Origin of the sequence: Ralstonia sp. RL (assembly GCF_001683835.1) — a bacterium.
Lineage (GTDB): Bacteria > Pseudomonadota > Gammaproteobacteria > Burkholderiales > Burkholderiaceae > Ralstonia > Ralstonia mannitolilytica.
Genome location: NZ_LWRX01000059.1, coordinates 54,466 through 111,695 on the forward strand (window position 1 = coordinate 54,466; position 57,230 = coordinate 111,695).

Below are 57,230 nucleotides of genomic sequence, written 5' to 3' on the forward strand. Positions count from 1 at the left end.
CCGCTACCATTCCCACGCGATACAAAGCAGATGAGCTACGACCTATTCTTCGCCTTCCCGCAGCAGCCATCCATAACATCGTTTGGATAGCAGATGGCCACGTTCTACATTGCCTGTACTTGTGAGACGGAACAATGCCAGTGCAGTTGACACACGGTCTGAGGGAAAACCTGATGTGGCTTGCATCGAATTGGGAAGCAAGCACATTGATAGCAGCCCCGAAGCGCGCATCCTCCTGAGCCAGGTCGGCGCGGCCGCTTTCCGCGCTGCTCGAAAACGCATAGACGGCCACCCGACTCCGCTCCTTTCTCCGGGCCTTTCACGTCGCGAGCGTGAAATCCTCCAGTGGATTGCCGCGGGTCGGCGTCAAGCCGAAATTGCGGCTGCTTTGGGGCTGTCCGAACGAACCGTAGAGAACCATCTGCGAAAGGCGCGCCACCGTTTGGGCGTCGCCACCACCGCTCAAGCCGTGAGCTTTGCGTTGGCGAATGCCGCGATCGGCCCTGCTGACCCTCCGGCGTAGGGCGCCAGCCGGCGAGCCGCAGTGGTGTTGCGGGGCGGCGCCGGACGCAGGCGGAACGCGGGGGCCCGCCCCTCGCTGACCCGCCGCTCGTGGTGCCCCTATCCCAGCAGGACGGCAGCAAGCGAACTGCCGTTCGCAGAATAGGCACCGCACCGCTCACCGAACGTGCTGCGCTATCCCCCTCAGCTCCGCTAGCGCGGGACGCAGCAGTGCCAGATGAACGCCGTCCTGCGCATACACGGACCTCGCGATTCTCGAATGCAGCTTCGTCTCCGGCTTACCGCATCCGACCCAGTATCGGTAATAACCGCTCCGGATGGCTTCAGCGTCGGCGCCCGTGACGATATGCGCGCCGCTCTTGTAATGCTGTTCGATCTGCCTGCACAGCGCCTCGAGGGCTTTGTCAGAGGACGTGGCCATTGTTCGCTCCTGTCTCCAGCAGCGGCCTGGCGTCACCGGAAGGGACGCCGCGCCCACGGTCCGCGCCCAAGGGAACAGCGCGCCTCCGCGGTCCCTTTCCGCCAAGGCCTCCCGCAGGCGTCGAACGGTTACTCCTCGGTCATTTCCGCGTGCACCTTGCGGATCATCAGGCGCGCGCGCTGCCGCACCGTCGCCAGCGCCTCCTCGTCGGTTTTCGCGCGACAGATGTACGACTCGCCCAGGGGCCTGCCCGGCGCAAACTTCCCTTCCGGAATGGCACTCCAGGAGACACGGAAATAAGGCGATTCCAACAGTTCGGAATCGCAGGTGACGAGATAGCCGTCTAGCTGGGATGTGGTTTCCATAGTCATTGCGAGACCATCGCGACGATTCGGGGAGCAACCTCCATACCGCCCGAACCCGGCCCACTCCGGCGCCGCTGACGCCCCGTTCCAGGAAAGAAGGCGTGGGACCTCAATCGCGGGCGGGGGCGTGCGGGCAGGCCGGGAAGTGGGCGCATCGTTCACTTCGACGGGTCGCTCCAATGCACCCAGCATCGCGGCCAGCGCCGGTCGAACGAACCACAGCTGGATCCCATCATTGGCAAAAATTGCACGCGCAAGGCAGCGGTGGAATTCGGAATGGGGTTTTCCACAATCCGACCAATAGCGGTAGTAGGCCATGCGAACCGACTCGGCATCGTCGCCGACCAGCTCGTCATCGGCTTGCCCATATTTGCCGTTGACGACGGCCCGCAGGATATCGGCTGGCGCAGCGTTCACGGGTTCACTGTTCGGGGTAGAAGACAGAATGGGCAGTATAGGAAATGGTTCGCCCGATCGATGTAGGCGTGAAGCGGCCAGCCGGTCTGATGTCGATCAAACCGTCTCGGGCCAGGCCGTCATGCCGCATCTGCAGGCGACTGCCGTGCGCATTGTGCGTTTGCACCATGAGCGGTATCGTGTCGCCCAATCCGGCGCGATGCCGACTCCCCCGCGCGCGCCTGCGCACCGTACCTGGCAATTCCCGTGACCGACCTCCCCACCCTTTCCTGGACCGACGCTGAAACCGGCGCCGTCCATACCACCCTGTGGCGCTCCGAAGCCGGCAACCCGCCGCCCAGGCGCGTCGTCATTGCCGATGACCGCACCACCGCCGATGCGGCCTACCGCCTGGCCTGCGAAGGCACGGCGCTGCTCTGGCGAGGCGACTTCCACAACGCGCGGCAGCTGCTGCAGGCGATGGCGCGCCGCACCGAACGCAAGCCGCGCAAGCAGGCCACCTCGCCCATCGACGCTTTCAACCTGCACCGGCAAGCGCAGTCGCAACGAGCGCGCACGCTGGGCATGCTGCTGATCCCGCTGGAGGCGGACTACGCGGTCCCGCTGCGGCGTGCCCCCGACGTGCGCGAGGCCTGCACCGAGGCCTACGGCACGAGCAACGGGGCTTCAGTCGTCTCGCTGCGCGAGCTGCTGGGGCTGATCGGCGCGCATGAATGGCGCAAGAAGGGTGTCGAGATTCCCGCGCTGGGCGGTGAACGCATTCACCCGCATTACGGCGTGTTCTCGCCGGTGCGCGGCGAATACATCGACCTGGTAGCGCGGGCGCCGCTTCCGTCAAGGGCACTTGCATTCGACATTGGCACAGGCACGGGTGTGCTGGCAGCGGTGCTGGCCAAGCGCGGCGTGAAGCGCGTGGTCGGTACCGATCAGGACGCGCGAGCCCTGGCCTGCGCGCGCGAGAATGTGGCGCGCCTCGGCCTGCAGGGCCAGGTAGAGGTGGTGGAAGCGGACCTTTTTCCCGAAGGCCGGGCGCCGCTCATCGTCTGCAACCCGCCGTGGCTGCCGGCGCGGCCGAGCTCTCCCGTCGAGCGCGCCGTATATGACCCGGACAACCGCATGCTGCGCGGTTTCCTGGAAGGGCTCACCGCGCATCTGGAGCCCGATGGCGAAGGCTGGCTGATCCTCTCGGACTTTGCCGAACACCTCGGCCTGCGCACGCGCGATGCCCTGTTCGCGATGATCGACGCGGCCGGCCTGCAGGTCATCGGCCGCGACGACATCAAACCCAGGCACCCCAAGGCTTCCGACCCGGCAGACCCGCTTCATCAGGCGCGCGTTGCCGAGGTCACGTCGTTGTGGCGGCTGAAAGCGCGCTAGGCCTTCAGCGCGGCGTTGCCAGGTAGTCGAGCACGCCCTGGCCGGCTGCGGCACCCGTCGCAAAGCACGCTGTCAGCAGATAGCCGCCCGTCGGCGCTTCCCAGTCGAGCATCTCGCCTGCGCAGAACACGCCGGGCAGACGCTCGATCATCAGACTGGCGTTCAGCGCCTCGAAGGCCACGCCTCCGGCGCTGCTGATCGCCTCGTCGATGGGCCGGGCGCGGGTGAGCCGCAGCGGCAGCGCCTTGATGGCGTTTGCCAATTGGGCAAGGTCGGCAAAGGCCTCTTTCGACAGGCACTCGCGCAGCAGGCCGAGCTTCACGCCGGTGATGTTCAGCTTGCTCTGCAGATGGCTCGACATCGAGCGGGAGCCGCGCGGGTGCTTCACCGCATCCAGGACGCGCTGCGCGCTCCACCCGGGCGCGAGGTCCAGCCAGATCGTCGCTTCGCCATGCGCTGACAACACCTCGCGGATCGGTGCCGACAGTGCATAGACGAGGCTGCCTTCAATGCCCGTCTGCGTGACAACGAACTCGCCCTGGCGAAACTGCATCGCGCCGTCATCACCGGACGGCAGCCCGATCGCCACGGACTTGACCGGCTGGCCCGCAAAGCGCTCCTGAAAGAACGGGCTCCAATCGGCGTCGAACCCGCAATTGGCCGGCTGCAGCGGCACCACGTGCACGCCGCGCGCCTGCAGCAACGGCACCCATGCACCGTCTGAACCGAGGCGCGGCCAGCTTCCGCCGCCCGTGGCCAGCACCACGGCGTCGGCCGGTACGAACCGTTCGCCGTCAGACGTATCGAAACGCAGCACGTGCGCGTGCTGCGAGGGCTCTGCCCAGCCCGTCCAGCGATGCCGCATGCGCAGCTTCACGCCGGCCTCGCGCAACCGATGCAGCCAGGCACGCAGCAACGGCGCGGCCTTCATCTCGGTCGGGAACACGCGGCCCGAGGTGCCCACGAACGTGTCGATGCCCAGTCCGTGGATCCATCCGCGCAACGCGTCGGGGCTCAGGCGCTGGATGAGCGGCGCGAGCACATCCCGCCGTGCGCGATACCGGCCGACAAACGCGTCGAGCGGTTCGGAGTGCGTGATGTTCATCCCGCCGATGCCCGCCAGCAGGAACTTGCGCCCAGCCGACGGCATGGCATCGAACACGTCGACGCGCACGCCTTGGCGAGACAGGACTTCTGCCGCCATCAGGCCGGCGGGGCCGGCGCCGATGATGGCGACTTGCGGAGCGTTTTGCGATTCGGGCATGCGAAGAAAGGTCCGGAGCACCGCGGGCAAGCGGGGGGGCGCCATTGTCCCATCCTGTCGCGATGGCCTGCAATCGACGTGCCCCATCGTCCGCGTGCGGGCCGGCTCCCGTGCGGTGAGCTGCTTTTCGGTAAACTCATGCCTTCACCCGCGCATTCCTTCAGGCACTGCGCCTGCGCCCATGGCGCCGCATGCCGCCAGGCTGTCCCACGATGTCCAACAAGACCCACGAAATCCGCCCCAACCAGTCCATCGAGCTGCTCAAGGAACTGCACATCCTCACGCGCGACGGCAAGATGAACCAGGACAGCCGGCGCAAGCTCAAGCAGGTCTACCACCTGTTCCAGTTCATCGAACCGCTGATGGCCGATGTGCAACAGGCCAAGGGCCACGTCTCGCTGGTCGATCACGGCGCCGGCAAGTCGTACCTCGGCTTCATCCTGTACGACCTGTTCTGCAAGGAACACCCCGGTGACGGCACCTCGCACATCTACGGCATCGAAACGCGCGAAGAGCTGGTCGCCAAATCGACCGAGCTGGCCGCGCGGCTCGGGTTCAAGGGAATGTCGTTCCTGAACCTGTCGGTGGCGGAGTCGATCACATCGGACCAGCTGCCCGCCACGGTGGACATCGTCACCGCGCTGCATGCCTGCAACACCGCCACGGACGATGCGATCCGCTTCGCACTCGAAAAGAAGGCCAAATACATCGTGCTCGTGCCCTGCTGCCAGGCCGAGGTGGCGGGCGTGCTGCGCAAGAACAAGAGCAAGTCGCTTGGCAACGCGCTTACCGAAATCTGGCGCCACCCGCTGCACACGCGCGAATTCGGCAGCCAGGTCACGAACGTGCTGCGCTGCCTGCAGCTCGAAGCGCACGGCTATCAGGTGAGCGTGACCGAGCTCGTCGGCTGGGAGCACTCGATGAAGAACGAACTGATCATCGCGCAGTACAAGAACCTGCCGCGCCGCCGCGCCACCGAGCGCCTGAACGAGGTGATCAGCACGCTGGGGCTGGAAGAGCTGCACGAGCGGTTCTTTACGCCTGCCTGACACAGGCCGCGTCCGTGCTGCCGCGCCCGCAAGGCGCCTGCTAACGGGCGCGATAGTGCTCGCTCATGTAGTCGACGAAGGCCCGCACCTTGGGCGCTACATGGCGGGTATGCGGATAGAGCGCGTAGTAGATGCGGCGGCCGAGCGTGCAGCCCGGCAGCACGTGCACGAGGTGCCCACGCGCCATCGCCGGCCGCACGGTATTCCATGTGAAGGCGGCAATGCCGACGCCCGAGAGCGCGGCGGCATAGGCGGCGGTAATCGCATCCGTCGTCAGCCGCCCTCCCACGGGAACGGACACGGTGGTGCCCTGCGCGGTTTCAATCGACCATTCGGCGGCCGTCCGCGAGCCCGAGGACGCGATCAGCTCGTGCTGGCCGAGGGCTTGCGGCGTCGTGGGCAGCCCGCGCCTGGCGAGATATACCGGCGATGCCACCAGCACGATGCTGGATTCGGCCAGCGGCTTCGCCATCAGGCTGCTGTCGCCCAGGGGCCGGCTGATCCGCAGAGCCACGTCAACGCCTTCCGCAACGAGGTCGACCATCTCGTCGCTGCAGGACAGATCGAGGCGGATATCGGGGTAACGCTGCTGGAAGGCCGGCAGCCAATCGTCGAGCTCGAGCGTGCCGATGGCCAGCGGTACGCTCACGCGCAGGGTGCCGGCAACGCGCTGATGCTCGTTTGCCATGGCCTGCGAGGCAGCGTCCACGCGCGCGAGGATGTCGACGCAGGCTTCGTGATAGCGCTGTCCGGCCGCGGTGAGCGAGAAGCGGCGCGTCGTGCGATTGAGCAGCTGTACGCCCAGTTCGGCTTCGAGCCGCTTGAGCTGGCGGGACACTGAGGAATGCGTGCTGTCCAGGCGCTCCGCCGCAGCGGAAAACCCTTCCGCCTCCACGATGGCGCAGAACACACGCATGGCAAGCAACTGGTCCATGGTCGAATGGGCTCGGCAGGCACCGTGTGCCTGGCCGCCCGTGTAGCCGAGGCGTCGGATGCTATCACGCGCGCCCGCGCCCTACGCCGCCTGAAGCGCCATCACCTCGCGCGTGCGCATGACCGTGCCGAATGTGTCGGCAATCTCCGCCAGCGCAGCACGATGCAGCTCATCGTGCGACACGCTGATCCGTTCGTCGACCACGATATCGCGCGTGGCGCAGGCATCGTCCACGACGATCACCTCGAACCCGGCCGGCACGGCATCGCGCGCGGCGCCGGCCACGCAGGCGTGCGTCATGAGGCCGCATATGACCAGATGCGTCATGCCGTCGCGCTTCAGTTCATCGGCCAGGCCGGTGCCGGCAAACACGCTGACCGCGCTCTTCTGCACGAGGCGGTGGCCGGGCCGCTGGCGGACGTCCGCATGCATGGCGGCATGCCGCGAGAAGATGGGCGCCTGAGCCGGCGCCACGTGCTGGACGTGCACGACCTGCCAGCCCTGCCGGTCGGCAACGTCGATCAACGCGTTCGCATGGGCCAGCGCCTGCACGCCGTCGGGAACGGGCAGCGCGCCGGTGAAGTACTCATCCTGGAAATCGATCACGAGCAGCGCCGTGCGCCGGGCGGGAAGCGATGCCGGCGCGCTTGCACCGAGGATGCTGCGCAGGGTTGGCTTGGACATATCGGCTCCTGAAGAAACGGTCAGGAGCACAGTCTGTCAGGGCGTGCGCCACACAGCCAGCGCTGCCCGGCGACAGGCTCTGTGCATTGCGTGCACAGATCGATGCATCGGCGTCTATGCCAGGCGCTCGCTTACCTGTTGCAAGCGCTTGTCTTCGTACATCGCCGCGTCGGCGTCGCGCAAGGCCTCTTCGAGGCGGCCGCCCTCGTGGCAGGTGGCCGCCCCCATCGAGAAGGCCAGCGCCGGGCCGGAGTAGAACTGGTTGTTGAGCTCAACCAGCGTGCGCAGGCTTTCCATCAGCGTCTCGCCGGCTTTCTCGTCGGCCCCGGGCATCAGCACCGCAAACTCGTCGCCGCCGATGCGGGCTGCATGCGCGGGCTTGTCGATGGCCTTGCCGAGCACCTCACCCGCGCGGCGCAGCAACGCGTCGCCCGCCGCATGGCCGAGCTGGTCGTTGACCGTCTTCAAGCCGTTGAGGTCGATCATGATGACCGTCACGGGGAACGGCCCCTTGCGCTCGAGCCGGTTGATCTCCTCCACATAGAACGACCGGTTCTTCAGCTTGGTGAGCACGTCGTGCTTGCCCAGGTATTCGAGATACGACTCGGCCTTCTTGCGCGCGGTGATGTCGGTCAGCGCCAGCAGCACCATGTCCCAGTCCTGCTCGCGGCCGGGGAACACCGAGAACTGCAGGTGGATATTGACCGGATTGCCGTCGAGCCCGTAGTTGACCACTTCGCGCTGCTGGAAGAGCTTGCCGTCCCACAGGTCGATCAGCTGCTCGCGGAAATGCGGGCGCATGTCGTCGCGAAACACCTCGGGCAGCCGGCCCAGCAGATCGTTGCGGCTGCGCGCCTTGAACATCTCGAGCGTGAAGCCGTTCACATCGAGCACCTGGATTTCCTGCATGCAGCGCTCGACGAATTCAGGATGCACATCGGTAAAGGTGCGGAAGTCGGTGATGCCCTGCATGCGGACCTCATCCAGCAGCGACTTGATGGCGCTGAAGTTCTCCACCCACAGCGACACCGGCGCGTGCTCGAACACGCCGCGCGCATACATCTGGCTGGCCGCGGCGCGGCGGCGGGCGTCTTCCAGCTCCGTGATGTCGTCCACCGCCACCAGCACGCGGTCCCACGGCTGCGCGTGATCGGGCAACAGCACGCCCTTGAGCAGGATGTCGAGCCGGCGGCCGCCCAGCGTGTAGTTGACGCTGCGGCTCTCGAACGCGCGCTCGCCGGCCCACAGCTGCACCAGCTCGCCGACGTGGGCTTCGAGCATGTCGTCGCGCAGCACGTCGGCCAGGCGCGCGGTCAGGGTGGCGGCATCGGGTGCGCCGTACATCGCCAGCGTGCGCCGGTTCACGCGCAGCACCTTGATGCATGCGGAGCAGGCCGCCACCCGCGCAGCATCCTCTTCAAGGAACCGCCGCAGATCCGTCACGCCCGCGGCGCGCCACTGGGCAAAGAGCTGGTGCAGGTCGCTGTAGTCCTCCAACCACAGCGAGGTCGGCGTGACGTCAAAAAAGTCGATCAGGTCGACCCCCACAGCCGCCGGGCTGCTGACACTTCCGGGCGCGGATTGCATGCGTTGCTTAACAGAAAACAGGACAACCCCGAAGCGTACCGGCTTTGCGCCATACCGCGCATGACGCCCCCCTCATCCGGAAGGATTACCCCGTGGGCGGCGCCCTTTCCATTGCTGCGGCGCAGCTAGGGCTCGGCATGCAGGAAAGTTCCCCACTGGTTCTTTGTCATCGGCCGCCGCATTCAATGTCTCTTTAACCGGTGTTGTAAAAATCACCATACCGATTTTTAAATCGCTTTCACAAAACAGCATGCCGGTACTTTTCTTTCAACGCGATTTGAAAAACCTACCCGACCCCCGCCATCACCGCAGCTGTCTTCACGCTGCGTGGTGCCAAAACTGCAATCCTGGCGCGGGTTTTGTGCGGGTGTGAATTAAAAAACTTCGTCTCGATTCGCACAACGTTTCATCCAGAATCCGTGCATCCCGTGCGCGGCCAGTGATGTGTACCGCGCAAGAAACGGGAAATTCCTTGTCCCGATTCGGCGACTCACCACCGGACCTGCTTTCGGACCCCGGGCCGCCGATTCGTTTCCATCTCAGGAGAAATGCAATGCGGGATTCGACCACCCGTCGTCGTACGCCGACGACACGCTCGTTCAAGCTGGCACTTGCCGCGCAAGCCGTGGCGGCGCTGATTCTGGCCGCGTGCGGCGGCGGCGCAGACGATGCGCTCACGCCGGCCGGCGGCAAGCTGGACGCCAACGGATCGCAGCAGCAGGGCAACACCAGCAACGGCAATGGCAACGCCCAGGCACCGGCGGTCGACGCATCGGTGCCACCGGTCGAGCTTCCCGACTACATCAAGCCCGTCAACTACAAGCTGTGGTTCCGCCCCAGCGCAGACCTGAACAGCTTCTCGGGCCGCGCCGACGTGGAGATCAAGGTCACGAAACAGACGGGCGCCGTCACGCTGGCCGTGCGCGACCTCAAGTTCGACGCCTCGCGGCTGACGCTCACGCCCACCTCCGGCAATGGCCCGTCGCGCGTGCTGGTGCCGATCCCGCAATCGCAGGGCGCGTTCTACGACCTGCGCGACCCCACCGGCGACATCAAGCCCGGCAACTACGTGCTGCACATGGAATGGACGGGCACGATCAACTTCACGAAGGCGGAAGGCATCTTCAAGCTCGGGCTGCAGGCCGCCACGGGCGAGAGCTCCGACGCCATCGTCACGCAGGGCGAATCGAACTTCGCGCGCGAGTGGTTCCCGAGCTGGGACGAGCCCGCCTTCCGCAACACCTTTGAGGTGACGGCCGAGATCCCGGGCGACTGGAAGGCCGTGGCCAACGGCAAGCAGACCGGCGCAATCAAGCTCCCGGACGGCTACCAGCAGGTCACCTTTGCGAAGACGCCGCCGATGCCCGCCTACCTGCTCTTCTTCGGCGGCGGCAAGTTCGACATCCTGGAAGACCAGTTCACGAGCCCGCTCGACGGCAGCAACATGCGCCTGCGCTGGTGGGTGCCGCCCGGCGAGGCGCACTCCGCGGTGGCCGGCATGCAGTTCACCAAGGAAGCGCTGAACCACTACTACAACTACTTCCAGATCCCGCTGCCGTTCGACAAGATGGACACCATCGCGGCCAACGACAGCTACAACAACAAGAACGCCGGCTTTGGCGGCATGGAGAACTGGGGGGCCATCTTCGAGTTTGCCGACCAGGTGCTCGTACCGCCCGAGGGCGCGCCCACGTCGGTCCACACGATGGGCAAGGCGCGCTCGTTCGTGGTGGTGTCGCACGAGCTGGCGCACCAATGGTTTGGCGACCTCGTCACGCTCGACTGGTGGGACGACATCTGGCTCAACGAATCCTTCGCCAACTGGTTCGAAAACGTCACCAAGATCACGCTGCACCCGGAGTTCCAGGGCAACACATGGGCGGACTACGCGGCGGTCAAGCAACGCGTCTACACGCTTGACCTGCAGCCGACGGCCGTGCCGGTCCAGCACAACCTCAGCGACGCAGGTTCGATGGACTTCCTGGACCGCTTTGCCTACAACAAGGGCGGCCATGTCCTGCAGATGATCGAGAACTACGTCGGCAAGGACGCCATGCGCCGCGGGCTGCAGAGCTACCTGAACAAGTACAAGTTCGGCAACGGCACGCCGCCGCGCCTGTGGGCAGAACTGGAGGCCGCCAGCGGCAAGCCGGTGGGCAAGGTCGGCGACAGCTTCGTGCGGCAGACCGGCGTACCGCTCGTCACCATTGACGCGCAGTGCAACCCGGCCACCGACAAGAACGTGCTGACCATCACGCAGAAGGCGTTCCCGAACAAGAACGTGTACTCCGGCTACCAGTGGAACATTCCGCTCACGCTGGCGTACGGCGACGGCTTCGCGCAGACGCAGACCGTGGTGCTGGATCAGCAGACCGCGCAGGTGACGCTGCCGACGTGCTCGGCCGTGCTGGCCAACCCGACGGGCCTCGACTACTACGTGACCAACTACAGCCCGACGCTGTGGAGCGCGCTGCTGGCGCAGGCCGGTTCCATCAGCAACAAGGCAACGACGACCAACATCGCGGGCGACGCCACGCAGTTGTACAACGCGCAGATCATCGACAAGGCGCTGTACGACCAGATTGTGGGCATCCAGAACATGCAGCCTGCCGTGGCCACGCTGGCGGCGCAGTCCGTCACGCCGACGGGGTCGCTGCGTCCGCAGGCGGTGCAGCTGAACCAGATGCAGTCGATGGATCGCCCGATCCACAAGTTCCGCTACGAAGGCGTCATGAAGCACCTGACCGACATCAAGCGGTAAGCACCAAGGCAAACGGGCCGCTTCACCCGAAGCGGCCCGTTGCAACATGGGCTTCGATGGACTGGCGGACGTTGTCCGCCTTTTTCCGTTTCAGCGCGGCGTCAGCCCGTGCGGTGCAGGAACGTTGCCTGCAGCACGTCCGTCATCCACACCGCGCTGTCACCGGTCTGGCCGTGCTCGAGCACCTTCACGGCGCTGTCGAACAGCAGGCCCGCCACCGTGTCGGACGCCACGATCTCGATCCGCACGCGCGGTACGAACTCGGTCAGGTCCTCCTTGATGGAATGCGCGCCCGCCTGGGACGCGACCGGCGGGTACGCATCCACCTCGCCCACCGTCATGCCCGGAAACCCAGGACAGGCGCGCAGTGCCTCATGCACGCGCTCGAGCAACTGCGGGCGCACTACGATGTGGATTTGCTTCATGCCTTGGCCTCCTCATCAAACCATTTGTACAGCGTGGGCAGCATCACCAGCGTGAGCAGCGTGCAGGTCAGCAGGCCGCCGATCACCACGATGGCCAGCGGCCGCTGCACTTCCGAACCCGGTCCCGTCGCGAACAGGAACGGGATCAAACCCAGCATGGCGACGGTCGCCGTCATCATCACGGGGCGGAAGCGCATGCGCGCGCCGAGACGGACGGACTCCGCCACCGACATCCCCTGCTCGCGCAGGCTGCGGATCGTGCTGACCAGCACCACGCCGTTGAGCACCGCGATGCCCCACAGCGCGACAAAGCCCACGGACGCCGGCACCGACAGATACTCGCCGGTGACGAACAACCCGATGATCCCGCCCACCGACGCGAACGGCAGCACTAGGATGATCAGCGTGGCGTAGCGCACGGAGTTGAAGAGCAGGAACAGCAGGAAGAAGATGGCTGCCACCGTGATCGGCACGATCACCTGCAGGTGGCCCATGGCGCGCTCCATGTTCTGGAACTGGCCGCCCCACTCGAGGTAATAGCCCTCGGGCAGCTTCACCTTCTGCGCCACGGCCGATTGCAGCTCGGCCACGAAGCCGCCGAGGTCACGATCACGCACGTTCACGCCCACCACCACGCGGCGCTTGCCAAGCTCGCGGCTGATCTGCGCGGGGCCGTCAGTCACCTCGATGCGCGCGATGCTCTCCATCGGCACCTGGGCGCCGTTCGGTGCCGCCACGATCAGGTTGCGGATGGCCTCCACGCTGCCGCGATATGCGTCCGGCAGGCGCACCACCGCGCTGAAGCGGCGTTCGCCCTCGAAGATTTCCGTGGCTTCCTTGCCGCCGATGGCGGTCTCGATCACGTTGTGCACGTCGGCGGCGTTCAGGCCGTGGCGTGCGATGGCCTGGCGGTCGATCGCGATCTGCAGATACTGCTGACCGGTGATCCGCTCCACGCGCATGTCCTGCGCACCCTGGATGCCCTGCGCCACCTTGGCAATCGCCTCGGCCTTCTCGCGCAGCGTGTTGAGGTCGTCACCGAACACCTTGATGGCGACGTCCGAACGCACGCCCGTGACCATCTCGTCCACGCGATCGGAAATCGGCTGCGCCATGACGATCTGCACGCCGGGCAGCACCTGCAGCGCCTTGCGCATCGCCTCGGCAATGTCGTCCTGGTTCCAGCCCTTCGGCCATTCATCGCGCGGCTTGAGCGAGACGATCGGGGTCGATTCGTTCTGGCCCTGCGGGTCGGCCGGAGACTCGCCACGGCCCACGCCAGACACCGCCGATTTCACACCCGGCACCTGCATCACCAGGCGCATGGCTTCCATCTCCATGCGGATCGACTCCTCCAGCGAGATGTTCGGCGCGCGGTTGATGCCGGGCACCACCGAACCTTCCTTCATCTCGGGGATGAACGCCGTGCCGAGGAACGGCATCAGCGCGCCGGTGGCAAAGAACACCGCCACGGCCACGACCACCGTCTTCCGGCCATTGTTCAGGCTCAGCTCGAGCAGGCGCAGGTACGGCTTCTTCAGCTTGCGGATGAGCCACGTATCGTGGGCGTCATGCTCGGCGTGCTGGTCGTGTGCATGGTCGCCGTGTTCGCCCTCTACGTGCGGGTGCGCCTTCGGCTTGAGCAGATACGATGACAGCACCGGCGTGAGCGTGAGCGACAGCACCAGCGAGATGAACAGCGCAATCGCAATCGTGAAGGCCAGCGGCGCGAACATCTTGCCCTCCATGCCTTGCAGCGTCATCAGCGGCAGGAACACCAGGATGATGATGCCCACACCGAAGATCACAGGCGTCGCCACCTCAGTCACCGCGTGCAGGATGATGCGTGCACGGCTCTCGTTCGGATCGCGCGGCTTGGCCAGGTGGGCGAACGCGTTTTCCACCACCACCACCGAGCCGTCGACCATCAGGCCGATCGCAATCGCCAGCCCGCCCAGCGACATCAAATTGGCCGAGATGCCGAGCTTGTTCATCGCCATGAAGGTCAGCAGCGGCGTAAGCACCAAGGTCCCCACCACGATGAGCGATGAGCGGATATCGCCCAGGAACAGCAGCAGCACGATCACCACCAGCACCACACCTTCGGCCAGCACCTTGATGACGGTATTGAGGGCCGAATCGACGAGGTCCGAGCGCTCGTAGTACGGCACGATCTTCAGGCCGTCTGGCAGCATGCCGTTGTCGTTGATCGCCTTCACGCGCTCCTGGATGCGCGCGACGACCTCCTTGGCGTTGCCGCCGCGCATCATCATCACCACGCCGCCCACGGATTCGGTCACGCCGTTCTTGACCACCGCGCCGGCGCGCACCGCCGTGCCGATCTTCACCTCGGCCACATCGCGGATGGTGAGCGGCGTGCCGTTGACCTCCTTAAGCACGATGGCGCCGATGTCGTTGGTATCGCGCACGAGGCCGACGCCGCGGATCAGGTACTGCTCAGCAAAGTGCGGCAGCACGCCGCCGCCCGAGTTGGCATTGTTGGCGGCCAGCGCCTCGAACACCTGCTTGACCGTCACGTTGTGATGGCGCAGGCGCTCAGGGTTGACCAGCACCTGGTACTGCTTCTCGTAGCCGCCCTGCGAGTTGATTTCAGCCACGCCCGGGATGGAGCGCAGCAGCGGGCGCACCACCCAGTCCTGCGCGATGCGACGCTGCGTGAGCTCCTCCACGGAGAGCTCCTTGTCGCCATCGTCCGGCTTGTCGAGCGTGTACTGATACACCTCGCCCAGGCCCGTGGATACGGGGCCGAGCACCGGCGTCACACCCGCCGGCATGCGCGACTGCACCTCGATCAAGCGCTCCATCACAAGCTGGCGCGCGAAGTACACGTCGGTCTCGTCGGTAAAGACCAGGGTGATGAGCGACAGGCCGGGCTTGTTCAGCGAGCGCATCTCGGTCAGCGCAGGCAGGCCGGTCATCGCCATTTCCACCGGAACGGTCACGAAGCGCTCGACCTCCTCCGGCGAGCGGCCAGGCGCCTCGGTGGCGATCTGCACCTGCACGTTGGTCACGTCGGGAAACGCGTCGAGCGAGAGCTTGCGCGCGGCATCGAGTCCGAAGAACAGCAGCACGGCGGCCACCACGGCAACCACCAGCCGCTGCTTGAGCGCGCCGCGAATCAATGCGTCGATCATGCGCCCTCCATCTCGGCGCGCTTGCGCTCGTTGTTCAGGTGGAAGCCGCCTTCCACGACGATCTGCTGGCCGGCCTGCAGACCCGAGATCACGGGCCGCACGCCATTCGATTCATCGCCCAGCTTGACCGGCGTCAGGCGGTAGTCCGTTTCGCTGGCGCGCACGAAGACGTAGTCGCGGTTGTCCTCGCGCACCACGGCGGAGGTCGGCACCACGAGCCTGTCTTCGGGGCGCGACTGGATCAGCAGCGTCGCCAGCATCGACGGCTTGAGCGTGCGTTCGGCGTTGTCCACCTCCGTGCGCACCGTCACCGTGCGTGTCTGCGGGTCGACGATGTCGGACACCCAGATCAGCTTGCCGACAATGCGCTCGCCGGCGCCGGTGTCGATCTCCACCGCCTGGCCCGCACGCACGGCGGCGGCGGCGCTTTCGGGCACCTCGCCCACCACCCAGACGCGCGAGAGGTCCGCCACGGTGAAGAGTTCGTCGGCCGGCTGCACGACCTGTCCGCGCGTGACCTTGCGCTCGACCACCGTACCGCTGATGCTCGCCACCACCGGCGAGATGGACGACATGCCGCCCGCGCGCATCCTGGCGAGCGTGGCCGGCGATACGCCCATCACGCGCAGCTGGTCCACCGCCGCGCGCACTTCGGCATCGGCCATGGCCAGCTCGCTCTGGCGCTTCTGCAGCTCGGCCGAGCCGATCACGTCGGCGGCCAGCAGCAGCTTGGCGCGCTCCAGTGCGCGCGCCTGCAGGTCGCGCTGTGCGGCGGCCTTCTGATACGCGAGTTGCGCGGCGCCGAGTTCGGTGCTGTGCAGTTGCGCGAGGATGTCGCCCGCCTTGACGTTCTGGCCAGGCGTGGCAATGAGCTCGGTCACGCGGCCAGTGACGGTCGCGCCGATGCGCGCCACGCGCTGCTCGTCGAACGCGATCTGGCCCGGCACGCGCAGGCGCTCCGAAATCGGCTGCTTGCCAGCCGGCGCCACCTTCAGGCGCTGCACGAGCGTGGGCGGCGCAACGACGAGGTTCGGGTCGGTGGCGGCCTGTGCGGCCTTCGCATCGCTGGCGGTGTCCTTGCCGCAGGCGCTCAGCGCCAGCACGGCGGCCACGGCCATACCGGCCATGCGCAGCGAGAAGGAACGGGAAGAACGTGGTTGCATGGTCGGTCGTGTCATGTGGATTCGGAATGCGTTGCGGCGGCTCATTGGGCCTCCGGGCGCAGGCGGTCGAGTTCGACCGCGGCAGTACGCAGGTCGGCGCGGGCGGCGATCAGGTCGTTGCGGGCCTGGCGGAACACGCGCTGCGCATCCAGGTAGTCGAGAATCCCGCGCTCGCCGTGGCGGTACGCGGCTTCGGCCACGCGCAGGGCAGATTCGGCCTGCTTGACCACGCCAGACTCGAGCGCGCTCACCTGCGACTCGGCGATCTCGTATTGGCGATAGGCCGATTCCACGGCCTGACGCGTCTTGAGTTCGCGGTCGCGCAGCCGCGCACGCGCGCGCTCGAGCACGGCGACCGCTTCGCCGACAGGCCCCTCGCGACGGTCGAACAGCGGAATCGACATCACGAGGCCCACGCGGCTGTCCTGCAGGTCGGGCGCGCGGTCAACGGACCCGCGCAGCGCGAGCGACGGCCAGCGCTGGCTGCGCTCGTGGGCGAGCTGCGCTTCGGCCTCGCGCACGGCGGCGCGGTCGGCCTCGAGATCGGGATGCGTGGCAAGAACCATGCTGACCAGGTCGGCCAGCGGCGGGAGGTGCGCCACCGGCGGTGTCTCGGCATCGGCCGCCACATCGAAGGTCTGCGGCAGGTCGGCGCCCACGGCGCGGCGCAGCTCCGCCAGCGCCTGCTGCACGCGCAGGGCGGCCGCCTGCTCGGTGCGCTGCGCGTTGAGCAGTTCGGCGTCGCCGCGGATGAGCTCATAGCGCGGTGCCTCGCCTGTCTCGACGCGCACGGCCACGCGGCGGCGGATCTGCTCGACCAGCGCCACGTCCTCACGCGCGTTGCGCTGCTCGGCCTCGCGGCGCACGACGTCGTAGAAGCGCAGCTTGAGCTCGGCCTCCACGTCGCGGGCATACGACTGGGCGGTGGCCTGGGAGCCCTCGTAGGCCGCGTCGGCCGCGCGCGTGCGGGCGGCGCGCTGCCACGGCAGATCGAGCTTCTGCGTGATCGACACGCTGTTCGTGCGGCCTTCTGCCGCACCAGGCATGCGCGCGCGCTGGCGGCCCGTCATGGCTTCGATCTCGGGATTGGGCCATGCGCGCGCGGTCGTCATGCCGGCCTGTGCGGCCTGCACCTGCGCCCGCGAGGCCGCGAGCGCCGGGTGGTGGGTGTGCGCAAGCTCGAGCAGTTGCGCCAGCGTGTAGCGCGGCTGCGGAAGCGCTTCGTCACGCGGGGTGCTGGAATCGGCCGTCGCGGCCTTGGCGGGCGCCGGTACGGCCGCAGCCGAGGGAGCGGAAAACGCCGGGGCCGACAAGGCGGCCAGCACGGCGGCAAGAAGCAAATGTTGCGATGCCCGCGCGCCCGCGCGCGATTGCGCGGGGCGAGGTCGGGCCGCGTCCTGATTGGACAACATCCGAAATCATCCTGAAAAAGAGGAACAGGCGAGCGCGAACGCCCAGCCGGTCAGACGAACGGCTGGCGCTGCACTACGAACTCAAGAGGGATGGCTCCGGCCAATGCCGGAGATCAGGCGTGCGCGGGCGGGCGCAGCATGGGCGCCGGCGCGGGGCCGGGCTGGAAAGGCGGGAGTGCGGCACGGACGCGCGCGACACGCAGGCCGGGCGTCAGCGCCATGGGCGGCGGCGGCAGCCAGAGTTCCGGCGCATCGCTCGGATGGTCGGGCGTGGCCGCATTCGTGTCAGGTAGGGCGGGCGCGTCATGCGCCTGCGCAACCCAGTGTTCGGTACTGAAGCACTGGCTGGGCTGCTTGACCACCTTGCCAAGCGCCGCCTGGATTGCGCGCTCGAAACCCTTGCTGGGCTGCGCGACGGCCGGTGTATCGGCAAGGGCATCGTCCACCACGGCCTCGATGGCCTCCAGCGCCTCGTCAGCGGCTTGGCCGTCGGGGAAGTGCGTGGCCGAGAAGACCGAGACGGTGAACAGCAGGCACCAGACAGTGAGCAGCCACCGTACGCCGCGCGTGCGCGAGAGCGTGCCACGCGCATTGGCGCGGCACAGCGTCGGCAAGGCGGATCGGAGTGCGGTCACAGACATGGGGCCCGATACTAGCAGGAAAATTGCTGCATCTGCACATGGCGGCGACCGGCCGCCATGTGCAGATGTCATTCGGAATCGACCTGCATTTTGCGGATCCGTTCCATCTCGGCCCAATGCGCCTTCACCCAGTCGTCCAGCTCCACCAGGGTGCGGTTCAGCGATTCGCCCAGGGGGCTGAGGCGGTATTCCACGTGCGGCGCAACCGCGTCGTAGACGGTGCGCAGGACGAGGCCGTTGGCTTCCAGCGCGCGCAGCGTCTGCGTCAGCATCTTCTGCGAGATGCCCCCGCCCACGCGGCGCAGCAGCGCGTTGTTGCGTACGGGACCGTTTTCGAGTGCGGGGAGGATGCGCAGCGCCCACTTGCCCGCGATCAATTCGAGCGCCTGTACCGATGGACAGGGCTCGACAGCCGCCGGGCCGGCTTCGGCAATGCCCACGTTCTGCGTCATGGTTACCTCCGGGTGCGTACTTGTTGGCAAGCGACCGTACGCCTAATCTGGCGCCACTGCAACGCGCCGGGCCGCGGCTGGCGCCGGCATCGACGGAGGTTCAATGTGATGCAAACCGCTTGGCTCTGGCTGTTGGCCGCGGGCGCCGTGGAGATCGCCATGGCCATTTCGCTCAAGTTCGCGCACGGGTGGACGCGCCCCATCCCGAGCGTGCTCGGCATCGTGACGGCGCTGGGTAGCGTCTTCCTGCTCACGCATGCCATGCGCGGCCTGCCCGCCGGCACGGCCTATGCCGTCTGGACGGGCATCGGCTCGGTGGGTGTGACCGTGCTTGGCATCGTCTTCTTTGGCGAAAGCATGCAGCCCGCGCGGCTGGCCTGCATTGCGCTGGTGATCGCAGGCACGGTCGGCCTGAATTTCTTCAACGGCGCATAGCGCTGCGCTGGGCAGCTTGACGCGAGTTTTATGTGTATCTACACTGATTACACTTTGCATTGAATCCATGTCCACCAGCAGCCGCTTCGCCGTCGCCGTGCATATCCTGACCCTGCTCGCCAGCGCGGACGGGCCGGTGCCGTCGTCGCTGATCGCGGGCAGCGTGGGGACCAACCCGGCGCTGATCCGGCGGCTGGTGGCGCAACTGGCCGATGCCGGTCTGGTTGTCTCGCAGATGGGCGCAGCGGGCGGCGCCACGCTGGCGCGGCCGGCCGACCGCATCACGCTGCTGGACGTCTTTCACGTGGTGGAGTCTCCGGTGCTCATTGCGCTGCCGCCCAACGCGCCCAATCCTGCGTGCGCCGTGGGCCGCGAGATCACCGGCGTGCTGGAACGCATGACCGAACGCGCGCAGGCCGCGCTGGAAGCCGAACTTGCCGCGCAGACCATCGCCGGCATCCTCGACGAGGTAAGCCACGCGCAACGCCGCCGCCGGGCCTGACCGCCGGCGTGTTTTTTTTGTCCTGATATGCAACCAATTTGATTACATATCACCTCTCAACCGCTTGAGCCATTCCATAAGGAGTTGACTATGAAAATTGCAATCATCGGCGCCACCGGGCGCGTAGGCACCCGCCTGATCGACGAGGCCCTGCGCCGCGGCCACCAGGTCACCGCCATTGCGCGCACGGCATCGAAGCTGCCGGCCCGCCCAGGCCTGACCGCCAAGGACGTCGACGTGGCAGACGCGGCCGGGCTTGCTGCGGCACTGGCCGGCAACGACGTGGCGTTCAGCACCGTGCGCTTTCTGCAGGCAAGCGCGGACCAGATCGTTGGTGGCGTCAAGAAGGCCGGCGTACCGCGCCTGCTGGTGGTGGGCGGCGCGGGCAGCCTCGAGGTGGCACCCGGCAAGGCGCTCGTCGATACGCCTGAGTTCCCGAAGGCGTACTTTGCCGAAGCCTCGGCCGGGCGCGACTTCCTCAACGCGCTGCGCAACGAAACCGAGCTGAACTGGACGTTCGTGTCGCCGTCGGCCCTGTTTGAGCCGGGCGAGCGCACGGGGCACTTCCGCATCGGCAAGGACACGCTGCTGGTCGACGCGAACGGCAAGAGTTGGGTGTCGATGGAGGACTTCGCGATCGCGTTCCTCGACGAAGCCGAGAAGCCCGCGCACGCGCGTCAGCGGTTCACTGTCGGCTACTGATCAGCGGCACGTGGACGGCACGGCCAGCGCCCTCTCGAACGGATCGCGCCGCAGGCTTGGGTCCTGCGCCTGCAGGCAGTAGGCGCTGCCGCCGACGTCCACACGGGCTTGCCAGCGGCCAGCGGCACCGCGCGATTCCTGCACGGGCCCGCTCGCGTACGGCGCGGATGCCGCATGCGGCCCGAACGCGTGACCAGCCCCTTGGGCGGCGCTGCGTGCGACATTGTTTTCCGCCGAAGACCGTGCGGGCCGGGCGGGCGCCGCAGCCATGCCGAGATCGAGCTGGCGCGCCTGAATGGTGGCTGCAGTCATGCGTTCTTCAGTCGCGGCTGGGCCGGCCGCTTCGGGTTGTGGAAGCGATGCGCGCCGTGATGCGGCAGTCGATGGGGCCGGCGGACTTTGCGGGCGCGGCGCGGGACGGGATACGGGAGCCGTTGCGCGCGGCGCCTGATCGTGAAGCAGGCGCCCGAGCAGCAGGGGCCGTTCTTCCCGCACGGCTGGCATCGGGCGCGCACGCCACTCGGCCAGCAGAACCAGATGGCCCAGCAGCACAAGCGCCAGAACCATCCACCGGGAGGCTCGCCAATCAGTGGCGCGGCGTATCGGCCATGCCAGGGGGAACATCGTCGGGCTCGATCGGTTCGGGCACGGCGTCCAGCGCCGGCAGGCGGATGACCACCGCGCAGCCCTTGCCGCCAATGCCGTCTTCAATGGCAACCGAACCGTTCCCGAGCTCGACGATGCGGCGCACGATGGCCAGCCCAAGGCCGCTGCCCTGCGACTGGCTACCGCGCGGACGATAGAAGCGCTCGAACACGCGCTCACGCTCGTCGGGGGGAATGCCGGGGCCGGAATCTTCGATGCGCAGTTCGATCATCGGTACGGCGTTGCCGCCCTTGCCCGCGCCGAGACGTGTCACGGCGACGCGCACTTCGCCGCCGTTGGGCGTTTCACGCACGGCGTTGTCGAGCACGTTCTCGACGAGCGTGGCGGCATCTTCGTGCGACACCGAGACCCACGCCTGGTTGGCCCCCTCGTACGACAGCGTGATGTTGCGCCGCTCCGCCCGCGAAGCCTGCTGGATCACGCCGCTGCGCGCGCAACCGGCCAGATCGGACAACGCGCCCTGCGCCAGTTGCGCCTCGACACGGCGCGCATCGAGCCGGGCGATGGCCAGCAGCTTGGACAGCGACTGCGTTGCGCGCGAGATGCCGCGGTCGAACTCGCGCAATGCGGTGGAGCGATCCTCTTCGCTGTCGGAGTGCGACACCACGTACGCCTGCGCCTGAATGGCGGCCAGCGGCGTGCGCAATTCGTGCGCGGCATCGGCGAAGAAGCGGCGGTCGGCTTCAATGCCGCGGCGCACGCGCGCGAACAGCGCGTTGAGTGCGTCGACCAGCGGTTTCAGCTCCGCATGCTCGACGCTCTGCACGGGTTCGAGGTCGGCCGAGTCGCGCGCTTCCACCTGCCGCGTCAGCGTGCGCAGCGGCTTGAGGCCCTGGTGAGCGGCCCAGCCCACCATCACCATCAGCGCAACGGCAAGGATGGCCAGCGCAATCGCCACCTCCTGGAACAGGTCGCGAATGGCGCGCTCGTAGGCCGAAAGCGGCTGCGCCACGGTGGCGGAGATCCGGCCGTCTACGCTGTCGACCGTATAGCTGCGCCACGGCTTGCCTTCGAGGTTGATCTCGACAACCGCATCGTGCGCCCTGCCGCACGGCATGGTCGGTGCGCCCGGGAATGCGGTGATGACATTGCCGCTGCGATCGCACAGCACGTAGCGGAACTCGCCGGGCAGGATGTTGGGCAGCGACAAGCCCAGCTTGATATCGGTGAGCCGTCGCAGGAATTCTTCGCGGCGCGGCACATCGTCCATGTTGAGCGCAGTGAGGTCGGCATACGCCTGCGCCGACATGCGCAGATCGCTCACCACCTGGCGGCTGTTGGTGCGCGAGATTTCGAGGTGGGCGATGATAAGCTGCACCAGCAGCATCAGCACCAGTGCTAGCAGGATCAGGACATACAGCCGGAACGACAGCGAGCGGACCCGCAGGATGGCCGGGACCGCAAACTTCACCGGTCGCCCCCGATCATGTAGCCGACACCGCGGATGGTCTGGATGGTTTCATTGCCGAGCTTGCGGCGCAGGTGGTGGATGACGACTTCGAGCGCGTTGGCGCTCACGCTGTCGCCCTCGCGGTAGAGCGCGTCCATCAGCGTTTCGCGCGGCACCCAGCGATGGGCCCGGCGCACCAGTTCGAGCAGAAGCTGGTACTCCCGCGGCGTCAGTTCGATGACCTGGCCGTCCTGCGTCACGCGCTTCTGGGAGGGCTCCACCACGAGGTTGCCGACGCTCCACTGGTTCGTGCTCTGCCCCGCATGGCGGCGCAGCACCGCGCGCAGGCGGGCGATGAGCTCATCCACGGGAAACGGCTTGACGAGAAAGTCGTCGGCGCCGGCGTCCAGGCCCTTGAGGCGCTCGTCCAGCGCATCGCGCGCGCTGGCGATGATGACCGGCACATCGCAATGCGCGGCACGCAGTTCCTCCAGGAAGACATGCCCCTCGCCGTCGGGCAGGCCCAGGTCGAGCACGATGGCCTCGAACGTGTTGGTGGTCATCCATTTCTGCGCATCGACCAGGCGGCGCACCCAGGTCGCGTTGTAGCCGGCCTGGCGCAGCGCGCGGGCCAGCGCCGTACCCAGTGGCAAATCGTCTTCGATGAGGAGGATGGCGTTCATGCGCGGAAATCCGGAATTCGGCGGTCAAGACGTAAACGAATAGCCGGCACCTGGGTGCAGGTGCCGGCAAACGCTGAAATCTACCGCAACGGACTGAGCTTTGCCTTAAATGTGCCCGGGCAATATGCACGTCGGCGCACAATTGCGCGCCTCGTTTGCGATGAACGGCGGGATCTCACGCCCGCTGGCGACGGCTGCGCATGCCGTCCAGCACCGCGTGCCATGCGGTGCGCAGCAAGGCCGTCAATACCAGCCAGGCGACCGAGCCTTGCAGGATCAGCATCCCGCGCAGGACGTGCCCCTTCGGCACGAGCACGTCGCTCAACAGCAGTCCCGCGCCGAGCGTCAGCGCCATGGCGAACATCCAGACGTACGTCCCGCCCAGGCCCTTGCGCTCCGCGAGCTTTGACCAGAATGGGTCGACGGCCGCGAGGCCGGCCAGGAACCATGCCCACCCCAGCGTTGCAGCCACCGCGGGCAGATCCTGCGCCAGCAACAGCTGCAGCGGCACGGCGGCAATGCCAACCGCCAGCAGGACGAGTCGCGCCCGGGTGGTCTGCCAGTCCTGCCCAAAACCACGCAGCAGCACCTCGCGCAGCCCCAGGAACAACGTATCGGACAACGCCAGCACCAGCAGGCCGTTGCCGAAGAATGGCTCGAAGGCGCTCACCAGGCTGAAGCCGTAGAACATGCCCGCCGGCACCAGCAGCGCCAGCACGCGGGCGCGTTCCTGGACAAGCAGCACCAGCACGTGCACGAAGGCGACACCCACAATGGCCGCAGTCACGACACCGGTGTACCAGTCGGACGGATGCAGCACGCACAGCGCCAGCGTCGGCGGCGCAATGCGAATGCCGTACCAGACTGCCGGATGCAGCGCCCGCAGCTGGCCGCGCGCGCGTCGCCGCTCCAGCGCGGGCGCGATCCACACGGGATAGGCCACGCGCAGCGTCACGGGTAGCACCAGAATGCAAACGGTCACCAGCCACACGAAGAATGTGCCAAGTTGCTGGTACCAATCCGGCGCATCCCAGCGGTGGCCGCCCGCCCAGAACATCAGCGCACCGAATGCACTGAGCGCCGCCAGCGCCGCCAGCCCCGAAAACGACGGCCATGGGCGGCGCGCCGCCTCGTCCCAGGCCTGCATCGAGGCGTGGTCGAGCCGATATTCGAGCGCCTGCGGCCACTTCGTCCTCAGTTGCTCGAGGAACTTGCGCACGTCCGACAGGAAGTACGGCATGAACAGGCGCAGCGTCGGAATCCTGGCGGGCCCGGGCTGCAACATGCGCCGCACGGTGGCGGAGTGCTTGGCGCGGTGCTGCACGCCCTGGTATTGCACGTCGCCGGCCGCACGGTCAATGGCGATTTGCCACAGCCGGCGCTCATGCGGGTCCAGCGGCATGGGGGCGCCGGTCCATTCGAACACGTTGTCGCACGCCATGCGGACGGTGCCGAGCGTTGCCCGATCGGCGCAGGCACGCAGCGCGGCGTGCTGGAACGCTTCGCGGGCCTCGAAATGGATCAGGTCCGGATGCTGGAGGCGCGCGCGCAGCAACGTTTCGATCGCTTCCACGCGCGCATCGGACACGTCGTCCGGGTCCTGTTGCGGCACCTCGGCCAGGAACGCCTGCCAGTGCTGCACGCCGACAACGCCCGGCGCCGGGCCAAGCTCGCGCTGCGGTGCCGGCCGAAACGTCAGCGGCGCGGGGCGTCCTGGCGCATCGTCGGGCAGTTGGGCCGCGGCTTCAGGATCAGCGTGCCGGGTCTCCAGGTGCACGACAACCGGCGGCGGCGCGCCATCGTCGCATTGCGCGAAGGCCGTGTCATAGGCCTCGCGCAACGCCTGGAAGCCGGCAGCATCGTCGTCGGGGCGCACCACCTTCAGGCGGGCCGCGTAGGCGCGCTTGATCTGGCGGGCATCGTGTGTGGGTTCAATGCCCAGCACCGCCCACGGTCCAAACAGTTCGGTCGACATGGGCGCCTTCAGTCGAACATTGCGCCGGACTCGACCTGGTCGAGCAGGCGCTTGATGCTGGTCCGCACCTCGCGAATGCGATCCGGATCCTGCGTATCGAGCGCACCCTGGAACACGCCGATGGCATGCCCGACCGCACCACGCTGGGCGCCGAGCAGCTGTTCGAACACGCGTTCCGCGCGGGACATCACGGCACGGTTCTCGGTCTGGTCGCGCGGGTGGATCTTGATGGCCGCCAGTGCTGCCAGGCGTGCCTGCACTTCGTCGGGTGTCATCACACCGGGGTTTTCTTCGATGACCAGCACGTGCTTTTCGCCCGTGTCGGCCACCGTACCCTCGCATTCGAGAATGCCGTTGACGTCGTACGTGAAGCGCACGTCGATGTGCACCGTTCCCGCCGGCTTGGGCGGCACCGGGATGCGCAGCTCGCCCAGGAAGATGTTGTCGACCACGCGCGCAGACTCGCCCTGGAAGATGCGCAGGTGGATCTCGGCCTGGTTGTCCGACACGGTGTGCAGACGCTCGACGCGGCTGACGGGCACCACGGTGTTGCGCTCGATGATCGGCAGGAAATGGCCCTCGGTCATGCGCTGCATCGACACGCGCTGCACGACGTCCACGCCCATCGAATACGGCGCCACATCGGTCATCACGACTTCATCGAGGGCCGCATCGCGCATCTTCAGGCCGGCCTGTACGGCTGCGCCAAGCGCCACCACCTCGTCAGGATTCAGGTCGACCACCGGAAAGCGGCCGAACATGCGGCTCACGAGCCGGCGCACCATCGGCATGCGCGTGGCGCCGCCGGCCAGCACGATGCGATCGAGCTCGGCCGGGCGGATGCGCGCGTCACGCAGGGCGCGCTCGATGGGCGAGCGCAAACGTTCGAGCAGCGGCTCGGCCAGCGAGACAAAGGCATCGGCGCTGACTTCCCAGCTGTAGGTTTCGCCCTCGTATTCGATGCGCAGCGTGGTGGAGACGGCGTCCGTCAGCGTGCGCTTGGTGCGCTCGGCGGCTGCACGCAGGCGCTCGGCCAGTGCCGGGGGCAAGCTGCCGATATCGGTGCCCACGCGCTCGCCCAGCGCGGTCTTCTGCAGGAAGGACTGCATGAGCAGCGTGGCGAAATCCTCGCCGCCGAGGAAGTTGTCGCCGGCCGAGGCACGCACCTCCATCACACCTTCAAACAATTCCAGGATCGACACGTCGAAGGTACCGCCGCCCAGGTCGAATACAAGGAATTTGCTCTCGTCCTGACTCTGCAGGCCGTAGGCCAGGGCCGCCGCCGTCGGCTCGTTGAGCAGGCGCTCGACCTTCAGCCCCGCCAGCTCTCCTGCCACGCGCGTGGCCTTGCGCTGCGCGTTGCTGAAGTACGCCGGCACGGTAATGACCGCTTCCGTCACGGGCTCGCCGAGCAGGGCCTCGGCATCTGCCTTGAGTGCGCGCAGCACGAACGACGACAACTCTTCGGGCCGGAAGGTTTGCCGGCCCAGCGTGATCTTGCGGTCGGTGCCCATGTACCGCTTGAAGAGCGCCGCCGTCAGCTGCGGATGGGTCTGCAGGCGTTCGCGCGCGGCTTCGCCCACGACAAGAGAGCCGTCGTCCAGAAAGCCCACGCACGACGGCGTCAGCGCGTGCCCGAGCGCGTTGGGGACAATGCTGGCGCCGCCGTCGCGCCATACGGCGACGAGGCTGTTGGTGGTTCCAAGGTCGATGCCGACAATCACGATGGTCAGGAAGAAGGAAGGATGGACATGGGCCGCTGGCATGCAGGAATGCCTGGGCAGCGGCAAGCCGAAGCTGCCGCGCAGCTTACCCAAAGCCGGCCTCGAGCGGCATGCCACGAAGTGGGGGGCGTCGTGCACGCACCACGCGCCGCCGACGGCGCCTGGCTATCATGGGGCCGTTCCGATTGCCTCTTCCTCTGCCGCGCGCATGCTCCGCCTGCCAACCACCGCCACCGCGCCGTTCTGCCCATCCGAAGTCCGCGGCACCGTTGCCATCCCGCCCGGCCTGCCGTTGTGGAGGAAGCTGCTGCGCTTTGCGGGGCCGGGGCTGCTGGTCTGCGTCGGCTACATGGACCCGGGCAACTGGGCCACCGATATCGAAGCGGGGTCCCGCTACGGTTATGCGCTGCTGTTCGTGGTCGTGCTTTCCAGCCTGGCGGCGATGGTGCTGCAGTGCCTGTCGGCGCGGCTGGGCATCGTCACCGGGATGGACCTCGCGCGTGCCTCGCGCAACCGCTACCGCCCCGGTGCGCTGCGGGTGCAATGGCTGCTGGCCGAACTGTCGATCATCGCGTGCGACCTCGCCGAGGTGCTCGGTTGTGCGCTGGCCTTCCACCTGCTGCTGGGCGTGCCGATCCTGGTGGGCGTTGCACTGACCGCGCTCGATACGCTGATCGTACTGGGCCTGAAGGGCAAGAACTTCCGCCAGCTCGAAGCCATCGTGCTAGGGCTGATCCTGACCATCGGGCTGTGCTACTTCGTCGAACTGGTCCTCATCAAGCCGTACTGGCCCTCCGTCGCGGCGGGCCTGATGCCGTCGTGGCAGGCCGTGAGCCAACGCGAGCCGCTGTACCTCGCCATCGGGATCCTTGGCGCGACGGTGATGCCGCACAACCTGTATCTGCATTCGTCGGTCGTGCAGACGCGCATGACGGCCGCCACGGACGCGGCCAAGCGCGAAGCGATCGAGCTCTCGCGGCTGGACACCATCGTCTCGTTGAGCCTCGCGCTGCTGGTGAATGGCGCCATCCTCGTGCTGGCCGCTGCGGCCTTCCATGCCAACGGCTACCGCGACGTGGCCGATATCCAGGACGCCTACCGCCTGCTGGAGCCCATGGTGGGAACGGCGCTGGCGGGCCTGCTGTTCGGCTTCGCGCTGCTGGCGGCCGGGCAAAGCTCCACCTTCACCGGGACGATCGCCGGACAGATCCTGATGGAAGGCTTCCTCGATCTGCGCATCCCGTGCTGGCAGCGACGCCTCATCACCCGTGCGCTGGCGTTGATTCCCGCATTCATCGGCGTGGCCATGCTGGGCGCGCACGCCATCGCCAAGCTGCTCGTCATCAGCCAGGTGGTGCTGGGCCTGCAGCTGCCGTTCGCCATGTTTCCGTTGATCCGGATGACGGACGACCGCACGCTGATGGGCGCATTCGTCAACACGCGCGTCACGTCCCTGCTGGCGTGGGCGCTGTTCGGGATCATCAGCGTGGCGAACGTGTGGCTGGTCTGGCAGGTGCTGGCCGGCTGAAACGGCGCACCAGGGGCCAAACCCGGGCCGCTGCCCCGTGCCGCTGGCACGTTCTGTGCGGCGCAGCATCCGTGTTATTGCACGGAGATGCCTATGGAGTGGCTTAACGCCCACACTTTTCTGCGCGTGCCGATCCGCGACTGGCTGGCGGCGGCACTGACGGCCATCGCCGCCTATGCGGTGCTGTCCAACTTCATCCGGTTCATCGGCAACCGGCTCGAGGCCCGGGCCCGGCGCACCGGCCACCGGTTCGACATTCTCAGCGCGGCGGTACTGCACGACACGCATCCGCTGTTCATCGCGCTGGCGGCCTTGCTGGCGGGTTCGTATTTCATCGACCTGCCGACGCGTATTGCCAACAAGGCGGACCACGTCTGGTTCGTCATCATCGGGTTCCAGATTGCGCTATGGCTGAACCGCGGCGTCACGCTCTGGACGCGCGAGAAGCTCTCCGCGCAGGGGCGCACGACCCATAACCCCGTGATCACGTCGATGATGGCGTGGGTGCTGCGCTTCGCGCTGTGGTCGATGCTCGTGCTGGGCATCCTCGCCAATGTGGGCGTGAACATCACGGCCTTTGTCGCCAGCCTGGGCGTGGGCGGCGTGGCGGTGGCGCTGGCGGTGCAGAGCATCCTGAGCGACCTGTTCGCGTCGCTTGCCATCGGGCTCGACAAGCCGTTCGAGATCGGCGACTTCATCGTGTTCGAATCGATCGCCGGGACGGTGCAGCACGTGGGGCTCAAGACCACGCGCATCCGCAGCCTGTCCGGCGAGGAGATCGTGACCTCGAACACGGCGCTGCTCAAGAGCACGATTCACAATTACAAACGCATGTCGGAACGGCGTGTGGTCTTTACGTTCGGCGTGACATACGACGCACGGGCCTCGCAGCTGCAGAAGATTCCGGAGATCGTGCGCCGTGCCGTTGAAACCGCGGGCAACACGCGCTTCGACCGCGCGCACTTCAAGGAATTTGGCGAGAACGCACTGAACTTCGAGGTGGTGTACTTCGTGACCGACCCCGATTTCAACCTGTACATGGATATCCAGCAGCGCATCAACCTGACGATCCTCGAGGGGCTCGAAAACCTCGGCACGGCCTTCGCCCTGCCCACCCGCACGATCCAGCTCGTGCGCCGCGACGGTGAACCGGTCAGCCCGGAAGACCTCGTGACCGGCAGGCCCGGCGCACCGCAGACGCAGCGCGTCAACGCGCGCGCTAGCGGGTGAGCGCGGCGGACTGCGCCCGGAATGCCGCGTCGAGGTCGCGCCACAGCGGCCGCGAGCGCGGCACCATGTCCTGCCGGAAATACCACCAGAAATAGCCGCCCACGTAGCGAGGGTGGTCGACTGCCAACCCGTAGTAATGCGCGATGAGCGCCGGCTTGCCCGCGGCGCGGCGGGTGCCCACCTCGCCAAAGCCGAGCGCGGCATGCGGAAACAGCTCGCCCAGGCGCTGGAACACCGCGCTCCACGGCGGCGTGGCGATCCTGCAATCGTCTTCATAGAAGCTGATGAAGACATAGTCCACGCCCTCGCGAAGCCGCGCTGGCAGGTTGCGCTCGACCCAGCCGAACATCGCGTGTGACGGTTGCTCCGCGCAGCCTTCGTTGTAGTACAGCGTCAGCGCGGTCCGACCGCCGCCTTGGCGGATGACGTCGTAAGCCGCCAGCGTCTTGTCGACCACGTCCCGCGGGTGGCCGGCCCACTCGCCGTTGACCTCGTTGCCGATTTCCCAGACGTCGACCTGGCTGCCAAGCGTACGCAGGTATGCGCTGGCGCGCTCGCGCAATTCGGGTGGCGTGTATTGCTTGAGCGTGGACGAATCCGCGAGCTCTCCCATCACGTAGGCCACACGCCGGATGGCAGCGACCGGAGCGGCATAGTGCGAGGCGCGCATGCCCTCGTCAAAGACGACGCGGGCGGTGGGCCGATGCGGCAGATGCGCAAGCGCATCGACCACCGCCGGCACGTCGTCCACCGCATCGATCGTCACGCCATACAGCGGCGCGGGGCCGACGGGCATTGCGTCCGCCGGCCCCGCGGCCTGTGCAGATGCGGCCGATACCAGCATCGCCATTGCCAGTATCGCCCGCACCGTCGGCATGGTCACTGCACCACGCTGGCGTCGGCCCAGGTAAAGCCCAGCGCCGTGATGCCGGTGATGATGGTCTGGAAGTCGGCAAAGCCGGGCGTGCCGACTTCGGGTTCCAGCCAGAACGGGTGAAAGAAGAACGACGCAAAGCCGTCGCGCACCGCCAGCGCGTAGTTGGCGTTGGTCAGGATGTCCTGCGCCGTGTACGACAGGCAGGACGATGGGTCGATATTGCAGATGTTGTATTCCACATTGCCCAGGTTCTCCGGAATGATGCGCTGGTTGTAGTAGTCCTTCTGGATGATGTAGGGGAAGAACTGGCCCACCGAGAAGTCATGCCCGGGCGTGGTCGCGTTCAGCGTTTGCGGATTGTCCGAGGTGTAGTACACCACGCGCTGATAGGTGTTCTTGAAGTACTTGGGCACCGCCTGGATCGACAGCGGCGACGATTGGTAGTGCGGCGCCTCCCAGGCAAACGGGTTGTAGCCGTTGAGCTGGAACTCCAGCAGGCCGGCAGACAGCCGATTGGCGGCCCACTGCGTCGAATCCTCATTCACCGGCCGGTTCTGCGTGGCAAGCCAGAACTCGAAGTCGTTGGCGCTCACGGCGTTAATGAGGTTCGGAATGTTGCTGTACTGGTGCGTATAGCCATGCATCAGGATCTTTCCGCCGCGTGCCTTGGCGTAGTTCAGCGCCTGTTTCAGCCCCGTTGCGTTGACCAGATGGATGGTCTGCGCCACGCCGCCGTTGTATACGCCGTTCGGGTCGGTATACAGCGGGATGGTCGCGATCGAGAACGGAATGCTCTTGCTCTGCATGTAGTCGGTCAGCGTCTTCATGGCGGCCACGGACGTCGTGGCATTCACGTCTTCCAGGCGCACAAGGGCGCGGTGCGACGTGGGCGCATTCGTGCCGAGGATGTCATGCAGCAAGTCGCAGATCACGAGGTAGCGATCGCGCGGGCCGATGAACGAGAACGGCATGTCGGCGAAGTACCAGAAGTTGCCCGAGCGCATGACGTACGGCGCGGTCTCATTCGTGGCCGTGTTGGTGATCGTCACCAGGCTGGAGGCCTTGGTGGCGTCGGCCACGGAAGTCACGCCGATGTCCGGGTCGGCCGTGACGGCGCCCGTCGTCGAGTTGAACGCGTAGTACTTCTGCATCGACAGGCTCTTGTAACTCACGTTATCGAAGAAGCCCGGGTTCGGAGCGCTGGCCGAAGGCGTGGCGTTCATGCCGCGCAGGTTCACGAAGTTGATGCCGTAGCGCGCGGTGAACGGATACGCCGGGTTCCAGGCCAGTTCCCACAAGTTGTATTTGAACCAGACGACGGTCTTCTGCGTGGTGGTCACGTCGGAGAGGAATGCCGCCGGTATGGGGTTGTTGTAGTAGCTCCCCATATAGAACGTGGCGGTGTACTGCTCGGTCATGCCTGCCGTGTAGTTCTGCACCGGCAGCATCGTGATGGTGGTGTTGAAGTGCGCGAGCAGGTTGTACAGCATGATCGCGTACGCCTTGCCAAGGTTGGTGTACGGATCATTGGCGGGCGCGTCGTACAGCACCAGCATCTTCGCCGGTGTGGTCTGTGCAGAGGCCGAACCTCCGACCGTCACGCAGACGGGGCCGAGCCCGATGGTGCAGCTGGCGCCCTGCGCTGGCCCCGTCAATGAAATGCCGAGCATGCCGCCGGCCAGCACCACTGCACAGAGAAACTTCCGAAAGACTGTCTTCATGATGCGCTCCGACTCATGGGCGATACACCGAGCCATCCGCTTGGCGGTAGAGCCCGAGGTTGAAGTTAGGGCCACGGTCGTGGCCGCGTTCGGTACCTGTCGTCTCGTTTTCCGGCATGCCGGGGCGGACTTCTGTCATGACCGCCGGGCGAGGCGGTGGAACAACCTGTCCGTTCTCGTCCATGACGCCGTAGCCATAGGCGCGCGGGCCGCCGGTCGCGGCCCTGTGTGTCGTCGCGGCCATCACGGCGGGCTGGGCGGGCTGCGCGGCCGTGGCCGTTCCTTTTGAAGGCGTGGGTGCGGGGGCTTTCCTGTCGTTGCTGTCGCCTCCGCCAACCGGGTCGTTCTGGGCAGCCTCAGGCGCGACAGCCAGCACACCGGCTTTCTCTGCGCCGGGTGGCGCGACGATCAGCCAGCCGGCCACCAATGCCGAGGCGAGCAACGCACCGCCCCCGATCTGTTTCGCATTCATCAAACCCTCCTAACCGTTCAGGCGGTGTTGCGTGGATGATCCTTGCGCGATCGCGCGCGCCACGTCCAGATCGATGATCTCGGCCTCGGCAACTGGCTTGCGAACGAGCTGGGGGCCGCGGGCAGCCTGTTGCGGCTGCCCGGCAAACGCGGCCTTCAGCGCATCGACGATGCGCAAGCAGGCCTGCCCGTCGCCGTAGGGGTTATGGGCCTGCGCCATGCGCTGGTATTCGGCGCTGTCATGCAGCAGGCGCTCGGTTTCATCGACGATGCGCTGCGTATCGGTACCCACAAGCCGCGCGGTGCCAGACGCAACGGCCTCGGGGCGCTCCGTCGTGTCGCGCGTGACGAGCACCGGCTTGCCGAGTGCCGGCGCTTCCTCCTGGATGCCGCCCGAATCAGTGATGATCAGGTGGGCGCGGTCCATCAGGTAGACGAAGGGCAGGTAGTCCTGCGGCGCGATCAGATAAACGTTGCCGTGGCCCGAAAGAATGGCGTTGACGGGCTCCTGGACGTTCGGGTTCAGATGCACCGGATACACGATCTGCACATCCGGATGCCTGGCAGCAAGCAGGCGCAGCGCCACGCAGAAATGCTCGAACGGCTCGCCGAAGTTCTCGCGCCGGTGGCCCGTCACCAGGATCATCCGCCGGCCCGCATCCAGGAACGGATAGCGCGCCAGCATCTCGGTCGAGAGCCCGGCGTCGGTGTCCAGCCGCCGCTTGACCGCCAGCAGCGCGTCGATGACGGTGTTGCCGGTGAGCGTCACCTGCGCAGGGTCGATGCCCTCGTCGAGCAGGTTCTGACGCGACTCGGCCGTCGGCGCGAAATGCCACGTGGTGACGGCGTCGGTCACGCGGCGGTTCAGCTCTTCCGGCCACGGCGACCAGATGTTTCCTGTGCGCAACCCTGCCTCGACATGACCGACGGGAATGCGCCGGTAGAACGCTGCAAGGCTCGCAGCGAGCGTGGTCGTGGTATCGCCATGGACCAGCACGGCGTCGGGGGCGTACGCATCCAGCACGCGGTCGATGCCGCCCAGCACGTTGGACGTGATGTCGGACAACGTCTGCCCAGGCCGCATCAGGTTCAGGTCGAACTCGGGCACGATGCCGAACAATTCCAGCACCTGATCGAGCATCTGCCGATGCTGCGCGCTCACGCACACCGCCGAGTCGAAGCCTGCCTCGGCGCGCAATGCCTGCACCAGCGGCGCCATCTTGATCGCCTCGGGCCGTGTGCCGAACACGGTCAGGATTCTTTCCTTCATGACTGCCCCCCAATGATCTGCTCCATGCGCGACAACGCGCGACGACGACCGCGTCGCTTCCGATCTGGCGCAGACTCTGCCAATGGAGCGAAGGTCGTGCCATCCATGCTGTTTTGTCCCCACCGTGGCGGTACGGCGCCATCCTGCAGGCGCCATTGCCCGTCCCTCTTCGTGATCCACTTGCGGCAACTGTCAGAAACGTTTCATTCGCGACACCTCTGTGGGGTCTGCTTGATGCGTGGCCCGCGGCCGTTCCTTGATGGAACGCACGTACGCAACGTCCACCAGCTCAGAACCACAAGACGGCGCGCGCCACCACCCCCTTTGCCCGGTCCGCATGGGTCAGCGGCAGGCGGTACTGCACGGTCAGATCCAGCCAGCTGGCCGGAGCGCTGTACGGCGTCTCGCGAAACCAGTACCGCAGATTGATGCCTGGGCCAACGCCCAGTGCGAGGCGCTGGCCCACTGCCTTGTTATCGTGGTCGCCCGCCAGCACGATGTGCGGATACACCGTCAGGCGATCGCTGATGGAAGCCATGCGCCAGGTGTGCCCGTAGCGCGCCTCGGTGCTCACGATCATGCGGCCCGCGTTGATGAAGTAGGCGCCCTCGCCATACACCTGCCACGTCTGCCAGCGCGGCTTCGTCACCTGCAGGTCGATGCCCTGGTCGGTCGAGAAGCCGATGCGCAGCAGGGTGTCGTTGCTGGTGAGCCGGCCGATGCGGAACAGGCGCTCTGCGGTGAAGACAAGGTTGATGTCCTTGATCGGCTTGTAGCGCGCGCCGACGGAACCCTGCACCGTCGGCAGGCCGGTGGTGCCGTTGCGGTCGTACACGCTGTCGTAACCGCGCGCGAAGACCTGGAAGATGCTGCCGTCGCGGTAGCCGATGCCAGGCGGTTGCCAGTACACCTCCGTGCCGGCCTGCGCGATGCTCACGGTGTTGGGCAAGCCGAACGCCGAGGTCTGGTACGCACCGGAGAGCACCATGCCGACCGTGCGCTGCATCTGTTCAACTTCGCGCCGGTACCCGAAACGCCGGTCCGCGCTCAGGCGGTCGTCACCGTTGCTGCCGCCCTCGTTCCTGGCATCGGCATCGGCGCGGTCCAGCGTTTGACGGAACAGCTCGATGGCGGTCGGGTTGTCGCCGAGGCGCTTGGCGGCGTACGCCGCATCCGCGTAATGGCTCCAGTTGCCCTGCCCGACCGAGAAGCCGCTCTGGAATGCGGCGAGCGCAGCGCGGTCGTCACGGGCGCGCAGGTGTTCGTAGGCTTCGTTCAACGCACGCTGCCCCGCCGCGCGCGCATCGTCCGCGGCAGCGCTTTCCGGCTGGGCCTCGGGTGCCATCGCCTGGGCAAGCAGCGCCTTTGCGTACTGTTGCTGCGCCGGGTCGGTCGCGTGTTCGGAAGCCAGCGAGGCAGCCTGCGCCGCACCATCGCGGTCCCCGAGCTGCAGGCGCGATTGCGCGAGCCGCAGCTGCACGGCGGCATCCGGCTGATCCTGCAACGGGGCAAGCGCCTCGAGCGCTGCCCGCGGATGCCGGGCGGAGTACGCATTGTCCGACCAGGCCAGATGCAGGTTGCGCTGTTCCTGCGGCGTCCACTCAGCGCCCTGCACGGCGCGGGCAAAGTCCTGCTCGGCCACCGCCGGCGCACCGGCCTTCTGAGCAAGGAAGCCGTGCTGCGCGTACACGCGCGGCTCGTTCGGATACTTCTGCAGCAGCCCATCGGCCAGCGCGCGCGCGGCATCGATGCGCCCCTCGCGCGTCAGCACGTCGAGCAGCAGCAGGTTGAGCTGCAGGCTGTCGGGCTGCACGGCGAGCGCGGCGCGTGTGGCGGCTTCGGCATCGTCGAGCCGGCTCGCGTCGATGGCGCGGTAGGCACGGTCGGCGCGGAAATAGGCGTCGGGCTGCAGCGGCTGCGCTGCGGGCTCGGCAACCGACACCCCGTGGCACAGCGCCCACACCGCCGCCGCGATGGGCCAGCGCGGCCTGCGCAATGCCGAAACGTTCTTTCGTCCAGTGTTCATGCCACACCTCCCGCGACGGATGGATTGGGACGCGCCTCGGGTCCCGGTGGCGGGTCCGGCGGCACGGGTATCGGGGGGATGTTGGGAGCCTCGGGCGCGGGTGCCGTGCCTGCGGACAGGTTTGGGCCGGCGCCCGTCATGGATTCGATGGCCAGTGTGGCCGAGTACGCCGCGGGGCCGAAGACGACCGTGGCGCGGCGGTTGAGGTCGGCCAAGAGCGCGAGTTCGGCCGACATTTCGTGGTCGCACGCCATGAAGCACGCCACCTTGCGGCCGGCCGCGCGGGCCAGCTCTTCGAGCGCTTCGCCGTTGGGCAACTCCGACACGGCAATGTTGAGCGAGCCGTCTTCGCCGATCGAGAACGGCACGACGTGATGCCGCACCGCCAGGTCGCGCGGCAGGCAATCTGCCAGCGCCCCGAGCACGACGTTGGTCAGGCTCACGCGCGGCAGGTCGGCCTGCTCGGCCAGTGCATCGGCCAACGTGTCGGGCGTGACCAGGCCTTGCCGCAGGAGCACCTGCCCAAGCCGCTGCCCCGTCTCCCGATGGATGGCCAGCGCCGCGTCAAGCTGCTCCTGCGTGATGACTTCCCATTTGACGAGCGTCTCGCCAAGCCTGCCGCGCGTGCGGCCCAGCGCGTCATTCGACAGGTAGATGTGTTGGGTCTTGTCCCACGCGATGGGCTTGCCGGTCAGGCAGTAGATCAGAAAGATCTTCCAGGCACGGCACACCGAGAAGAAGTTGATGAAGTTGTTCACCACCAGCCTCGGCAGGCACAGCACGCCTTGCAGCGGGCCATTGAGCCGGCCCACGAAGTACACGCGCTGCGCGAGCCGGTTGGCGAGCAGCACGGCGTTGATGGCGAGCAGCTGGTGCATCCATGGACTGTTCACCGCCAGGGTGCCGGCCGGTATCGCGGCCCAGCCCTTGGCGAGCAGCACGCCCAGCACCAGGTAGTTGAGCAAGAGCACATAGGCGAGGATGGAGAACAGCGCCGTCACCACGCCCTTGCGGTCGCGGAAGAACATGTACTTGGTGACAAGGTTGCCGTCCCACCCCATCTGCAGCCAGCCCTGGAACGCGATGCCGAGCACCCAGCGCGCACGCTGCCGGTAGGCCGTGCGGAACGTGCTCGGGAAATACTCACGCGTGGCGAGCAGCTGCACGCGCCGCGGCTTGCGCCGCCCGAGATGCCAGCGTGCATGCGCCTTGCCCTGCGCGTCTTCCTGCGGGGGCGTGGTTTCGCAGATCGGGAAGTGCACAAACGCTTCGCGCATGCCGAGCTCGCGCAGCCGGAAGCTGAAGTCGTAGTCTTCGGTGAGCGTGCTGGTGTTGAACGGCGCATCGCCGCGCGCCTTCATCACCGCCTCGATGGCGCGCCGGCTGTAGCACAGCGCCACGCCGGCGCCCGGGACCGTGCCGGTCAGCGCCTGGCGGGCCACCAGGTCTTTCTGGTGCGTCTCGGAAAAGTCGTCCATGTAGGTGCCGGCCACCCACTCGTACCACTTGCGCTCCAGCGAGAGCACCGGCAACTGCACGAGGTCCTGATCGCGGATGAAGTAGTTGAAGTACTTCAGCTCCAGCGGGTGGATCACGTCTTCGCAGTCGTGCATGATCACGCCGGCAAAGCGGATGCCGTGCCCGGCCTCGTAGCGCAGGATCGTCTGGACAATGGTGTTCAGACAGTCGGCCTTGCACGTCGGGCCATCGTGCGTGACGGCCGCGCGCACCACACGGCCGGGATAGCGCCGAACCATGCGTTCGACCTCGGCGGTGGTCTCGGCATCGTTGCGATAGGCGCCGGCAAAGATGATGAAGCGCGTGTACTCCATCGTCGCCAGCGTGTTCTCCACCATCTTGGCGATGACGTCGTACTCCTTCCATGCCGGCACCATGATGGCGAGCCATTGCTCCTCGCGCTGGCGCAGTTCTTCAGCCGCGATCGTGACGGGCGTGCGGCCGCGCTGCGGCCAGAGCCACAGCTCGCGCAGCCAATAGAACGCGTCGAGAAAGAAATCGTCGGCCGTGCTGATCAGGATGACGAGCGTGGTCGCCATCGTCAGCGTGTTGAGCAACGCCAGATAGAGCTCCCATGGCACGTCGGTCATGGCCGCTCCTCCATGCCGGCACATTGCCAGTGCCCGGACACTCCCCCGCTTTGCGCCGCCATTGATTCCCCCAAGGTCTTATCGATGTGCGGGGCGACCGCTTACGCGGTGGTATGCCGTCGATCGGCTCGGATCGTGTGGCATGCGTCGCTCTCCTGCCCGCTTCCGCCGGGGGAACGCGAGGACCATACCAAGACCCGCGAGGGCGCGCGGTTATGCGGTGTCCTGCGCCGCACCCCCGCGCAGCCGCTGCCGAACGCGCCGGGTTGTTGCATGGATGAACGCACATCGCGGCGGGCGAGAGCGGGGCCGGTATCGCAGCGAAGCCCAGCCACAGTGGGCAAGTCGAAACCGTCGTCCAGGCAGCGGACAGCGCCGCCGTACGAACGACGGAGGCGAGGTCCGCTCCGGTGCAGGGTGTTCGGGTTAGGTGGGCCGGTGACCGCCGCGGCGGCGGCAGCACGCGCCGTGCTGCCCGAAAAGCAGCACCCCGGCCGATTGGGGGCGCCGTGCCTTGCCGGCAAACGGTTCACGCGCGACAGCGCGTTTCAAGCGCGAGCGGCGCGCACATGGAGTCGGGCCCGCGCGAGGCCCGCCACGCCGTCTGTCGACCGCATCGGCAACATCCGCCCGCACAATCGGGCCAATTGGTTGCATGGCTGAAACATAAAGCCGCGCACCGGGCGCGGCTTGTCGAAATGCGGATCTGCGGGTGGGCGTCAGAACTGTTCCCAGTCGTCTGCGTCGCTTGAAGCGGCAGCCAGGGCAAGCTTGCCGGGCTTGGGCTCGGCTGCCGCGGCAGGCGTACTGGGCGCTGCTGCCGGCACTGGCGTCGGCATCGGACGCTTGGCCGGCGTAGCCGCACGCGGGCGGGCGACGCGCGGCGCCGTCGTGGCGGGCTTGCGCACCGCCGGCTTCGCAGCGGCTGCCGAGGCGGCTGGCGGTGCTGGCTGCACGGCTACCACGGCCTGCGGCGCGACATGCGTGCCGGCCGGCGGCAGGCGGAACGAAGCCACCGCCTCGCGCAGCACGCCGGCCTGTTCCTCCAGCGACTGTGCTGCCGCGGCAGCCTGCTCGACCAGCGCCGCATTCTGCTGCGTGACCTCGTCCATTTGCGTCACGGCCTGGTTGACCTGCTCGATGCCGGCGCTCTGCTCGTCCGACGCAGCGGAGATCTCGCCCATGATGTCGGTCACGCGCTTGACGGCCACCACCACCTCGTCGATGACGGCGCCGGCCTCGCTCACCAGCGTCGAGCCGTTCTCCACACGGCCCACCGAATCGCTGATCAGCGCCTTGATCTCCTTGGCCGCCGTGGCCGAGCGCTGCGCGAGACTGCGCACCTCGCCCGCCACCACCGCAAACCCGCGCCCCTGCTCGCCCGCACGAGCAGCCTCGACCGCAGCGTTCAACGCGAGGATGTTGGTCTGGAACGCAATCCCCTCGATCACGCCGATGATGTCGGCGATCTTCTTGCTGCTTTCATTGATGCCGGACATCGTTTCAATGACACGGCCGACGACCTCGCCGCCCTTGACGGCAATGTCCGACGCGTTGCCGGCAAGCTGGCTGGCCTGACGGGCGTTGTCGGCGTTCTGCTTGACGATGCTCGTGAGCTCTTCCATGCTCGATGCCGTCTCTTCCAGCGAGCTGGCCTGTTCCTCGGTGCGCTGCGACAGATCCATGTTGCCGGCGGCAATCTGCTTGGTGGCGCTGGCGATCGACTCGCTGCCGCGGCGCATCGTCTCGATCGTGCGGATCAGCCCGCGCTGCATGTCGATGAGGCCCTGGGTGAGCGCGCCCATCTCGTCCTGGCTGCGCACGGTGATGCGCTCGGTCAGGTTGCCACGCGCGATCTCGCCGAAGTGCCCCAGCATGTTCGACAGCGGCACCGAGATCGCACGATGCAGGCCGAACGCGCAACCGAGCGCCGCCGCGATGCCCAGCGCGATGGCGCCGACCACCAGCATCAGGAAGGCCCGCGAGCGCGCCACCGCGCCCTCGTAAGCGGCCTTGGCCTGCTCCACCTGGCTGCGGTCCAGCGCATCGGCGGCGGCGGACAGCGCCACCGACAGCGGCGGGATCGTGTTCATCACCACGTGGTCGGCGGCAGCGGCATCGCGTGCGCGCAATGCGTTCATCAGCGGCTCGATGCCATCGCGGAAGAGCGCGTTGCGCTTGGCCTCCACGTCGGCGGCCAGGCGCGCCTCCTCGGCGCCCATCGGCAGCGATTTGTATTGCTTCCAGGCATCGTCGGACTTGGCGCGGTAGCCGTTGGCCTTGTCGAGGATGGCCGGCACATCCGCGGCGTCCGGATGGAACACCGCGCGGTCAAGCGTCGTGCGCACAATGGCCGCATTCAACTGTGCCTTGCCGAGCAGCGACGTCGAGGCCAGCTGGTTGGTGTAGATGTCCTTGATGTTCGCCTCGGACGCACGCATCCCTACCACGCCGATGGCGCCAATGGCGGCCAGCAGCACGGCAAGCAGCGCCAGGGCCGCGTTGAGTCGGAAGCGGATGGAAAGTCGATTCAGCATGAGAGTCACAGCGGGTTGTCGCTCCCGCTATATCGGCCAGCCCGCGTGGTTTCTGAAGCGGGCTGACTCCCATGCCAGACGTGAGCCGGACGAAAGTGCCTAGTACGGCACCGCCATGTTGTTTTCGATGCGGGCCCGGTCCCCGGCGCGCAGGCCGTTGGGATTGTTCTGCGTCAGCGTCACGCGCGAGTTGTCGTTCAGGCGCAAGGTCACGCGGTAGGTCTGGCCGACCACGGTATTGCCTTCCACCGCATTGCCCGCCATGGCCCCGGCCACTGCGCCGCCGATGGTCGCCACGGTATTGCCGCGGCCGCCGCCGACCTGGTGGCCAAGCAGTCCGCCCACCACACCGCCGAGCACGGCGCCCACGCCGCTCGGCTGGCCGCGCACCGGCACGGCCTCGACATACTCGACGACGCCGTAGCGGTTGTCGGCCGGCGCCTGGTAGGCTTGGTCGCCGCTATTCGGATACGTGCTCGGATACGGCGAGTAATTCGGCTGCGAATAGGCAGGCGCCGGCTGCGGCCCATACGGCTGCGGCGCGTTCGGGTCGTAGCTGCCGTAGCCGTTGCCGTACGTGTTGCCGTACCCGCTGGTATAGCTGCTGGCGTATGACGTGTTGCCGTACGCGTTGCTGCCCGCCGCATAGCCGGCGCCATAACCCGCGCCGTAGCTGCTGTACGGCGGTGCCGTGACGCACCCGGCCAGACCTGCTGCCATGGCAGTCAACGTGGCCAGCGCCACCCAGCGTGCTGCACGCCCTGCACGGTCGGACTTGTTCGTTGCTCGCATGATGAATCCCGTCTTGTGGACAAGGCGTCTTGGCCGGCCGGGGCCATACGCTCCGGCGTGGCGATGCGCCTGGTGCCGCAAAGTCTATGCCGTGGCCGGACCGGCCCGTGCAACCAAACCTGCTCATCGGTAACGCGGTGTAACCGCGTCGCGGACAGCGCTTCGGCATGCCGTCCGGCGGCGCGCTATCATCGCCGGGCGCCGCGCGCGGCACTGCCAGCCGACAAGACGCGGCCAGCCCTGTCCTCCTCACCATGCAAGCGACGCTGCTGATCCTCATTGCGATGACGCCCGAGAACGTGGCGCAGATCGCGCCACACTTCCACGTCATCCACGCACCGACCCGGGCCGAACGCGATGCGGCCATCGCCCGCGACGGGCACCACGTGCGCATCGTTCTCACCAACGGCTCGACGGGGCTGACGGCAGCGGAGATGGACGCCATGCCGCGGCTGGAACTCGCGTGCGCACTGGGCGCCGGTTACGAGAATATCGACGTGCAGGCGGCCCGCGAGCGCGGCGTGGTGGTGGCCAATGGCGCCGGCACCAATGACGCCTGCGTGGCCGACCATGCCATGGGCCTGCTGCTGGCCACGGTGCGCGGCATCCCCAAGCTGGATCGCACCACGCGCAACGGCGTCTGGCGCGACGACATTCCGCTGCAGCCCGGCGTGTGGGGCAAGCGCCTGGGCATCGTGGGCCTGGGCACCATCGGCCTGCAGATCGCGCGCCGCGCAGCCGGCTTCGACATGCAGATCGGCTATCACAACCGCAAGCCGCGCGAAGGGGTCGGCTACCGCTACTTCGATGCGCTCAAGGACATGGCCGAATGGGCGGATTTCCTGATCGTCGCCACACCGGGCGGTGCGCAGACGCGGCACCTCGTCAACCAGACGATCCTGGAAGCGCTGGGCCCGAATGGCTACGTGGTGAACATCGCGCGCGGCAGCGTGGTCGACACGGCCGCGCTGGAAGCCGCCATCCGCGCCGGCAGGCTGGGTGGCGCGGGCCTGGATGTCTATGAGAGCGAGCCAGCCCCGCCGGCCGGGCTGCTGGACCTCGAGCAGGTCGTGCTGACGCCGCACATTGCGGGCTGGTCGCCGGAATCGGTGCAGGCGACGGTCGACCGCTTCCTGGAGAACGCCCGCGGGCACCTTGCCGGCACGGGCGTGGTATCCCCGGTCTGAGCCGCAGCCCCGGCCGGGAACGGTTGCTACGCGATCACGCAATCACGAGGTCGGCCGCTTCATCTGGCACGACGTCGGTTGCGCGCCCAGGTGCGGCTCGAGCGTGACGTCGGTGCGCCAGCCGTAGCCGGTGTTTTCCTGGTCGTACTTGATCTTCTTGCCGTCGGCCTTGACCCAGGTGGTCACGTACAGCGTCTGCTGGGCCTGGTGGTCGGTCTTGCGCATCTCGACCGGGCCGTTGAGGCTTTCCACCGTCATGCCTTCCATCGCCTTGGCCACCTTGGCGGGCTCGGCCGAGCCCGTCGTCTTGATGGCCTTGGCGAGGAACGCGATGCCGGTATAGACATCGGCGTTGAAGAAGTCGTCGTTGTACTTCTTCTTGAAGCCGTCGAGCACGGCGTTCGTCTTCGGGTTGCCGTCGTTCGGCGCAAAGTAGCTGATCACCTTCACGCGGTCGGCACCCGAGGCGCCCATCGCCGTCGGCACGCCGGTGGTGCCGGCGTAGTACGTATAGAAGTTCGTGTTCAGGCCCGCATCCTTCGATGCGCGGATCAGCAGCGCGAGATCGCTCCCCCAGTTGCCGGTGATGACGGTGTCGGCCCCCGATGCGCGGATCTTGGCGACGTACGGCGAGAAGTCCTTCACCTGCGCCAGCGGATGCAGGTCTTCGCCAACGACCTGGATGTCCGGACGCTTGCGCTTGAGGTATTCCTTGGCCGCGCGCGCCACCTGGTGGCCGAACGAGTAGTTCTGGTTCAGCAGGTACACCTTCTTGATGTTCGGATCCTTCGCCAGATACGTCGTCAGCGCCTCCATCTTCATGTCGGAGTTGGCGTCCAGGCGGAAGTGCCAGTAGTTGCACTTGCTGTTCGTCATGTCCGGATCGACCGCGGCGTAGTTCAGGTAGATGATCTCCTTGCCCGGGTTGCGGTCGTTGTATTTGGCGATGGCATCCTGCAGCGCCATGCCCACGCTCGATCCGTCGCCCTGCGCGACATAGCGGATGCCCTGGTCGGTGATCTGCTTGAGGATGGTCAGGCTCTCTTGCGGCGAGACCTTGTTGTCAAAGCCGACGACTTCAAACCTGGTGCCGTTGCCGCTCCAGTTCTGCTGGTTGGCGAGATCCGCCGCGTATTGCCAGCTGCGCAACTGGTTCTGGCCCAGCGCGCCCATCAGCCCGGACAGCGGATCGATCCAGGCGATCTTGACGGTCTCGGCGTGTACAGCCCCTGCGCAGAATGCGCCTGCCACGGCGGCCGCGCACAGTGCGACTCGAAATGCCTTCATGCAAATGTCTCCTGATGTCTTGTCTTTTATCGGTGGACGCCGTGCAGAAGGCATCGTCGAGCATGGCACCTTCACAAAACCGCAAACCGAGGCTTGCGGCAGCTCGTTCCTTCCATACACAAACGTATGTGCATGGTAGAAGTGCGTTTGTTGACGTGTCAACCCGCGCAAACCTGGGGGCGTCAGCCCGATTGAAGCGCTGGACAGCCGTGCCGGCGTCGATAGAATCCGCCTTCATGTCCACGCCGCCGAGGTGCGCATGACCTCCCCGCTGATCGACGAACACGACGCACCCGTCGACACCGCATCCGCCAGCCCCACGCCCCGTACACAGCTCACGCCCCACGACTGGGTGCGCGCCGCCACGGATCTGCTGGTGACCAAGAGCATCGACGCCGTGCGCGTGGACGTGCTCGCCAAGCAGCTGGATGTCACGCGCGGCAGCTTCTACTGGCACTTCAAGAACCGCGACGACCTGCTCCACCAGGTGCTGCAGGACTGGAGCGAACGCACGCGCATCGGCCCCAAGCTGGAGCGGCAGAACGCGTCGGTGCAGGGGCTGGTGCGCGATCTGCTCGCCCTGCCGTTTCGCGGACGCAGCGCGCGCCGCACCGCCATGATCGAATTCGCCATCCGTGCGTGGGCACGCCGCGACCCCATGGCGCAGGAGGCAGTCGACGCGGTCGACGAGCACCGCATGGACTACTACGTGAAGCACTTCCAGGCGATGGGCTTTGCGCGCAAGGACGCGAAGACACGCGCATTCATGCTGTACGCGTATCAGCTTTCCGAGGCACTGCTCTGGAACCAGGGCAGCAAGCCCGACAAGGACGCGCGCCGCCGCTTCTTCGAAGACACGCTGCTGGCCGGCGCCCCCCTCGAGCGCCCGCGCAAAGCCTCGCAGGAATAAATCGTGCTGCATCGTGCGCATTCCATCAGCCGGAGTGCGCCGCGATGCCCGGATCGCCAGCCCCTCACACCTCGGACCTGCCCGGCCGGCTCGACCGCCTGCCCTGGAGCCGCTTCCACACGCGCGTGGTCATCGCGTTGGGCATCACGTGGCTGCTCGATGGGCTCGAGGTGACGCTGGCGGGCGCGGTGGCCGGTGCGCTCAAGCAAAGCCCGGCGTTGCGGCTCACCAATGCGCAGGTCGGCATGGCCAGCAGCGCGTACCTGGCCGGCGCGGTGCTCGGCGCGCTGCTCTTCGGCTGGCTGACGGACCGGCTCGGCCGCCGCAAGCTGTTCTTCATCACGCTGGGCGTGTACATCTCGGCCACGCTGGCGACGGCGTTTTCGTGGAACTTCGCCAGCCTCGTCGTGTTCCGTGCGCTCACGGGCGCGGGCATCGGCGGGGAATACGCGGCCATCAACTCGACCATCCAGGAGCTCACACCGGCGCGCGTGCGCGGCTGGACGGACCTCGCCATCAACGGCACGTTCTGGGTCGGTGCGGCCGTGGGCGCCGGCGCATCGCTGTGGCTGCTGGACCCTGCGCACATGCGCGTCGATATCGGCTGGCGGCTGTGCTTCTTCATTGGCGCGGCGCTGGGGCTCGTCATCCTGGTGATGCGCTTCTGGATTCCGGAAAGCCCGCGCTGGCTGCTCACACGCGGCCGCCATGAAGAAGCACAGGCCATCGTCTGCACGATCGAAAACGAGATCGCGGCGCGGGGCCATTGCTTCGACGGTGCACCGGTGCCAACCCTGCGCCTGCGCAACCGCGGCCATCCGAGCCTGCTGGAAGTGGCGCGCGTGCTGTTCGTGCAGCACCGGCAGCGCGCACTGGTGGGGCTTGCCTTGATGGCGGCGCAGGCGTTCTTCTACAACGCCATCTTCTTTACCTACGCGCTCGTGCTGACGGACTTCTACGACGTGCCGGCCACGAAGGTCGGCACGTATCTGCTGCCGTTTGCGCTCGGCAATTTTCTCGGGCCGCTGCTGCTGGGGCGGCTGTTCGACGTCGTGGGCCGGCGCGCGATGATTGCCGCCACGTATGCAGCCAGCGGCGTGCTGCTGCTTGCCAGCGGTGCGCTGTTCAAGGCCGGCGTGCTGGACGGCGCCACGCAGACGCTCGCATGGACCGTGGTGTTCTTCTTCGCTTCGGCTGCCGCCAGTTCAGCGTACCTGACGGTGAGCGAGACGTTCCCGCTCGAGGTGCGCGCGCTCGCCATTGCGCTGTTCTACGCCGTCGGTACAGGGCTGGGCGGTGTGGCGGGGCCGGCGCTGTTCGGCTGGCTCATCGATACCCATTCGCGCGGCGCCGTGTTTGCCGGCTACGCGTTGGGCGCGGCACTGATGCTGCTCGCCGCCGGGGTGCAGGCGCGCTGGGGCACGGCAGCCGAACGCAAGCCGCTCGAGCACGTCGCCGCACCGCTGTCGATGGACGATGGCCCGGCTTGACGCGTCGCCCCGAGCGTGGGCGCCCGGCGCGGCGCCGTACGTCGCATATATACTGCCCGCTGCCATTTTTTTGTTTGCCGGAGACACCCATGCCTGATGCGACCTACGACAACCAGAACATCTTCGCCAAGATCCTGCGCGGCGAGCTGCCCTGCACCAAGGTGTATGAAGACGAGCACACCCTGGCCTTCATGGACATCATGCCGCAGGCCGACGGCCACGTGCTGGTGCTGCCCAAGGAAGGCGCCACGGAACTGTTCTACCTGTCGGACGAAGCTGCAGCCGCGGCAATCGTCACGACGCGCAAGCTCGCACGTGCGGTGCGCGATGCCTTCTCCGCCCCGGGCATCGCCGTGTTCCAGCTCAACGGCGCTGCCGCCGGCCAGACGGTGCCGCACGTGCATTTCCACGTGCTGCCGCGCTATCCCGGCAAGGAGCTGCATCCGCACGCCCGCGTGCAGGCCGCGCCCGAGACGCTGAAGGCCCACGCAGACAAGATCATCGCGGCGCTGAACGCGCAGTAAGCGTTGCACTACGGCGCGGCAGACGGCGCAAGAGCGTCTGCCCGCGCGGCCGGCGCCGCCCGTCGATACGCCAGCCGGTACAGCACCGGCAGCACCAGCAGCGTGAGCGCCGTCGACGACAGGATCCCCCCGATCACCACCGTGGCGAGCGGACGCTGCACCTCGGCGCCCGTGCCGGTGGCCAGCGCCATCGGCACGAAGCCGAGCGAAGCCACCAGGGCCGTCATGAGCACCGGCCGCAGGCGCGTGAGCGCGCCCTCGCGCACGGCCTCGTCCACAGACTTGCCGGCTTCGCGCAGGCTGCGGATGAAGGTGAGCATCACCAGCCCGTTGAGCACCGCCACGCCGGACAGGGCGATGAAGCCCACGGCGGCCGAGATCGACAGCGGAATGCCGCGCAACGCCAGCGCCAGGATGCCGCCCGACAGCGCAAACGGAATGCCGGAGAACACGAGCAAGCCGTCCTTGAGATTGCCGAACATCATGAACAGCAGCGTGAGCACGAGGCTCAGCGCCAGCGGCACCACGAACTGCAGGCGTTGCGTGGCCGACTGCAACTGCTCGAACTGCCCGCCCCAGGCCATCCAGTACCCCGCGGGCAGGCGCACCTGCGCATCGAGCACGGCCTGCGCCTCTTCGACGAACGAGGCGATGTCGCGGCCGCGCACATTCGCGCTGACGACGATCCGCCGCTTGCCGTCTTCGCGGCTGACCTGGTTGGGGCCGCTCACCTCGTTGAGCGTGGCCACGTCGGACAACGGCACGTAGCCCTGCCCGTTGGGCAATGCCAGCGGCAGGCGGCCCAGCGAGGCCGGATCGCTGCGCGACGTTTCCGGCAGACGCACCACGATGCCGAAGCGGCGGTCACCCTGGAACACCGTACCGGCGTCCTTGCCGCCGATGGCTGCGGACACCGTGTCCTGGATCGCGCCGACCGACAGGCCGTAGCGCGCGGCCTTCTCGCGGTCGATGTCGACGTTCAAAAACGGCAGGCCGCCGGTCTGCTCGATCTTCACTTCCGTTGCGCCGGCCAGCTTGCCCAGCTGCGCGGCGATGGTCCTGGCCTGCGCCTCCAGCACGGCCATGTCGTCGCCAAACAGCTTGACCGCCACATCGCTGCGCACGCCAGAGATCAGCTCGTTGAAGCGCAGCTGAATCGGCTGCGAGAACTCGTATGCGTTGCCCGGCAGCGCCTGCAGCACGGCGCGGATATCGGCAAGCAACTGGTCGCGCGTGCGGCGCGTGCCCGCTGGGCCGGCCGGCCAGTCCTGCTCGGGCCTGAGCATGATGTAGCCGTCGGAAATGCTGGGCGGCATCACGTCGGTGGCGACCTCCGCGGTACCGGTACGCGCGAACACGCGCTCGATCTCCGGAAACTTGGCCTTGAGCGTGCGCTCGATCTGCTTCTGCATCTCCAGCGATTGCGCCAGGCCCGTGCCCGGCACACGCATCGCCTGCATGGCGAAGTCGCCTTCGTTCAGGCTCGGCACGAATTCCGCACCCAGGCGCGTGGCCGCGACCAGCGAGACCGCCACGGCCACCACGGCAAACGTCATCACCACGGCAGGCGCTGCCAGCACGCGCTCGAGCAGCGGCGCGTACGTGCGGCGCGCCCAGCCCATCAGGCGGTTTTCCTTCTCCGACACGCGCTCGCCGATGAACAGGGCCACCGCTGCTGGCACGAACGTGATGGACAGCACCATGGCCGCCGCGAGCGCCAGCACGACGGTGGTCGCCATCGGGTGGAACATCTTTCCTTCCACGCCCGACAGCGCGAAGATCGGCAGGTACACGACCATGATGATCAACTGGCCGTACAGCAGCGGGCGGCGCGCTTCGCGGGCGGCTTCGAACACTTCGTCAAGGCGCTCGGCGCGGCTCAGTGGCCGGCCCCGCACCTGCTGCGCATGCGCGAGGCGCCGCACGCAGTTTTCGACGATCACCACCGCGCCGTCGACGATGATGCCGAAGTCGAGTGCGCCCAGGCTCATCAGGTTCGCACTGACCTTGGCCGACACCATGCCGCTGAAGGTCATCAGCATCGACAGCGGAATCACCAGCGCCGTCAGCACCGCCGCGCGCAGATTGCCGAGGAAGACGAACAGGACCGCCATCACCAGGATGGCGCCTTCCACCAGGTTCTTCTTGACGGTGGCGATGGCCTTGTCGACGAGTACCGTGCGGTCATACACCGGTTCGACGCGAATGCCGGCCGGCAACGTCTTGCGGATGTCCTGCATGCGCTTGTCCACCGCCTGCGACACCGTGCGGCTGTTTTCGCCGATCAGCAGGAAGGCCGTGCCGAGCACGACCTCACGCCCGTTGCTGGTGGCCGCGCCCGTGCGCAGCTCGCTGCCGCTGTCGATCGTGGCGACATCGCGCAGGCGCACCGGCGTGCCGTTGGGGCTGGCGAGCACCACGTTGCCGATGTCGGCCGCATCACGCAGCTGGCCGGGCGCACGCACGAGGTATTGCTCGCCCTTGCGCTCGATATAGCCCGCGCCGACGTTGGCGTTGTTGCGCTCAAGCGCCGACACCACGTCGGCCAGCGTCAGCCTGTACGACGCCAGCCGCTCCGGGCTCGTCGCCACCAGGAATTCCTTGGCGAATCCACCGATGGTATTGACCTCCGTCACGCCCGGCACGTTGCGGATCTGCGGACGGATCACCCAGTCCTGCAGCTCACGCAGGTCCGCTGGTGTGTAAGCCGTGCCATCGGGCTTGCGCGCATTCGCGTCTGCCTCGACCGTCCACAGGTAGATCTCGCCCAGCCCCGTGGAGACCGGCCCCATGCTCGGCGAGATGCCGTCGGGCAGCTGTTCCTTGGCGGCCTGCAGGCGCTCGCTCACGAGCTGGCGCGCAAAGTAGATGTCGGTGCCTTCCTTGAAGATGACGGTCACCTGCGACAGCCCGTAGCGCGACAGCGAGCGCGTCTGCTCGAGCTTCGGCAGCCCCGCCATTGCGGTCTCCAGCGCATAGGTGATGCGCTGCTCCGTCTCCAGCGGCGAGTAGCCGGGCGCAGGCGTGTTGATCTGCACCTGCACGTTGGTAATGTCCGGAACCGCGTCGATCGACAGGCGCGTGTAGCTATACGCACCGAAAGCGGCGGCGGCCAGCACGGCCAGCAGCACGAGCCAGCGTTGGGCAATGACGGTGCGCAACAGGCGTTCGAACATGGCGCCTCCGTCAGTGGCCGTGGTCGGCGGACTTGCCGGCCTCGGCTTTGAGCACGTAGCTGTTGGCGGCGGCATAGCGCGTGCCGGCGGCCAGCCCTTCGACGATTTCCGTCCACGTGCCGTCGGTGCGGCCGGTCTTGACGGGGCGCACCTCAAAGCCGCCCTCCACGGGCACGAACACGGAGGGCTTGTCATCGACGGTCTGCAAGGCTTCGGCACGCACGGCCACGGGCACACGCGCCCGGCCCGACTCCACCGACACGTTGACGAACATGCCGGGCCGCCACGCCAGCTTCGGGTTGTCGAGCGTCACGCGGGCGGGCGCGGTGCGCGTCTGCTCGCCCAGCAATGCGCCCACGTATGACACCTTGCCGTCGACCGCGGTGCCGGTGGCGGTGGCGCGCACCGTTGCCGCAGCGCCGGTCGTCACCGCCTCCAGGTCCTTGGCCGTGACGGAAAAATCGGCCCACACGGTCCGCAGGTCAGCCACGGTAAAGACGGCCGTTTCTGCCTGCACGGCCTCGCCCTGCGAAAGATGCCTCGCCACGACGACACCGTCGAACGGCGCCCGCAACTCGAAGCGGTTCAACGCCGAACCGCCGGGCGCGGCACCGATGGCCGCCAGCTTCTGGCGCGCGTTGTCGGCCGCGATGCGCGCTTCCTGCAATGCGGTGCGGGCCTGCTGGTAATCCTGCTCGGCAGCGATGCCCTGCTCCCACAGCCGTTTCTCGCGTGCATGCGCCTGCTGTGCGAGCGCGAGACGCTGCTGGGCAGCCTGCAGTTCGCTGCGCTGGTCCGACAGCGCGGGGCTCGACAGCACGGCCAGCAGGTGACCACGCTTGACGGCCTGGCCCAGTTCCACGGCGACCTTCTCGGCCACGCCGGCCACGCGCGGCACCACATGCGCGGTGCGGTCTTCGTTCAGGCGGATCTCACCCGGCAAGACGACTTCGGTGCGCAGCTCGGCGGGGCCGGCCGTCTCCACGCCGATGCTTGCATTGGCCATGGCGCCCGGCGTCATGGCCAGCAGTTCGGCGTGATGGCCCTCGGCGGTGTCCGTTGCGGCAGCGCCGGCTTCGGGCTCGGCCGTTGGCGATGGCCGGGCGCCCATGCCGAACCACAGGCCGGTCGCGGCCAGCGCACCGAGCACGACGATCAGCGCGATGGCGCGCCGTTGTTGCGGGGGAAGTGTCATGTCAGCAGGAAAGGAAGCGGGCGCTAGCGGCCCAGGATGCGATCGATGCCGCCAGCGGCCTGATGCGCGCGCGACAGTGCGGCGAGGTATTGGGCTCGCGCCTGGAACAGCGTGCGCTGCGCGTCCAGCACATCGAGAAAGTTGAACTTGCCGGCATCAAAGCCGATGCGGGCGGCATCGTACGCGCGCTGCGCGCCGGGCAGCACATTGGCGCGCAGCGATTTCACGGTCGCGCGAGCGGCCTCGAGCCGCGCGACATCCTGCGCGAGCGCGGCGCCCTGTTCGAGCTGCAATGCGCGGTAGTCTTCGAACGCCTTGTCAGCCCGGCGCTGCGCCTCGAGCAGGCTGCCCTGGTTGCGGTCAAACAGCGGCAGCGGCACGGCAATGCCGACGACGGCCATGTTGTTGTTCGCCGCGCTGTCGCGCTTGGCCCCCACGATGAGCGTGACGTCGGGCACGCGCTTGGCGCGCTCCACATTGGCGAGTGCCTGGCGGCGTTCGATCTCGAGCCGGGCGCGGACGGCACGCGGCGTGGCCTCCAGCGCCCCGGCCGCCGCGCGGGCTTCCGGCGGCACGATGGGCAGGGTCTCGACGCTGCCGTCGGCTTCCGGGGCGAAGGGCGTACCGCCCCAGAACGCGGCCAGCGCGCGCTGCGCAACCTGCAGTTCCGCCTGGGCATCGCGCAACTCGATGGCGGCGCTGGCCCGCACCACACCAGCCTTGGTCTGCTCCACGGGGGACACCTTGCCCGCCTGCACGCGCCGTGCGGCGGCCGATTCGGCCTCGGCGGCCAAGGTGTCCGACGCCTGCGCCAGCGACAGGCGCTCCTGCGCGATCAGCAGGTCGAAGAACGCGCGCGTGACGTCGGCACGCAGTTCGGCGCGCAGCACCGCGGCATCTTGCGCCGTCGCGTCACGCGCGGCTTCTGCGGCGCGCGTCCGGGCGCCGCGCTTGCCGCCAAGTTCGAGCGGAATGTTCAATTGCGCCGTCATCGTGGCGCGATCGCGGCGCACGTCCTCGGTCGTGAAGGCGGCCTCGGGATTGCGCCAGCGGCGCGCCTGGTCGAGCGCGCCTTCGCTGGCGGCGATCTCGTAACCGGCCGCCGCGATCGCCGGGTGCGTCTGCATGGCACGGTCGATGGCCTGCTGCAAGGTCACCCGGCCGGCTTGGCCCTGGGCCACGGCCGGTTCGCCGGATGCCGATGCGGCCGTCGGCGCGGTAAGGTCGAGCGCCATCGCCGCGGCCGGCATCAGAGCCGCGCAACCGGCGATGGCGGCTGCAACAGGCTGCAGCCAGGGCATCACGCGTGCGCACCGGCTGCGTACGGATCGCGTGCGCGGGGGCCGCTCAAGCCGCCGTCGGTGTACGGATCACGCGCCCCGACGCGGGCCTCGAGCACGGCTTGCGCAGCACCGTCGGTGTACGGGTCGCGCGCGCCCGTTCGGGCGCCGTCGGTATAGGCGTCTCGCGTGCCGGTCTTGGCCAGTGGGGCAGCCATCGGCTTGGCCTGCGGCTCGCAGCAGTCGCCGCGCAGGTCTTGGGCGGCAAGCGCGGTGCCGGTTGCCAGGGTTGCCGCCAGGGCGGCCAGCCAGAGCGCACGTGGGAATCGGATCGCCATGATCATCTCCTTCGAAAAATGCCGACACCAGCAGCAGGAAGGGGCGATGTCGGTGCGGCCAGTCTACGGAGGGGCGCGCCACGCGGGCATGACCCGAAGATGACAAAGTTGTCATCTTTGTCGCCTCCACGGGGGTTTTGGCCTATCGTGGCGGCATTGGCAGCACGGCGGGCCACCAGCGCCCGCGCCTTTCTCATCATGCGACTGCTCATCGTTGAAGACGAGCCCAAGGCGGGCGACTACCTCCGCAAGGGCCTGACCGAATCCGGCTTCGTGGCCGACCTTGCCCGCACCGGCCCCGACGGCCTCTTTCAGGCCATGGAGCATGACTACGACCTGATCGTGCTGGACGTCATGCTGCCCGGCATGGACGGCTGGCAGTTCATCCAGGAACTGCGCCGGCACAAGAGCACGCCGGTGCTGTTCCTGACCGCGCGCGACGAACTGCCCGACCGGCTCAAGGGGCTGGAACTCGGCGCCGACGATTACCTCGTCAAGCCGTTCGCCTTTGCCGAGCTCGTGGCGCGCATACGCACCATCCTGCGGCGCGGTCCGATGCGCGAGAGCGAGATCCTCGAAATTGCGGACCTGACCATCGACACCATCAGGCGCCGCGTCACGCGCGCGGGCCAACGCATCGACCTGACCGCCAAGGAATACGCACTGCTGCACCTGCTGGCGCGCCGCGCAGGCGAGGTGCTTTCGCGCTCGCTGATAGCGTCGCAGGTGTGGGACGTGAACTTTGACAGCAACACCAACGTGGTGGACGTGTCGATCCGCCGCCTGCGCGCCAAGGTCGACGACCCATTCGAGCACAAGCTGATCCACACATTGCGCGGCATGGGCTACGTGCTCGACGAGGCAGCCCGCTGATGCGCTGGCCCGCTTCGCTTGCCGGCCGCCTGGTCCTGGCGTTCGTGGTGGTGGCGTCGGTCACGCTCACCGCAGCGGGCACGTACCTGTATTACGCGCTGAATGCGCAATTGCGCGCCGCCGACGATGCGATGCTGCTCGGCAAGATCGCGCAGTTGCGGCATCTGACCAGCGAGGCCGCGAGCGTCGACGACCTGGCACGCAACGCCCACCGTTACACCGACGTGGTGTCCGGCCATGACGGCCTGATCCTGCGCATTGCCGCCCCGGACGGCCGCACGCTGGTGGAGGTGAACCCCGAAAGCGAGGCGGTCGCGATGCCGGCCATTGTGCCGGCCGGCGTGGCCCCTTCAGAGCCTGCGGTACAGACATGGACATCGATGGCAGGCATGGTGTCGCGTGCTGTGGCGGCCGAGGCGCCGCTGGGCGAGCGGGGTACGAAGGTGATCGTGCTGGTCGCGCAGGACGGCGACAGCCGTGCAGCGTTGCTGGCGAAGTACCAGCGTCACATCGTGTTTGCGGTCGTCGGCGGTGTGGCCGCCGTGGCGCTGCTGAGCCTGCTGCTGGTGCGCGGCACGCTGCGCGGGCTGGCGCGCATCGGCAGGCAGGCAGCGGCCGTGGTCCCGAGTCAGCTCGAGACGCGCCTGGCGTTGGAGGGTGCGCCGCGTGAACTGGCCGACCTGCTCGCCTCGCTCAATGCCATGCTCGCGCGGCTGCAGGACGGCTTCGCACGCCTGTCGCAGTTCTCCGCAGACCTGGCGCACGATTTCCGCACACCGCTGGCGAACCTGGTCGGGCAGACCGAAGTCACGCTGGCCCACCCGCGCGCGGCCGACGAGTACCGCAGCGTGCTCGAATCGAACCTGGAGGAGTACGCGCGCCTGTCGCACATGATCGAAGACATGCTGTTTCTCGCGCGCGCCGACCACACGCGCGTGGCGGTCGCCACCGCCATGCTCGAGGCACGCCACGAGGTTCAGGTACTGGTGGACTACTTCGAAGCCGTGGCCGCCGACCGCGACATCGTCATCGACGTCACCGGGGATGGCCTCGTCCGTGCCGACGCTACGCTGCTGCGCCGGGCGCTGAACAACCTGCTCGACAACGCGCTGCGCCACACCCCCACCGGCGAGCGCATCGACGTGGCCATCGAGACGCTGCCGCACGCCACCGCGATCCGCGTGCGCAACCCCGGGCCCGGCATTCCGGCGGCGATCCTGCCGCTGCTGTTCGAGCGGTTCTACCGCGGCGACCCTTCGCGTGCACAATCCGGCGCGCGGTCGAGCCAGTCGACGGGCTTGGGGCTGGCGATCGTGAAGACCATCATGGACCTGCACGGCGGCAGCGTGGAAGCCAGCAGCCCGCCGCACGGGCGGACCGAGTTCCGGCTCGTGTTTCCCAACTAGGCGCGCGGCTTCGTCATGTGCCGATGCGCAGCGCCGAGGGCGTGCGCGTGGCGTCCTGGCCGTCATCGCGCACGATCCGGCGGTACGCGGCGGCCACCAGCAGGCCGACGAAGCGCAGCAGGCGGCGCGGGGCGTTGACGTCTTCGGTCACGGAAAAGCGCGCGGGCGTACCGTCCACCGTCTCGCCGGAGAGCCAGAAGCGCACGCCCGCCGGCACGTCGATCGACTGCCCCGGCCTGAGCCAGATGTCCTGCCGCTGATGCTCCTGCGTGACCCACAACAACCCGGCCTGTGCGGCGATGGTCTGGGCCCGCGCCGATCGCCAGCTTACCGGCACGCCCTGCCGGTCAAGTTCGAAGATCCTGATTTCGCGCATGATGGAGACTCCTGTGCCGGGGGTTCGTGGTGGATTGTTATGGCACTGCAGATCGGCACGACTCCATCTTGCGCGGCAGGGTGGGGATTGGACATGAACAGTTGCGAACAGTTTGACAGGACTGTTCAGCATCTTTCTCGAACAGTTCCGTGCGACGACAGACAGAACTGCATTTGGATATGTCAATCCGTTCGTTCTGTGCGCGGCGGCGGCTGGCTAGCATGGGCCATTGCCCTATTTGCCGGAGCCGCCCATGCCGCACGACCCCAGCGAGAACCACGACAGCGCCATCGACACAACGTTCGGAACCCTGCGGGTGCGCCGGGTGGCCGGACATATCGGCGGCGAGGTGCTTGACGTCAAGCTGGGCGCGGACCTGCCCGAAGACACGTTCGCCAGCCTGTACGCCGCCCTGCTCAAGTACAAGGTGTTGTTCTTTCGCGACCAGCGGCATCTGGACGACGAGCAGCACCAGGCGTTCGGCAAGCGTTTTGGCCGCATCGTCGCGCACCCGACGGTGCCCGCGCCGACCGGCACGCAGCTGTTCGAACTCGATGCTTCAAAGGGCGGCGGCCGGGCCGATTCCTGGCACACCGACGTGACGTTTCTCGATGCGTTTCCGAAGGTGTCGATCCTGCGGGCCGTGACGATTCCGGCCTACGGCGGCGACACGGTGTGGGCCAACACCGCGCGCGCCTACGAACAGCTGCCCGACACGCTCAAGCAGCTCGCCGAGCAGCTCTGGGCCGTCCATACCAACGACTACGACTACGGTGCCGAACGCACGCAGATCAACGAGGCGCGCCTGCGGCATCACCGCGACGTATTCACCGCCGCCGTGTACGAGGCGTCGCATCCGGTTGTGCATGTCCATCCCGAGACGAGCGAACGCGCCCTGCTGCTGGGCCATTTCGTCAAACGCTTTGCCGGCGTGTCGGGCAGCGAGTCTGCGCGGCTGTTCGAGCTGCTGCAGCAGCGCGTGACGCGGCTGGAGAACACCGTGCGCTGGCAATGGCGGCAGGACGACGTCGCCATCTGGGACAACCGTGCCACGCAGCACTACGCCATCAACGATTACGGCAACCAGCCGCGCGTGGTGCGCCGCGTGACGGTGCACGGCGACACGGCCATCTCCGTGGACGGCACACGCAGCACGCAACTGCGCCGCCCCGAGGCTACCAACGATGCGCACATCGACGCACTGGTGGCCGCCGCGCACTGAGTTCAGCCGGCCGCCTGCTGCACCAGCCGGTGGTAGAAGCGGATCAGCTCCACCAGGTTGGCCTCGGTGATGCGTTCGTTGGTGCCATGAAAGCGCGGCAGGTCTTCGGGCCGCGCGCGCACCGGCGAAAAGCGATACACATGGTCGGCAATCCCGGTCATGTGGCGCGAATCCGTGGCACCGATCATCAGGCCCGGCGCCACCACCGTGCCCGGAAACAGCTCACGCACCGTCTTGTTGATCAACTGATACGACGCCGACTGCGTGGGCGACACGGGCGACGCCTCGCTTGAGCCGGGCAGCTTGCTCAGTTCGAACTTGCCCTGCGGCGCGGCGGTCTTGGCGGCGTCTTCCACGTGCGCGGTGACGGACGCAATGGTGTCGCCGGGCAGCAGGCGGAAATTGACCGTGGCCTCGGCGCGGCCCGGCAGGACGTTGTCTTTGTTGCCGGCCTGCACGATGGTCAGCGCTGTGGTGGTGCGCAGCATGGCGTTGGAGCTGCCGGACGCTTCCAGCTGCTTCTGCACCATCGGCCCGAACAGCCACAGGTTCGACAGCGCGACGCGGCTGAAACCGTGCATTTCGGGTGCCAGCGTGGCAAACATCTCCTGCGCAACGCCGCGGATGCCGGCGGGCAGCTGATCGTCGTCCAGCCGCTTGAGCGTGGCGCTCATCATGGCGATGGCGCTCTGGCCGGGCG

48 protein-coding genes (1 of these 48 running past the window's edge) are annotated in these 57,230 nt (G+C 67.3%); 16 read left to right on the forward strand and 32 right to left on the reverse strand.

Annotated features, from left to right (window positions below; all coding sequences use genetic code 11):
• The first annotated feature begins 175 nt into the window (after positions 1-175).
• Positions 176-523: a LuxR C-terminal-related transcriptional regulator gene (locus A6M56_RS06555; protein ID WP_257983857.1), complete on the forward strand. Its 348-nt coding sequence runs from the start codon at positions 176-178 to the stop codon at positions 521-523.
• Between the two features lie 156 nt (positions 524-679).
• On the opposite strand, the gene A6M56_RS06560 is transcribed toward A6M56_RS06555, so the two are convergent.
• Together A6M56_RS06560 and A6M56_RS06565 are read right to left on the reverse strand one after the other, a co-directional pair.
• On the reverse strand, positions 680-943 hold the full coding sequence (locus tag A6M56_RS06560) for a hypothetical protein (RefSeq protein WP_045218519.1): 264 nt from the start codon (positions 941-943) through the stop codon (positions 680-682).
• A gap of 128 nt (positions 944-1,071) precedes the next feature.
• Positions 1,072-1,725: a hypothetical protein gene (locus tag A6M56_RS06565; protein WP_145997145.1), complete on the reverse strand. Its 654-nt coding sequence runs from the start codon at positions 1,723-1,725 to the stop codon at positions 1,072-1,074.
• Positions 1,726-1,971: 246 nt separating this feature from the next.
• On the opposite strand from A6M56_RS06565, the gene A6M56_RS06570 reads away from it, so the two are divergent.
• Positions 1,972-3,102, forward strand: coding sequence for a methyltransferase (locus A6M56_RS06570; protein ID WP_102079285.1), 1,131 nt, complete (start codon positions 1,972-1,974; stop codon positions 3,100-3,102).
• 4 nt (positions 3,103-3,106) lie between these two features.
• Here A6M56_RS06570 and A6M56_RS06575 read toward each other — a convergent pair whose 3' ends face one another.
• Positions 3,107-4,366: a BaiN/RdsA family NAD(P)/FAD-dependent oxidoreductase gene (locus tag A6M56_RS06575; RefSeq protein WP_102079284.1), complete on the reverse strand. Its 1,260-nt coding sequence runs from the start codon at positions 4,364-4,366 to the stop codon at positions 3,107-3,109.
• A 212-nt stretch (positions 4,367-4,578) separates the two neighbouring features.
• On the opposite strand from A6M56_RS06575, the gene A6M56_RS06580 reads away from it, so the two are divergent.
• Positions 4,579-5,415, forward strand: a complete 837-nt coding sequence (locus A6M56_RS06580) for a class I SAM-dependent methyltransferase (protein ID WP_045218527.1) — start codon at positions 4,579-4,581, stop codon at positions 5,413-5,415.
• A 40-nt stretch (positions 5,416-5,455) separates the two neighbouring features.
• Here the strand turns inward: A6M56_RS06580 and A6M56_RS06585 are convergent, their stop codons facing one another.
• The 3 genes from A6M56_RS06585 to A6M56_RS06595 all read right to left on the reverse strand — a co-directional run bounded on the left by A6M56_RS06585 (position 5,456) and on the right by A6M56_RS06595 (position 8,620).
• The gene (locus A6M56_RS06585) at positions 5,456-6,349 is read right to left on the reverse strand and encodes a LysR family transcriptional regulator (RefSeq protein ID WP_102079283.1); all 894 of its coding nucleotides are present in this window, start codon (positions 6,347-6,349) and stop codon (positions 5,456-5,458) included.
• Between the two features lie 81 nt (positions 6,350-6,430).
• Positions 6,431-7,033, reverse strand: coding sequence for a cysteine hydrolase family protein (locus A6M56_RS06590; protein WP_062738142.1), 603 nt, complete (start codon positions 7,031-7,033; stop codon positions 6,431-6,433).
• 114 nt (positions 7,034-7,147) lie between these two features.
• The gene (locus tag A6M56_RS06595) at positions 7,148-8,620 is read right to left on the reverse strand and encodes a sensor domain-containing diguanylate cyclase (RefSeq protein ID WP_062738141.1); all 1,473 of its coding nucleotides are present in this window, start codon (positions 8,618-8,620) and stop codon (positions 7,148-7,150) included.
• A 553-nt stretch (positions 8,621-9,173) separates the two neighbouring features.
• Here A6M56_RS06595 and A6M56_RS06600 point away from each other — a divergent pair.
• A complete protein-coding gene (locus A6M56_RS06600; RefSeq protein WP_102079282.1) occupies positions 9,174-11,381 on the forward strand; it encodes a M1 family metallopeptidase in 2,208 nt (735 codons plus the stop codon).
• 101 nt (positions 11,382-11,482) lie between these two features.
• Here the strand turns inward: A6M56_RS06600 and A6M56_RS06605 are convergent, their stop codons facing one another.
• From A6M56_RS06605 to A6M56_RS06630, 6 genes are all read right to left on the reverse strand, one after another.
• Complete coding sequence (locus tag A6M56_RS06605; RefSeq protein ID WP_045218538.1) at positions 11,483-11,806, reverse strand: P-II family nitrogen regulator; 324 nt, start codon at positions 11,804-11,806, stop codon at positions 11,483-11,485.
• Entirely contained in the window at positions 11,803-14,961 is a 3,159-nt protein-coding gene (locus A6M56_RS06610; protein ID WP_102079281.1) for an efflux RND transporter permease subunit, read from the reverse strand. Before A6M56_RS06610 ends, A6M56_RS06605 begins: the two co-directional genes overlap by 4 nt.
• On the reverse strand, positions 14,958-16,124 hold the full coding sequence (locus A6M56_RS06615) for an efflux RND transporter periplasmic adaptor subunit (protein WP_219622873.1): 1,167 nt from the start codon (positions 16,122-16,124) through the stop codon (positions 14,958-14,960). Before A6M56_RS06615 ends, A6M56_RS06610 begins: the two co-directional genes overlap by 4 nt.
• Before the next feature lie 41 nt (positions 16,125-16,165).
• Entirely contained in the window at positions 16,166-17,536 is a 1,371-nt protein-coding gene (locus tag A6M56_RS06620) for a TolC family protein (RefSeq protein WP_045218542.1), read from the reverse strand.
• A 113-nt stretch (positions 17,537-17,649) separates the two neighbouring features.
• Complete coding sequence (locus tag A6M56_RS06625; RefSeq protein WP_045218545.1) at positions 17,650-18,177, reverse strand: membrane protein; 528 nt, start codon at positions 18,175-18,177, stop codon at positions 17,650-17,652.
• 68 nt (positions 18,178-18,245) lie between these two features.
• Positions 18,246-18,629, reverse strand: coding sequence for a winged helix-turn-helix transcriptional regulator (locus tag A6M56_RS06630; RefSeq protein ID WP_102079279.1), 384 nt, complete (start codon positions 18,627-18,629; stop codon positions 18,246-18,248).
• A 108-nt stretch (positions 18,630-18,737) separates the two neighbouring features.
• On the opposite strand from A6M56_RS06630, the gene A6M56_RS06635 reads away from it, so the two are divergent.
• From A6M56_RS06635 to A6M56_RS06645, 3 genes are all read left to right on the forward strand, one after another.
• Positions 18,738-19,064: a DMT family transporter gene (locus A6M56_RS06635; protein ID WP_045218549.1), complete on the forward strand. Its 327-nt coding sequence runs from the start codon at positions 18,738-18,740 to the stop codon at positions 19,062-19,064.
• A 67-nt stretch (positions 19,065-19,131) separates the two neighbouring features.
• Entirely contained in the window at positions 19,132-19,566 is a 435-nt protein-coding gene (locus tag A6M56_RS06640) for an Rrf2 family transcriptional regulator (protein WP_045218551.1), read from the forward strand.
• 90 nt (positions 19,567-19,656) lie between these two features.
• Positions 19,657-20,268, forward strand: coding sequence for an NAD(P)-dependent oxidoreductase (locus tag A6M56_RS06645; RefSeq protein ID WP_286757927.1), 612 nt, complete (start codon positions 19,657-19,659; stop codon positions 20,266-20,268).
• Here the strand turns inward: A6M56_RS06645 and A6M56_RS06650 are convergent, their stop codons facing one another.
• From A6M56_RS06650 to A6M56_RS06670, 5 genes are all read right to left on the reverse strand, one after another.
• Entirely contained in the window at positions 20,269-20,580 is a 312-nt protein-coding gene (locus A6M56_RS06650; protein WP_145997144.1) for a hypothetical protein, read from the reverse strand. It lies immediately after the preceding gene.
• A gap of 274 nt (positions 20,581-20,854) precedes the next feature.
• The gene (locus A6M56_RS06655; RefSeq protein WP_045218556.1) at positions 20,855-22,345 is read right to left on the reverse strand and encodes an ATP-binding protein; all 1,491 of its coding nucleotides are present in this window, start codon (positions 22,343-22,345) and stop codon (positions 20,855-20,857) included.
• The gene (locus tag A6M56_RS06660; protein WP_045218557.1) at positions 22,342-23,007 is read right to left on the reverse strand and encodes a response regulator; all 666 of its coding nucleotides are present in this window, start codon (positions 23,005-23,007) and stop codon (positions 22,342-22,344) included. The genes A6M56_RS06655 and A6M56_RS06660 overlap by 4 nt, the downstream gene beginning before the upstream one ends.
• Positions 23,008-23,182: 175 nt before the next feature.
• Positions 23,183-24,982 (reverse strand): J domain-containing protein, encoded by a 1,800-nt coding sequence (locus tag A6M56_RS06665; RefSeq protein WP_102079276.1) that lies wholly within the window; start codon positions 24,980-24,982, stop codon positions 23,183-23,185.
• 8 nt (positions 24,983-24,990) lie between these two features.
• On the reverse strand, positions 24,991-26,748 hold the full coding sequence (locus A6M56_RS06670; RefSeq protein ID WP_102079275.1) for a molecular chaperone HscC: 1,758 nt from the start codon (positions 26,746-26,748) through the stop codon (positions 24,991-24,993).
• 166 nt (positions 26,749-26,914) lie between these two features.
• On the opposite strand from A6M56_RS06670, the gene A6M56_RS06675 reads away from it, so the two are divergent.
• Positions 26,915-28,234 (forward strand): Nramp family divalent metal transporter, encoded by a 1,320-nt coding sequence (locus tag A6M56_RS06675; protein ID WP_102079464.1) that lies wholly within the window; start codon positions 26,915-26,917, stop codon positions 28,232-28,234.
• A 93-nt stretch (positions 28,235-28,327) separates the two neighbouring features.
• Positions 28,328-29,464, forward strand: coding sequence for a mechanosensitive ion channel family protein (locus A6M56_RS06680; protein WP_102079274.1), 1,137 nt, complete (start codon positions 28,328-28,330; stop codon positions 29,462-29,464).
• Here A6M56_RS06680 and A6M56_RS06685 read toward each other — a convergent pair.
• The 8 genes from A6M56_RS06685 to A6M56_RS06720 all read right to left on the reverse strand — a co-directional run bounded on the left by A6M56_RS06685 (position 29,454) and on the right by A6M56_RS06720 (position 41,266).
• Entirely contained in the window at positions 29,454-30,341 is an 888-nt protein-coding gene (locus A6M56_RS06685; protein ID WP_102079273.1) for a hypothetical protein, read from the reverse strand. The two genes, A6M56_RS06680 and A6M56_RS06685, sit on opposite strands and share 11 nt — an antisense overlap.
• A gap of 2 nt (positions 30,342-30,343) precedes the next feature.
• On the reverse strand, positions 30,344-32,062 hold the full coding sequence (locus A6M56_RS06690) for a DUF2334 domain-containing protein (RefSeq protein ID WP_045218564.1): 1,719 nt from the start codon (positions 32,060-32,062) through the stop codon (positions 30,344-30,346).
• Between the two features lie 13 nt (positions 32,063-32,075).
• Positions 32,076-32,534: a hypothetical protein gene (locus tag A6M56_RS06695; protein ID WP_045218565.1), complete on the reverse strand. Its 459-nt coding sequence runs from the start codon at positions 32,532-32,534 to the stop codon at positions 32,076-32,078.
• A gap of 9 nt (positions 32,535-32,543) precedes the next feature.
• The gene (wecB, locus tag A6M56_RS06700; protein ID WP_045218567.1) at positions 32,544-33,803 is read right to left on the reverse strand and encodes a non-hydrolyzing UDP-N-acetylglucosamine 2-epimerase; all 1,260 of its coding nucleotides are present in this window, start codon (positions 33,801-33,803) and stop codon (positions 32,544-32,546) included.
• 289 nt (positions 33,804-34,092) lie between these two features.
• On the reverse strand, positions 34,093-35,829 hold the full coding sequence (locus tag A6M56_RS06705; protein WP_102079272.1) for a bacteriophage N4 adsorption protein A: 1,737 nt from the start codon (positions 35,827-35,829) through the stop codon (positions 34,093-34,095).
• Positions 35,826-37,937 carry a glycosyl transferase family protein gene (locus tag A6M56_RS06710; RefSeq protein WP_045218571.1) on the reverse strand — a complete coding sequence of 704 codons (2,112 nt, stop codon included), beginning with the start codon at positions 37,935-37,937 and terminating at the stop codon, positions 35,826-35,828. The genes A6M56_RS06705 and A6M56_RS06710 overlap by 4 nt, the downstream gene beginning before the upstream one ends.
• Positions 37,938-38,656: 719 nt before the next feature.
• Positions 38,657-40,474: a methyl-accepting chemotaxis protein gene (locus tag A6M56_RS06715; RefSeq protein ID WP_045218574.1), complete on the reverse strand. Its 1,818-nt coding sequence runs from the start codon at positions 40,472-40,474 to the stop codon at positions 38,657-38,659.
• 99 nt (positions 40,475-40,573) lie between these two features.
• Complete coding sequence (locus A6M56_RS06720; protein ID WP_062738128.1) at positions 40,574-41,266, reverse strand: glycine zipper 2TM domain-containing protein; 693 nt, start codon at positions 41,264-41,266, stop codon at positions 40,574-40,576.
• Positions 41,267-41,520: 254 nt separating this feature from the next.
• Between A6M56_RS06720 and A6M56_RS06725 the strand changes: the two genes are divergently transcribed.
• Positions 41,521-42,453: a 2-hydroxyacid dehydrogenase gene (locus tag A6M56_RS06725; RefSeq protein ID WP_102079271.1), complete on the forward strand. Its 933-nt coding sequence runs from the start codon at positions 41,521-41,523 to the stop codon at positions 42,451-42,453.
• A 42-nt stretch (positions 42,454-42,495) separates the two neighbouring features.
• Here A6M56_RS06725 and A6M56_RS06730 read toward each other — a convergent pair whose 3' ends face one another.
• Positions 42,496-43,740: a branched-chain amino acid ABC transporter substrate-binding protein gene (locus A6M56_RS06730; protein WP_045218580.1), complete on the reverse strand. Its 1,245-nt coding sequence runs from the start codon at positions 43,738-43,740 to the stop codon at positions 42,496-42,498.
• Between the two features lie 259 nt (positions 43,741-43,999).
• Here A6M56_RS06730 and A6M56_RS06735 point away from each other — a divergent pair, with 259 nt between their 5' ends.
• The 3 genes from A6M56_RS06735 (at position 44,000) to A6M56_RS06745 (ending at position 46,664) form a co-directional block, all read left to right on the forward strand.
• Positions 44,000-44,650, forward strand: coding sequence for a TetR/AcrR family transcriptional regulator (locus A6M56_RS06735; protein ID WP_045218582.1), 651 nt, complete (start codon positions 44,000-44,002; stop codon positions 44,648-44,650).
• 44 nt (positions 44,651-44,694) lie between these two features.
• The gene (locus A6M56_RS06740; protein ID WP_102079270.1) at positions 44,695-46,140 is read left to right on the forward strand and encodes an MFS transporter; all 1,446 of its coding nucleotides are present in this window, start codon (positions 44,695-44,697) and stop codon (positions 46,138-46,140) included.
• Positions 46,141-46,229: 89 nt separating this feature from the next.
• A complete protein-coding gene (locus tag A6M56_RS06745; protein ID WP_045218586.1) occupies positions 46,230-46,664 on the forward strand; it encodes an HIT family protein in 435 nt (144 codons plus the stop codon).
• An 8-nt stretch (positions 46,665-46,672) separates the two neighbouring features.
• On the opposite strand, the gene A6M56_RS06750 is transcribed toward A6M56_RS06745, so the two are convergent.
• Genes A6M56_RS06750 through A6M56_RS06765 form a run of 4 tightly spaced genes read right to left on the reverse strand, consistent with a single transcriptional unit; the run spans position 46,673 to position 52,653 of the window.
• The gene (locus tag A6M56_RS06750; protein ID WP_102079269.1) at positions 46,673-49,840 is read right to left on the reverse strand and encodes an efflux RND transporter permease subunit; all 3,168 of its coding nucleotides are present in this window, start codon (positions 49,838-49,840) and stop codon (positions 46,673-46,675) included.
• Positions 49,841-49,850: 10 nt separating this feature from the next.
• The gene (locus A6M56_RS06755) at positions 49,851-51,035 is read right to left on the reverse strand and encodes an efflux RND transporter periplasmic adaptor subunit (RefSeq protein ID WP_102079268.1); all 1,185 of its coding nucleotides are present in this window, start codon (positions 51,033-51,035) and stop codon (positions 49,851-49,853) included.
• 23 nt (positions 51,036-51,058) lie between these two features.
• Positions 51,059-52,336 carry a TolC family protein gene (locus A6M56_RS06760; RefSeq protein WP_102079267.1) on the reverse strand — a complete coding sequence of 426 codons (1,278 nt, stop codon included), beginning with the start codon at positions 52,334-52,336 and terminating at the stop codon, positions 51,059-51,061.
• Positions 52,336-52,653, reverse strand: coding sequence for a hypothetical protein (locus A6M56_RS06765; RefSeq protein WP_045218596.1), 318 nt, complete (start codon positions 52,651-52,653; stop codon positions 52,336-52,338). Before A6M56_RS06765 ends, A6M56_RS06760 begins: the two co-directional genes overlap by 1 nt.
• Positions 52,654-52,851: 198 nt before the next feature.
• On the opposite strand from A6M56_RS06765, the gene A6M56_RS06770 reads away from it, so the two are divergent.
• Both A6M56_RS06770 and A6M56_RS06775 read left to right on the forward strand, forming a co-directional pair.
• Positions 52,852-53,526, forward strand: coding sequence for a heavy metal response regulator transcription factor (locus A6M56_RS06770; RefSeq protein WP_102079266.1), 675 nt, complete (start codon positions 52,852-52,854; stop codon positions 53,524-53,526).
• Positions 53,523-54,932 carry a heavy metal sensor histidine kinase gene (locus A6M56_RS06775; protein ID WP_102079265.1) on the forward strand — a complete coding sequence of 470 codons (1,410 nt, stop codon included), beginning with the start codon at positions 53,523-53,525 and terminating at the stop codon, positions 54,930-54,932. The genes A6M56_RS06770 and A6M56_RS06775 overlap by 4 nt, the downstream gene beginning before the upstream one ends.
• Before the next feature lie 13 nt (positions 54,933-54,945).
• Here the strand turns inward: A6M56_RS06775 and A6M56_RS06780 are convergent, their stop codons facing one another.
• Positions 54,946-55,308 (reverse strand): DUF2917 domain-containing protein, encoded by a 363-nt coding sequence (locus tag A6M56_RS06780; protein ID WP_045218601.1) that lies wholly within the window; start codon positions 55,306-55,308, stop codon positions 54,946-54,948.
• A 253-nt stretch (positions 55,309-55,561) separates the two neighbouring features.
• Here A6M56_RS06780 and A6M56_RS06785 point away from each other — a divergent pair, with 253 nt between their 5' ends.
• Positions 55,562-56,530: a TauD/TfdA dioxygenase family protein gene (locus tag A6M56_RS06785; protein WP_062738120.1), complete on the forward strand. Its 969-nt coding sequence runs from the start codon at positions 55,562-55,564 to the stop codon at positions 56,528-56,530.
• 2 nt (positions 56,531-56,532) lie between these two features.
• Here the strand turns inward: A6M56_RS06785 and A6M56_RS06790 are convergent, their stop codons facing one another.
• Positions 56,533-57,230, reverse strand: the final stretch of a protein-coding gene (locus tag A6M56_RS06790) for a M20 family peptidase (protein WP_062738119.1). The gene runs 814 nt beyond the window's last position; only the last 698 of its 1,512 coding nucleotides appear in the window; its start codon lies beyond the right edge, outside the window; its stop codon occupies positions 56,533-56,535.

Excerpts from the sequence above, each read along its gene's own strand:
- A6M56_RS06650 (WP_145997144.1), bottom strand. The coding sequence starts at position 20,580 with ATGACTGCAGCCACCATTCAGGCGCGCCAGCTCGATCTCGGCATGGCT.
- A6M56_RS06755 (WP_102079268.1), bottom strand. The coding sequence starts at position 51,035 with ATGACACTTCCCCCGCAACAACGGCGCGCCATCGCGCTGATCGTCGTG.
- A6M56_RS06770 (WP_102079266.1), top strand. The coding sequence starts at position 52,852 with ATGCGACTGCTCATCGTTGAAGACGAGCCCAAGGCGGGCGACTACCTC.
- A6M56_RS06640 (WP_045218551.1), top strand. The coding sequence starts at position 19,132 with ATGTCCACCAGCAGCCGCTTCGCCGTCGCCGTGCATATCCTGACCCTG.
- A6M56_RS06730 (WP_045218580.1), bottom strand. The coding sequence starts at position 43,740 with ATGAAGGCATTTCGAGTCGCACTGTGCGCGGCCGCCGTGGCAGGCGCA.
- A6M56_RS06635 (WP_045218549.1), top strand. The coding sequence starts at position 18,738 with ATGCAAACCGCTTGGCTCTGGCTGTTGGCCGCGGGCGCCGTGGAGATC.
- A6M56_RS06785 (WP_062738120.1), top strand. The coding sequence starts at position 55,562 with ATGCCGCACGACCCCAGCGAGAACCACGACAGCGCCATCGACACAACG.
- A6M56_RS06745 (WP_045218586.1), top strand. The coding sequence starts at position 46,230 with ATGCCTGATGCGACCTACGACAACCAGAACATCTTCGCCAAGATCCTG.
- A6M56_RS06590 (WP_062738142.1), bottom strand. The coding sequence starts at position 7,033 with ATGTCCAAGCCAACCCTGCGCAGCATCCTCGGTGCAAGCGCGCCGGCA.
- A6M56_RS06600 (WP_102079282.1), top strand. The coding sequence starts at position 9,174 with ATGCGGGATTCGACCACCCGTCGTCGTACGCCGACGACACGCTCGTTC.
- A6M56_RS06580 (WP_045218527.1), top strand. The coding sequence starts at position 4,579 with ATGTCCAACAAGACCCACGAAATCCGCCCCAACCAGTCCATCGAGCTG.
- A6M56_RS06680 (WP_102079274.1), top strand. The coding sequence starts at position 28,328 with ATGGAGTGGCTTAACGCCCACACTTTTCTGCGCGTGCCGATCCGCGAC.
- A6M56_RS06605 (WP_045218538.1), bottom strand. The coding sequence starts at position 11,806 with ATGAAGCAAATCCACATCGTAGTGCGCCCGCAGTTGCTCGAGCGCGTG.
- A6M56_RS06735 (WP_045218582.1), top strand. The coding sequence starts at position 44,000 with ATGACCTCCCCGCTGATCGACGAACACGACGCACCCGTCGACACCGCA.
- A6M56_RS06625 (WP_045218545.1), bottom strand. The coding sequence starts at position 18,177 with ATGTCTGTGACCGCACTCCGATCCGCCTTGCCGACGCTGTGCCGCGCC.
- A6M56_RS06630 (WP_102079279.1), bottom strand. The coding sequence starts at position 18,629 with ATGACGCAGAACGTGGGCATTGCCGAAGCCGGCCCGGCGGCTGTCGAG.
- A6M56_RS06615 (WP_219622873.1), bottom strand. The coding sequence starts at position 16,124 with ATGCAACCACGTTCTTCCCGTTCCTTCTCGCTGCGCATGGCCGGTATG.
- A6M56_RS06665 (WP_102079276.1), bottom strand. The coding sequence starts at position 24,982 with ATGTCGACCGAACTGTTTGGACCGTGGGCGGTGCTGGGCATTGAACCC.
- A6M56_RS06780 (WP_045218601.1), bottom strand. The coding sequence starts at position 55,308 with ATGCGCGAAATCAGGATCTTCGAACTTGACCGGCAGGGCGTGCCGGTA.
- A6M56_RS06690 (WP_045218564.1), bottom strand. The coding sequence starts at position 32,062 with ATGAAGACAGTCTTTCGGAAGTTTCTCTGTGCAGTGGTGCTGGCCGGC.
- A6M56_RS06595 (WP_062738141.1), bottom strand. The coding sequence starts at position 8,620 with ATGCAATCCGCGCCCGGAAGTGTCAGCAGCCCGGCGGCTGTGGGGGTC.
- A6M56_RS06585 (WP_102079283.1), bottom strand. The coding sequence starts at position 6,349 with ATGGACCAGTTGCTTGCCATGCGTGTGTTCTGCGCCATCGTGGAGGCG.
- A6M56_RS06685 (WP_102079273.1), bottom strand. The coding sequence starts at position 30,341 with ATGCCGACGGTGCGGGCGATACTGGCAATGGCGATGCTGGTATCGGCC.
- A6M56_RS06575 (WP_102079284.1), bottom strand. The coding sequence starts at position 4,366 with ATGCCCGAATCGCAAAACGCTCCGCAAGTCGCCATCATCGGCGCCGGC.
- A6M56_RS06695 (WP_045218565.1), bottom strand. The coding sequence starts at position 32,534 with ATGAATGCGAAACAGATCGGGGGCGGTGCGTTGCTCGCCTCGGCATTG.
- A6M56_RS06560 (WP_045218519.1), bottom strand. The coding sequence starts at position 943 with ATGGCCACGTCCTCTGACAAAGCCCTCGAGGCGCTGTGCAGGCAGATC.
- A6M56_RS06715 (WP_045218574.1), bottom strand. The coding sequence starts at position 40,474 with ATGCTGAATCGACTTTCCATCCGCTTCCGACTCAACGCGGCCCTGGCG.
- A6M56_RS06740 (WP_102079270.1), top strand. The coding sequence starts at position 44,695 with ATGCCCGGATCGCCAGCCCCTCACACCTCGGACCTGCCCGGCCGGCTC.
- A6M56_RS06660 (WP_045218557.1), bottom strand. The coding sequence starts at position 23,007 with ATGAACGCCATCCTCCTCATCGAAGACGATTTGCCACTGGGTACGGCG.
- A6M56_RS06710 (WP_045218571.1), bottom strand. The coding sequence starts at position 37,937 with ATGACCGACGTGCCATGGGAGCTCTATCTGGCGTTGCTCAACACGCTG.
- A6M56_RS06705 (WP_102079272.1), bottom strand. The coding sequence starts at position 35,829 with ATGAACACTGGACGAAAGAACGTTTCGGCATTGCGCAGGCCGCGCTGG.
- A6M56_RS06670 (WP_102079275.1), bottom strand. The coding sequence starts at position 26,748 with ATGCCAGCGGCCCATGTCCATCCTTCCTTCTTCCTGACCATCGTGATT.
- A6M56_RS06720 (WP_062738128.1), bottom strand. The coding sequence starts at position 41,266 with ATGCGAGCAACGAACAAGTCCGACCGTGCAGGGCGTGCAGCACGCTGG.
- A6M56_RS06620 (WP_045218542.1), bottom strand. The coding sequence starts at position 17,536 with ATGTTGTCCAATCAGGACGCGGCCCGACCTCGCCCCGCGCAATCGCGC.
- A6M56_RS06645 (WP_286757927.1), top strand. The coding sequence starts at position 19,657 with ATGAAAATTGCAATCATCGGCGCCACCGGGCGCGTAGGCACCCGCCTG.
- A6M56_RS06610 (WP_102079281.1), bottom strand. The coding sequence starts at position 14,961 with ATGATCGACGCATTGATTCGCGGCGCGCTCAAGCAGCGGCTGGTGGTT.
- A6M56_RS06760 (WP_102079267.1), bottom strand. The coding sequence starts at position 52,336 with ATGCCCTGGCTGCAGCCTGTTGCAGCCGCCATCGCCGGTTGCGCGGCT.
- A6M56_RS06675 (WP_102079464.1), top strand. The coding sequence starts at position 26,915 with ATGCTCCGCCTGCCAACCACCGCCACCGCGCCGTTCTGCCCATCCGAA.
- A6M56_RS06725 (WP_102079271.1), top strand. The coding sequence starts at position 41,521 with ATGCAAGCGACGCTGCTGATCCTCATTGCGATGACGCCCGAGAACGTG.
- A6M56_RS06750 (WP_102079269.1), bottom strand. The coding sequence starts at position 49,840 with ATGTTCGAACGCCTGTTGCGCACCGTCATTGCCCAACGCTGGCTCGTG.
- wecB (WP_045218567.1), bottom strand. The coding sequence starts at position 33,803 with ATGAAGGAAAGAATCCTGACCGTGTTCGGCACACGGCCCGAGGCGATC.
- A6M56_RS06765 (WP_045218596.1), bottom strand. The coding sequence starts at position 52,653 with ATGGCGATCCGATTCCCACGTGCGCTCTGGCTGGCCGCCCTGGCGGCA.